At 67.0% G+C, this 57,671-nt stretch carries 46 protein-coding genes (1 of these 46 running past the window's edge); 16 read left to right on the top strand and 30 right to left on the bottom strand.

Features of this window, described 5'->3' with window-relative positions; all coding sequences use genetic code 11:
* Window positions 1-523 precede the first annotated feature (523 nt).
* Window positions 524-1,414 carry a pyridoxamine 5'-phosphate oxidase family protein gene (locus tag AC56LK_RS09335; protein WP_497184278.1) on the bottom strand — a complete coding sequence of 297 codons (891 nt, stop codon included), beginning with the start codon at window positions 1,412-1,414 and terminating at the stop codon, window positions 524-526.
* A gap of 3 nt (window positions 1,415-1,417) precedes the next feature.
* Window positions 1,418-2,026, bottom strand: a complete 609-nt coding sequence (locus AC56LK_RS09340) for a glutathione S-transferase family protein (RefSeq protein ID WP_497184279.1) — start codon at window positions 2,024-2,026, stop codon at window positions 1,418-1,420.
* Window positions 2,027-2,128: 102 nt separating this feature from the next.
* Between AC56LK_RS09340 and AC56LK_RS09345 the strand changes: the two genes are divergently transcribed.
* A complete protein-coding gene (locus tag AC56LK_RS09345; RefSeq protein ID WP_497184280.1) occupies window positions 2,129-3,022 on the top strand; it encodes a LysR family transcriptional regulator in 894 nt (297 codons plus the stop codon).
* 6 nt (window positions 3,023-3,028) lie between these two features.
* On the opposite strand, the gene AC56LK_RS09350 is transcribed toward AC56LK_RS09345, so the two are convergent.
* From AC56LK_RS09350 to AC56LK_RS09370, 5 genes are read right to left on the bottom strand one after another with little or no spacing between them, the layout of a single operon-like run.
* A complete protein-coding gene (locus tag AC56LK_RS09350) occupies window positions 3,029-3,361 on the bottom strand; it encodes a hypothetical protein (RefSeq protein WP_497184281.1) in 333 nt (110 codons plus the stop codon).
* A 20-nt stretch (window positions 3,362-3,381) separates the two neighbouring features.
* Window positions 3,382-4,344 (bottom strand): MBL fold metallo-hydrolase, encoded by a 963-nt coding sequence (locus AC56LK_RS09355; protein ID WP_497184282.1) that lies wholly within the window; start codon window positions 4,342-4,344, stop codon window positions 3,382-3,384.
* A 36-nt stretch (window positions 4,345-4,380) separates the two neighbouring features.
* The gene (locus AC56LK_RS09360) at window positions 4,381-5,277 is read right to left on the bottom strand and encodes an NAD(P)/FAD-dependent oxidoreductase (protein ID WP_497184283.1); all 897 of its coding nucleotides are present in this window, start codon (window positions 5,275-5,277) and stop codon (window positions 4,381-4,383) included.
* A complete protein-coding gene (locus AC56LK_RS09365; RefSeq protein ID WP_497184284.1) occupies window positions 5,258-5,734 on the bottom strand; it encodes an RrF2 family transcriptional regulator in 477 nt (158 codons plus the stop codon). Before AC56LK_RS09365 ends, AC56LK_RS09360 begins: the two co-directional genes overlap by 20 nt.
* Window positions 5,735-5,785: 51 nt before the next feature.
* Complete coding sequence (locus tag AC56LK_RS09370; protein WP_497184285.1) at window positions 5,786-6,166, bottom strand: YbaN family protein; 381 nt, start codon at window positions 6,164-6,166, stop codon at window positions 5,786-5,788.
* Window positions 6,167-6,378: 212 nt separating this feature from the next.
* Between AC56LK_RS09370 and AC56LK_RS09375 the strand changes: the two genes are divergently transcribed.
* Window positions 6,379-8,310, top strand: coding sequence for a bifunctional diguanylate cyclase/phosphodiesterase (locus tag AC56LK_RS09375; protein WP_497184286.1), 1,932 nt, complete (start codon window positions 6,379-6,381; stop codon window positions 8,308-8,310).
* A 13-nt stretch (window positions 8,311-8,323) separates the two neighbouring features.
* Here the strand turns inward: AC56LK_RS09375 and AC56LK_RS09380 are convergent, their stop codons facing one another.
* The gene (locus AC56LK_RS09380) at window positions 8,324-10,585 is read right to left on the bottom strand and encodes a CHASE domain-containing protein (protein ID WP_497184287.1); all 2,262 of its coding nucleotides are present in this window, start codon (window positions 10,583-10,585) and stop codon (window positions 8,324-8,326) included.
* 141 nt (window positions 10,586-10,726) lie between these two features.
* Here AC56LK_RS09380 and AC56LK_RS09385 point away from each other — a divergent pair, with 141 nt between their 5' ends.
* The 4 genes from AC56LK_RS09385 to AC56LK_RS09400 all read left to right on the top strand — a co-directional run bounded on the left by AC56LK_RS09385 (window position 10,727) and on the right by AC56LK_RS09400 (window position 14,389).
* On the top strand, window positions 10,727-11,161 hold the full coding sequence (locus AC56LK_RS09385; protein ID WP_497184288.1) for a hypothetical protein: 435 nt from the start codon (window positions 10,727-10,729) through the stop codon (window positions 11,159-11,161).
* Window positions 11,162-11,244: 83 nt separating this feature from the next.
* Window positions 11,245-11,865, top strand: a complete 621-nt coding sequence (locus AC56LK_RS09390) for an LON peptidase substrate-binding domain-containing protein (RefSeq protein ID WP_497184289.1) — start codon at window positions 11,245-11,247, stop codon at window positions 11,863-11,865.
* 10 nt (window positions 11,866-11,875) lie between these two features.
* Window positions 11,876-12,625: an anti-sigma factor family protein gene (locus tag AC56LK_RS09395; RefSeq protein WP_497184290.1), complete on the top strand. Its 750-nt coding sequence runs from the start codon at window positions 11,876-11,878 to the stop codon at window positions 12,623-12,625.
* A gap of 228 nt (window positions 12,626-12,853) precedes the next feature.
* Window positions 12,854-14,389, top strand: a complete 1,536-nt coding sequence (locus AC56LK_RS09400) for a DEAD/DEAH box helicase (RefSeq protein ID WP_497184291.1) — start codon at window positions 12,854-12,856, stop codon at window positions 14,387-14,389.
* 20 nt (window positions 14,390-14,409) lie between these two features.
* Here AC56LK_RS09400 and AC56LK_RS09405 read toward each other — a convergent pair whose 3' ends face one another.
* The 20 genes from AC56LK_RS09405 to AC56LK_RS09500 form a co-directional block, all read right to left on the bottom strand.
* Entirely contained in the window at window positions 14,410-15,261 is an 852-nt protein-coding gene (locus AC56LK_RS09405; protein ID WP_497184292.1) for a response regulator, read from the bottom strand.
* A 32-nt stretch (window positions 15,262-15,293) separates the two neighbouring features.
* On the bottom strand, window positions 15,294-15,629 hold the full coding sequence (locus tag AC56LK_RS09410; RefSeq protein WP_497184293.1) for a PAS domain-containing protein: 336 nt from the start codon (window positions 15,627-15,629) through the stop codon (window positions 15,294-15,296).
* A gap of 23 nt (window positions 15,630-15,652) precedes the next feature.
* On the bottom strand, window positions 15,653-17,737 hold the full coding sequence (locus AC56LK_RS09415; protein ID WP_497184294.1) for an ArnT family glycosyltransferase: 2,085 nt from the start codon (window positions 17,735-17,737) through the stop codon (window positions 15,653-15,655).
* Entirely contained in the window at window positions 17,734-19,845 is a 2,112-nt protein-coding gene (locus AC56LK_RS09420) for a DUF7024 domain-containing protein (protein WP_497184295.1), read from the bottom strand. The genes AC56LK_RS09415 and AC56LK_RS09420 overlap by 4 nt, the downstream gene beginning before the upstream one ends.
* Window positions 19,842-20,627, bottom strand: coding sequence for a PIG-L deacetylase family protein (locus AC56LK_RS09425; protein WP_497184296.1), 786 nt, complete (start codon window positions 20,625-20,627; stop codon window positions 19,842-19,844). The genes AC56LK_RS09420 and AC56LK_RS09425 overlap by 4 nt, the downstream gene beginning before the upstream one ends.
* A complete protein-coding gene (locus AC56LK_RS09430) occupies window positions 20,617-21,471 on the bottom strand; it encodes a GNAT family N-acetyltransferase (protein ID WP_497184297.1) in 855 nt (284 codons plus the stop codon). The genes AC56LK_RS09425 and AC56LK_RS09430 overlap by 11 nt, the downstream gene beginning before the upstream one ends.
* A complete protein-coding gene (locus AC56LK_RS09435) occupies window positions 21,471-21,872 on the bottom strand; it encodes a GtrA family protein (protein WP_497184298.1) in 402 nt (133 codons plus the stop codon). Before AC56LK_RS09435 ends, AC56LK_RS09430 begins: the two co-directional genes overlap by 1 nt.
* 4 nt (window positions 21,873-21,876) lie before the next feature.
* Window positions 21,877-22,914 (bottom strand): glycosyltransferase family 2 protein, encoded by a 1,038-nt coding sequence (locus AC56LK_RS09440; protein WP_497184299.1) that lies wholly within the window; start codon window positions 22,912-22,914, stop codon window positions 21,877-21,879.
* On the bottom strand, window positions 22,911-24,830 hold the full coding sequence (locus AC56LK_RS09445; RefSeq protein WP_497184300.1) for a hypothetical protein: 1,920 nt from the start codon (window positions 24,828-24,830) through the stop codon (window positions 22,911-22,913). Before AC56LK_RS09445 ends, AC56LK_RS09440 begins: the two co-directional genes overlap by 4 nt.
* 13 nt (window positions 24,831-24,843) lie before the next feature.
* Complete coding sequence (locus AC56LK_RS09450; RefSeq protein WP_497184301.1) at window positions 24,844-27,741, bottom strand: glycosyltransferase; 2,898 nt, start codon at window positions 27,739-27,741, stop codon at window positions 24,844-24,846.
* 4 nt (window positions 27,742-27,745) lie between these two features.
* Window positions 27,746-29,065, bottom strand: coding sequence for an FkbM family methyltransferase (locus AC56LK_RS09455; RefSeq protein WP_497184302.1), 1,320 nt, complete (start codon window positions 29,063-29,065; stop codon window positions 27,746-27,748).
* A complete protein-coding gene (locus AC56LK_RS09460; protein ID WP_497184303.1) occupies window positions 29,062-30,285 on the bottom strand; it encodes an ABC transporter ATP-binding protein in 1,224 nt (407 codons plus the stop codon). Before AC56LK_RS09460 ends, AC56LK_RS09455 begins: the two co-directional genes overlap by 4 nt.
* On the bottom strand, window positions 30,285-31,085 hold the full coding sequence (locus AC56LK_RS09465; protein ID WP_497184304.1) for an ABC transporter permease: 801 nt from the start codon (window positions 31,083-31,085) through the stop codon (window positions 30,285-30,287). The genes AC56LK_RS09460 and AC56LK_RS09465 overlap by 1 nt, the downstream gene beginning before the upstream one ends.
* A gap of 182 nt (window positions 31,086-31,267) precedes the next feature.
* A complete protein-coding gene (locus tag AC56LK_RS09470) occupies window positions 31,268-31,588 on the bottom strand; it encodes a hypothetical protein (protein WP_497184305.1) in 321 nt (106 codons plus the stop codon).
* A 69-nt stretch (window positions 31,589-31,657) separates the two neighbouring features.
* Window positions 31,658-32,419 carry a Crp/Fnr family transcriptional regulator gene (locus tag AC56LK_RS09475; RefSeq protein ID WP_497184306.1) on the bottom strand — a complete coding sequence of 254 codons (762 nt, stop codon included), beginning with the start codon at window positions 32,417-32,419 and terminating at the stop codon, window positions 31,658-31,660.
* A 23-nt stretch (window positions 32,420-32,442) separates the two neighbouring features.
* A complete protein-coding gene (locus AC56LK_RS09480; RefSeq protein WP_497184307.1) occupies window positions 32,443-32,760 on the bottom strand; it encodes a VanZ family protein in 318 nt (105 codons plus the stop codon).
* Window positions 32,761-32,921: 161 nt separating this feature from the next.
* The gene (locus AC56LK_RS09485; protein WP_497184308.1) at window positions 32,922-33,995 is read right to left on the bottom strand and encodes a DUF5694 domain-containing protein; all 1,074 of its coding nucleotides are present in this window, start codon (window positions 33,993-33,995) and stop codon (window positions 32,922-32,924) included.
* Window positions 33,996-34,097: 102 nt separating this feature from the next.
* Window positions 34,098-35,207, bottom strand: a complete 1,110-nt coding sequence (locus tag AC56LK_RS09490) for an acyltransferase family protein (protein ID WP_497184309.1) — start codon at window positions 35,205-35,207, stop codon at window positions 34,098-34,100.
* A gap of 4 nt (window positions 35,208-35,211) precedes the next feature.
* Window positions 35,212-36,447 (bottom strand): tetratricopeptide repeat protein, encoded by a 1,236-nt coding sequence (locus tag AC56LK_RS09495; RefSeq protein WP_497184310.1) that lies wholly within the window; start codon window positions 36,445-36,447, stop codon window positions 35,212-35,214.
* A complete protein-coding gene (locus tag AC56LK_RS09500; protein ID WP_497184311.1) occupies window positions 36,444-38,366 on the bottom strand; it encodes a CHASE2 domain-containing protein in 1,923 nt (640 codons plus the stop codon). The genes AC56LK_RS09495 and AC56LK_RS09500 overlap by 4 nt, the downstream gene beginning before the upstream one ends.
* 215 nt (window positions 38,367-38,581) lie before the next feature.
* Here AC56LK_RS09500 and AC56LK_RS09505 point away from each other — a divergent pair, with 215 nt between their 5' ends.
* The 7 genes from AC56LK_RS09505 to AC56LK_RS09535 all read left to right on the top strand — a co-directional run bounded on the left by AC56LK_RS09505 (window position 38,582) and on the right by AC56LK_RS09535 (window position 50,571).
* A complete protein-coding gene (locus AC56LK_RS09505) occupies window positions 38,582-39,940 on the top strand; it encodes a FecR family protein (protein WP_497184312.1) in 1,359 nt (452 codons plus the stop codon).
* 427 nt (window positions 39,941-40,367) lie between these two features.
* Window positions 40,368-43,082, top strand: a complete 2,715-nt coding sequence (locus AC56LK_RS09510; protein ID WP_497184313.1) for a hypothetical protein — start codon at window positions 40,368-40,370, stop codon at window positions 43,080-43,082.
* 171 nt (window positions 43,083-43,253) lie between these two features.
* Window positions 43,254-44,789 carry a methyltransferase regulatory domain-containing protein gene (locus AC56LK_RS09515; protein WP_497184314.1) on the top strand — a complete coding sequence of 512 codons (1,536 nt, stop codon included), beginning with the start codon at window positions 43,254-43,256 and terminating at the stop codon, window positions 44,787-44,789.
* Between the two features lie 241 nt (window positions 44,790-45,030).
* Window positions 45,031-46,872 carry a type I secretion system permease/ATPase gene (locus tag AC56LK_RS09520; protein WP_497184315.1) on the top strand — a complete coding sequence of 614 codons (1,842 nt, stop codon included), beginning with the start codon at window positions 45,031-45,033 and terminating at the stop codon, window positions 46,870-46,872.
* Window positions 46,872-48,224, top strand: coding sequence for an HlyD family type I secretion periplasmic adaptor subunit (locus AC56LK_RS09525; RefSeq protein ID WP_497184316.1), 1,353 nt, complete (start codon window positions 46,872-46,874; stop codon window positions 48,222-48,224). Before AC56LK_RS09520 ends, AC56LK_RS09525 begins: the two co-directional genes overlap by 1 nt.
* 2 nt (window positions 48,225-48,226) lie before the next feature.
* Window positions 48,227-49,591: a TolC family outer membrane protein gene (locus AC56LK_RS09530; RefSeq protein WP_497184317.1), complete on the top strand. Its 1,365-nt coding sequence runs from the start codon at window positions 48,227-48,229 to the stop codon at window positions 49,589-49,591.
* A 401-nt stretch (window positions 49,592-49,992) separates the two neighbouring features.
* Complete coding sequence (locus AC56LK_RS09535; RefSeq protein WP_497184318.1) at window positions 49,993-50,571, top strand: DUF4214 domain-containing protein; 579 nt, start codon at window positions 49,993-49,995, stop codon at window positions 50,569-50,571.
* Between the two features lie 136 nt (window positions 50,572-50,707).
* Here the strand turns inward: AC56LK_RS09535 and AC56LK_RS09540 are convergent, their stop codons facing one another.
* Window positions 50,708-51,580: a sulfurtransferase gene (locus AC56LK_RS09540; protein ID WP_497184319.1), complete on the bottom strand. Its 873-nt coding sequence runs from the start codon at window positions 51,578-51,580 to the stop codon at window positions 50,708-50,710.
* Window positions 51,581-51,710: 130 nt separating this feature from the next.
* Here AC56LK_RS09540 and AC56LK_RS09545 point away from each other — a divergent pair, with 130 nt between their 5' ends.
* Together AC56LK_RS09545 and dnaE are read left to right on the top strand one after the other, a co-directional pair.
* On the top strand, window positions 51,711-52,841 hold the full coding sequence (locus AC56LK_RS09545; RefSeq protein ID WP_497184320.1) for an acyltransferase family protein: 1,131 nt from the start codon (window positions 51,711-51,713) through the stop codon (window positions 52,839-52,841).
* A gap of 60 nt (window positions 52,842-52,901) precedes the next feature.
* Complete coding sequence (gene dnaE, locus AC56LK_RS09550) at window positions 52,902-56,411, top strand: DNA polymerase III subunit alpha (RefSeq protein ID WP_497184321.1); 3,510 nt, start codon at window positions 52,902-52,904, stop codon at window positions 56,409-56,411.
* Between the two features lie 11 nt (window positions 56,412-56,422).
* Here dnaE and AC56LK_RS09555 read toward each other — a convergent pair whose 3' ends face one another.
* Window positions 56,423-57,274 (bottom strand): glycosyltransferase family 2 protein, encoded by an 852-nt coding sequence (locus AC56LK_RS09555; protein ID WP_497184322.1) that lies wholly within the window; start codon window positions 57,272-57,274, stop codon window positions 56,423-56,425.
* A gap of 59 nt (window positions 57,275-57,333) precedes the next feature.
* Between AC56LK_RS09555 and AC56LK_RS09560 the strand changes: the two genes are divergently transcribed.
* On the top strand, window positions 57,334-57,671 hold the start of the coding sequence (locus AC56LK_RS09560; RefSeq protein WP_497184323.1) for an O-antigen ligase family protein. Its footprint extends 925 nt past the window's final position; the window shows 338 of its 1,263 coding nt (coding positions 1-338); the start codon lies at window positions 57,334-57,336; its stop codon lies off the right edge, out of view.

Below are 57,671 nucleotides of genomic sequence, written 5' to 3' on the forward strand. Positions count from 1 at the left end.
CGACAGCGGCGCCATTCCCGCATCGGCTTTGTTCCGCCAGCGTTGTTCGCCGAATCCTTCAGCGAACAGCCGCAGGCGGCTTAAGACATGCGTGTCCGTTATTGACAGTACACCTCAATTGTTGCGGCATCACGCTTGACATGTATCCTTGCTGATTTTTAGCTTGTTTGAAGCCCTATTTGCCAGATACTAGACGAGCGATGCTGAGTGTACGACCGGCGTTGGCTGCAGGCAAGCGAGGACTCGCGTATTAGGCGCTAACTTGGGTGAAGTGCAGTCCGCAAAAACGTTAAAAAAGCTGTCGAAGCCAAAGAAAAAAGGGGAAGGTGCGAGATTTGTGGAACGATTTGCGAGAAAATTGTTTGATTTTATCAGCTGACTCATAATCCGATGATGCCGTGTTCGACTCACGGGTGGCCTACCAATTTCGTGCTGCACTGAGCAGCACGCATTTCACTGCCCGGCCAGCCAGGGCGAACCTCAATGCAGGAGACCGGTGCCGGCCACCGCGCAAAGACCCGCCTCAGCGCTGCTTCAACGGAAACGCCGCGCGCCTGAGCCATCCACGTTCGACGACGAAAGCCCATTCCCGCTCCGCCCGCATATCCTCCGCCGATCGAGCGAGCTGCCATCTCACCTCGGCCCGCCCCTGCAATTGCAGGACATCGCCGCTGTCGAAATCCACCATAACCAAAGCCGCACGGGGTTCCAGCAGCAGATTACCCAGGGTGTTGAAGTAGCGGTTCCCCGGATAATCGGGCACGGTCAGCACCCTGCCGTCCAGCCGCAGGAAGCCAGCCTCGCCCCCGCGATGAGAGATGTCGAGACCAGCTACCTGATGTTCTGGGGAGGGCCCACTGGACGTGGCCACGAACATGGTCTCGCAGGTAGCAATCAGTTTCACCGCCTCTTCGGGCAGGTCGGCACCGAAGCACTCGACCTGGCCCGGCCGCCGGTCCACGCGGCTGAGCTGGCGTACGTGGATGTATTTCGGACAGTTGCCAAAGGACTGATGCACATCCACCAGCAGGCCACCGCCATCCGCATGCGCGATCCTGCCGTTCTCCCTGTTGCGCCGGCGCGTGCCCAGGTCGATGCCGAGGATGCCAACACCGGCACCCGGGCTGCCGAGATACTCCGCAGCCGGATCGTCCCGGTCAGGCAGGGCGGCAATGTGGAGCTGACCGGGCTCGGGAGAAGATACGAAACCAGGTTCCCCATGCAGCAGCGTTGCGATCGGCCATCCGCTCGCATCGGCCACTGCCACGCAGACGAAGGGCAGCAGGGGAAAGAACTGGCGGTGCTGCTCCGGCATCTGGCTGCGGATCGGCGCACCCGCCGGCCCACCGCCTGCCAGTTGCTGGGCACGCAGTTCGCCGGCGTGGAAGGGCTCGGGAATGCGGTGGTCGTTCACTGCTCAATCCTCCGGCATCGGGACGAAATGCGGCAGGGCCTGGATGCGCGCGATCCAGTGGCCGACCTGGGGGTAGGGATCCAGCGCGATGCCGCCCTCCGGCGCATGGGCGATGTAGGCATAGCAGGCGATGTCCGCCAAGGTCGGCCTTGCGGCGGCCAGGAAGTCCTGCTGCGCGAGGCTGTCTTCCATAAAGGCCAGCACGCGTTCCGCCAGCGAGCGCATGAGCTCCGGCGGCATCCCGGTGGAACCCCAGCGCGCCGATATCCGCGCGCTGGCCGGGCCGAAGGCGATCTCGCCGGCCGCCAGCGACAGCCAGCGCTGTACCTGCGCCGCTTCGACAGCACCGTCCGGTAGCCATCCGCTGTCCGGGGCGTAGCGCTTGGCCAGGTAGACGAGGATGGCGTTGCTGTCGGCAAGCACGAGATCGCCGTCCTGCAGGACAGGAATCTGGCCCAGCGGATTGATCCGGCGGAATTCGGGGCTCTGGCGTACCGAGGCGGGGGCGTCGATACGGCGGAAGGGCAGTTGCAACAGATGAAGGAACAACTCCACGCGATGGGTATGACCGGAAAGCGCCACACCATAGACGGTAAGGGAAGGTGGGTTCATGTCTGCCAGGAAGTGATTGATCGGAGCTTTATCCTAGTCACCAGACCGGTATTGCGGAATGGGGCATAATCGCAATTCAGTCTTTCACTTGGCGCAATAACGATGGACCGTCTCGATGAACTGCAGGTTTTCCTGGCCATTCTCGACGCCGGCAGCATGGCCGCGGCGGCGCAAAAGCTGCACCGCTCGCCTTCCGCCGTCACGCGACTCCTGGCGACGCTCGAGAAGCGTGCCGGCGTGCGGCTGTTCGAGCGTAGTACGCGCCGTCTGACGGCAACTAGCGAGGGGCATCGCCTGGCCGAGCTGGCGCGCCGCCTGCTGGCCGACTACGACACGGCGATCCGCGAAAACCATGGCGCTTCACCGCGCGGCATGCTGCGCTTGACGGCGCCGACCGTCTTCGGACGTCGGCACATGGCGCCCGTCGTCACCAAGTTCTTGATGCGCTATCCCGACATCCAGGTCGAGCTCATCCTTAATGACCGCAACATGGACCTGATCGACAACGGCATCGATCTGGCCTTGCGCATCGGCGTGCTCGACAACTCCGGTTTCGTTGCACGCAAGCTGGGCATGGTGCGGCGCATGACGGTGGCCAGCCCCGTCTACCTCCAGCGCCATGGAGAACCAGCGAGGCCCGAGGACTTGGCGCAGCACCAGCTTATCCTGGGGACTGCCGTGCGTGGACTGGCTGAATGGCGTTACCAGGCCGAGGGGCGCGAACAGATCGTCCGCTTCACCCCGCGCCTGCAGGTGAACGATGTCGAAGGCGTGCTGAACGCGGCACGCGAAGGCTTCGGCATCGTGCGTGCCCTGTCCTATCAGGCGGCGCCCGATGTGCTGGCCGGGACCTTGGTGCCGATCCTTTGCGCGTATGAGCCGGACCCGATGCCGGTACAGCTGGTCTTCCCGAGCGCGCGGCACATGGCGTCGCGGGTGCGCGCCTTCGTGGATTTTGCAGTGGAAGAGTTCGGGCAGCTGAAGCTGATCCAGTGAGCCGGCTCAGCGATGTGCGACGGCGCCTTGTTGTCCGCTGCCCGCTTTCCGGCTCTTCAGCCAATCCCGTCCGCCGGCATTCAGCGCCTTGGTGATGACGTCCGGCGGCAGGCTGTAGACCGTCGCCCAGGTGGCGCGCCCATCCACGCTATTGGATGGAAAGCTCTCGGTCTCGATCGGCCAGTGGTACTTGCGCTTGAGTGCGCGGACGATGGCGGCGAGGGTGATGCGGCCGCGCATCGGTTCGGCGCCAGTCTGGTCTTCGTTCGACAGCAACACGGCGAGCACGGCGCCGCGGGCGGTTTGCGGTCCGGGGAAAATGGGGTTCTTTTTGGGCATGCGAGGATTGTAGCCCGGGCTCAGGGCAGCAGATGCAGGCTGCCGTCCTTCCTGAGCTCGTAACTCGCCAGGTCACGCGCCAGGGCCAACTGGCCAGAGTAATGCGCGCGTGCCTCGCGCTCGATGTCGTCCAGCGTCAGCGCACCCTCCCGATCTTGGTAGCGCGGGCTGAAGTGGGTCAGGATGAGGTTTGGCACTTTGACGCGCTCCGCCACGCGCGCCACCATCGCGGCCGAGCTGTGCTGCGGCCCCGGTCCCACCTTGTGCAGGATCGCTTCGGTATAGGTGGCCTCATGCACCAGCAGGTCGGCGGTCGCGGCGTCAAAGGCCAGCAGCTCAGGCGTATCGTTGTCGCCCGCAATGATCACCTTGCGCGACCTGCGCGGCGGCAGCAGGAACTCCTCGGCCACCACGGCGCGGCCATCGTCCAGCACGACGTTGCGCCCCTGCTGGATCTCGCCCCATGCCGGCCCCGACGGAATACCGCCGGCTTTCAGTTTGTCGATATCGAGTTTGCGTTCGACCGCCGCCTCGGTGAAGCTGAAAGCATGCGATTCGATCCGGTGCGACAGCCGTGTTGCGCGCACCCGCAGGTCGGGCAGGATGTCCGTGTGCCCCAGTTCCTCGGTCGTGATCCATTCGATGGGGTAGGGTAGCGACAGCTGGGTCGCTTCCATGATGCACTCGATCATCCCGCGCAGCGGCGGCGGGCCGACGATGGCCATCGGCGCGCTGCGATTGAGCATGCCCGCGCTGGCGAGCAGGCCGGGCAGGCCGTAGCAGTGGTCGCCATGCAGGTGGGTGATGAAGATCGCGCGCAGGCTCATCGGCGACAGGCTGGTGCGCAGCAGCCGGTATTGCGTGCCTTCCGCGCAATCGACCAGCGACCAATGTTTGGCGCCGCGCGTGCGGATCGCGATGGCGGTCATGTTGCGCGACCTGGTCGGCGTGCCGGATGAGGTTCCGAGAAACTGGATTTCCATGGCCCCATTATCCGCAATTGCGCGCAGCGCCGCCGTTCAGCCGAACACCAGCGAGCGGTGGGCGCCGAGGCCGGCCATCGCACCGTCGGCCACGGCGATGGCGACGTTGCCGGCCGCACGCGTCGCATCGCCGCCTGCGAACACGCCCGGCACGGTGGTCTGCTTGCCCATGTCGGTGCGGATGAAGGGGCCGAGCGGGCCGTCGTCGAAGGCGCAGCCGAGGCGCTCGGCAATGGGGCTGCTCATGTGGATGCGGCCGTAGGTGAACAGGCCCGCATGCGGCCGGCGGCGGCCGTCCGCCAGCACGACCGTGGCGGCATCCTCGATGCGCAGGATGGGCGTGTCGTCGATCGCGATGACACCGCGTTTCTCCATGGCGGCGCGCTGCTCCTCGTCCGGGGTGTAGCGGCCGTCCGTAAACAGCATCACCTTGCCCCAGTCGGGCAGCAGCATCGCCTGGTGGAAGGCCATCTCGCCGCTGGCGATGATGCCGATCGCACCCTGCTGCAGTTCGTAGCCGTGGCAGTAGGGGCAGTGGAAGACGCTGCGGCCCCAGCGCTCGGCAAGGCCCTCGACCGGCGGCAGTTCGTCGCGCACGCCGGTGGCCAGTACCAGGCGGCGGCCCTGCACCGGCGCGGCGCCGTCGAGCTCGACGACAAAGCCCTCGCCCTCGGCGCGCGCCTCGAGGGCGCTGCCATCAATCCACTGGACGTTGGGATAGGCGGCCACATCCGCGCGGCCGGCTTGCGCAATGGCGGCCGCCATCTGGCCGTCGCGGCCGAGGAAGCCGTGCGATTCGCCGGCGAAGCGGTTGCGGCGCTGGCCCGCGTCGACCACCAGCACCTGGCGCCGCGCTCTAGCCAGTTGCAGGGCGGCGGACAGGCCGGCGTAGCTGCCGCCGATGACGATGGCATCAAACTGGGTCGTGCTCATGGTGGAACCTCCCGTGGGGATGGGTGCGCTTGTATTCATCGAAGCGCCGGTTGAAGTCGCCCGACAGGTCGGCCAGGGTGACGTGGCCGAGCTGGCGGATCAGGAGGGCTTCGGCCTCGTCGAAGGCGCTGCCCAATGCGGCGTTGACGACCTGTTCGACCAGGCAACTGGTTTTTTCGCTGCGGTTGCCCATTGCGAAGAAGGGCGGGGCGCCGACGGCGTCGTAGATGTCGCGCAGCGTCACCTTGGCCAGGTCGCAAGTCAGGCTCCAGCCGCCGCCGTGGCCGCGGTTCGAGCTGATGTAGCCGCGCTCGCGCAGGCCGGCCAGCACGCGCCGCACCAGCACCGGGTTGGTGTCGAGGAAGCGGGCCATCTCTTCCGAGGTCATGGGGCGGTCGCTGTGGGCCAGGTGCAGGAGCACGTGGAGGACCGAGGATAGTTTGCTGTCGCGTCTCATGTAACTAATGATAGTACAAAATAGGCGGCAGTGCAGCGCTCGAGCCAGGATTCAATTTTTCGCGGGACGGTCGAGGCGCAGGGTCGGCAGGAAGCGCCACAGGTAGAGGCTGACGCAGGCGCCGGTCAGGGCCAGCAGGGCAGGGATGGCAATGCCGTCGAAGCGCCGCATCGCCATTAGCAGCGAGCCCCACAACATCACCGTCGCGACGATCTTCGCCTTCAACGGGATGCCGCGGCCGGCTTCGAAATTGCGCAGGTATTCGCCGAACACGCGGTGCGAGAGCAGCCAGCGGTGCAGGCGATCGGAGCCGCGCGCGAAGCACCAGGAGGCCAGCAGCAGGAAGGGTGTGGTCGGCAGCAGGGGCAGGAAGATGCCAAGTATGCCCAGCAGCACGGCCAGCGCCCCCGCCAGGTTGTAGAACGGTTTCATGCGCTCACTCTAGCATGTGGTCTGGTTTCTGCTTATTGTTGCTCGATGGCACCAATTCCGTCAAATTAAGGCCCCCAATAAGTTCCGCATGGCAACGTTATGTATAATGGGTGCGTACACGATGGGCGCGATCCACAATTTTGCTGGCGCGAGCATGACGCCCGGCTTCGCCTCTTTCTGCCTTTTACCGGTTGCCGCAAAGCTCGTCGTCCATGCCTCCGTCCATCACGATCTCCTCGACCAGCAAGCCCGCGGCGCGTACGCGCCTGGCGAATTTTTTCCATCCCCGCGTGCTGCGCGACCTGGCCATCTACCTGACCTTCATGCTGCCCATCGTCTGGGGACTGGTGGCCGTGGAGCAGTCGCGCTTCGCCGCGATCGCCCAGGCCGGCAGCAAGCGCGACCTGCGCAACTATGCCCACGTCTTCACCGAGGAAGTGCGCGCCACGGTCGGCATCGTCGACCTGTCGCTGCTCCAGCTGCGCAGCACCTGGCAGCGCGACCGCGCCAGCTTTCCGCAGGCCGTCGGCGAGCACGCGCGCTACCTGCGTCACCGGGTGCCGATCATGGTCACCGTGCTCGACGTGAAGGGCAGGGTGGCCTACACCAATGCGGGCCCCTCGCACACCGGGCTGGACCTGGGCACCGCCGCCGGCTACCAGGCCCACCTCGGGATCAGCGACGACCGCATCTACGTCAGCCGTCCGGTGGTCTGCCCGCTCACGAATGCCTGGGCCGTCCAGTTCAGCCGCTCGATCCGCGATGCCAAAGGGCGCCTGCAGGGCGTCATGATGGCCACCGTCTCGCCCGAGTATTTCGTGCGCTTCTACGATGACATCGACCTCGGCCGCAACGCCTCGGTCTCGCTGATGCGCAGCGACGGCGCCGTCATCGCGCGCAGCACCCGCGGCAGCACCAGTCACGGCATGGGCCGGGTGCTGAAGGACAATCCGCATTCGCCGAGCAGCCCGGTGACCGGCAGCTTCCGCCGCGTCGGCCAGATCGACGGCATCGAGCGCTTCTATGCGTATCACAGGATTCCCGAATACGGCATGGTGGTGACGGTGGGCGAAGCCGTGCTCGATGCCGAGGAGCGGTTCTCGCAGCAGCACGACGCGCTGACCTGGGTCGGGGGCGCCGTGTCCTTCGTGCTGACCCTGCTGGGCTGGGCCGCGCTGGGCGCCACCGACCGCCGCCGCCGTGCGCTCAAGGCGCTGGCGGCCGCCGAGGCGCGCTGGAAGCTGGCCCTCACCGCCACCGGCGACGGCGTCTGGGACTGCGACGTCGTCACCGGCCTGGCCACGCTGTCGGCGCGCGCCCAGATGATCCTCGATACCGAGCGTCCGGTGATCTCGTGGTACGGCAGCGCCCTCGATGCCATCGTCCATCCCGAAGATCTGCCGCAGCTGCGCACCCTGCTGCGTGGTCACCTGTCCGGGCGCACCCAGGACTTCGCGGCCGAGTTCCGCGTGCGCATGCGCAACGGCGACTGGAGCTGGATCGACGCGCGCGGCACCAGCAGCGAGCGCGACGAACTGGGCATGCCCTCGCGCATGGTCGGCACCTTCTCCAACATCGATGCGCGCAAGCACGAGGAAGCGCGCATGCGCCGCATGGCGCACGAGGACGCGCTCACCGGCCTGCCGAATCGCGTGCTGCTGGGCGACCGCCTGCGCCAGGCGATCCGCACCGCCAGCCGCGACGGCCACAAGGTGGCGGTGGTCTACTTCGACCTCGACAAGTTCAAGCCGGTCAACGACACCTACGGCCACGCCGTCGGCGACCGCCTGCTGCAGCTGGTGGCGCGCCGCCTGCGCGCAGGGCTGCGCGAGACCGACACGCTGGCGCGCATCGGCGGCGACGAATTCGTGGTGCTGCTGCCGCGCTGCGACGAGCTGGCCGATGCCGCCAGGGTGGCGGAGAACATCCTGTACCAGCTGAACCAGCCCTTCGAGGCCAAGGAAGACGGGCTGGTGCTGCACATCTCGGGCAGCCTGGGCATCGCCTTGTTCCCGGACGACGGCATGGATGCCGAAGCCCTGCTGCGCGCGGCCGACCTGGCCATGTACGATGCCAAGTCGCATGGGCGCAACCGCGTGTCGGGTGCGCACCGTATCGAGCCAGCGCTGATCAGCCAGGCCTGAGCCGGCCCGGCACTCAGTGCACCGGCCCCACCTGCGCCGCTGTCATATGCCGCGGTAGATAGATCGTCACCGTCGTTCCCTTGCCGGGCTGGCTGGACAGGCGGATGTCGCCGCCGCTCTGGCGTGCGAAGCCGTGCGCCATCGACAGGCCGAGGCCGGTGCCCTTGCCCTCGGGCTTGGTGGTGAAGAAGGGTTCGAAGGCGCGCTCGATCACGTCCTGCGGCATGCCGTGGCCGGTGTCGGCGACCGCCACCGTGACGTAGTCGCCCGGCGCCAGCAGCGCGTCGTTCTCCACATGCACGTTGCTCAGTTCCAGCACGATGCGGCCGTTGCCCTCCATCGCGTCGCGTGCGTTGATCACCAGGTTGAGCAGCACGTTCTCGAGCTGGTTCGGGTCCACCAGGACCGGCCAGGGCTCGGGCGGGACGCGTTTTTCCAGCGTAATCTGGTCGCCCGCGGCGCGCAGCACCAGGCTGTCCATGCGTTCCAGCAACTGGTCGACCTGGACCTCGAGCGGGTGCAGCGGCTGGCGCCGCGCGAAGGCGAGCAGCTGGCCGGCCAGTTTCGATCCGCGCTCGACCGCGTCGAGAATGCTGAGCAGGCGCTTGCGGTGGCTGTTGTCGGCGCGCAGGATCAGCTGCACGTTGGCGCTGATGATGTGCAGGATGTTGTTGAAGTCGTGCGCCACTCCGCCGGTCAGCTTGCCCACCGCCTCCAGCTTCTGGGCCCGCGCCAGCGCCTGGCGCGCATCGTCCAGGCCCTGCTGGCGCTGCTGCTCGCGCGCCTCCGCCTCCTTGCGCTGGCGGATGTCGCGCACGAAGGCGGTGGCGCCAAAGCCCTCGGCGGTGGTGAGCTGCGCGACCGTGACCTCGGCCGGGATGCGGCGGCCCTCGTGGTCGAGCACCAGCAGTTCGGTCGGGGCGCCCAGCATGGCGCAGCCGCCGCCGCGCGCGTAGTGCGCGAAGCCGGCGCCGAAGGCGGCGCGGCGTTCTTCCGGCAGCAGCTCGCGGACGTCGCGGCCGAGGGCCTGGGCGGCGCTCCAGCCGAACAGGCGGCTGGCCTGGGCGTTCCAGTCGGTGATGCGCCCCGCCGCATCGACCGCCACGAAGGCGTCGGGTGCGTTTTCGAGGATCACCTGGATCCGTTTCTGCTCGCTGGCCACCTGGTCGTGCGACTGGCGCAGTTCCAGCGTCATGCCCTGGGCTAGCTGCAGCGCGCGGCGCCGTTCGCTGGCCAGCAGCCACACCACGAGGCTGAGCAGGAAGCCCAGGCCGATGCCGGTGAGCGCCACCAGGCGCGGACGCGTGGTGTCGAGGCTGTCCTCGAGGGCGGCGCTGGAGCGCATGGTGATGGTCCAGGTGCGCCCGCCGGGAACGATCTGGGCGCTGGCGCGCAGGCGCGCCTTGTGGGCCGAGGCATTGGGCGAGCGGTACAGCAGGGTCGCGCCGCCGGCCGGCTCGCCGTCGTGGATCTCGATGTCGAGGTCGGTCGAGTGGGCGCCGCCCAGCCCCCGCATCAGGTCGTGCATGCGGAAGGGGGCGTAGACCCAGCCGACGATGGCCTTGCGGCGCTGCTCGACGGTGCCGGCCAACTGGCCGGCGCGGTACACCGGCAGGTACATCAGGGTGCCGGCCTGGGAGGCGCCGGCGCCCGCATGGTTCACGCCCTCCTGGACCAGCACCACCTTGCCGCTCAGGGCCGCCAGGCCGCTGTCGCGCGCGCGCTCCATCGCGGCGCGGCGCACCGGCTCGCTGTACATGTCGAAGCCGAAGGCGCGCAGGTTGCGGCCGCCGAAGGGCTCGATGTGGGTGATCGAGGTATACATGTCGCGCGGCCCGTCCGGATGCACCGCATAGTCGGGATGGCCCTGGCGCCGTATGGCCGCCTGGTGCGCCGCGAGCCGCTCCGGCGGGATGATGGTGGCGATGCCGAGCGCCTCCATGCCGGGGAAGGACTGGTCGAGCCGCTGCAGGCCGTAGTACTCGGCCCAGGCGCTGCGATCGAGCTCGACGGAGCCGCGCAGGTAGCCGCGCGCGCCGCGCAGCACCTGTTCGTAGACCGCCATGCGGCGGCCGATGCTGAACACCATGTCGCGGGTGCGGTAGTCGAAGGTCCTGAGCAGCTGGGCCTCGGCGGTGAGCCTGGCGCTGGTCCAGGCGCTGAAGGTCACCAGCGCGGTCACCAGGAACACCAGCATCGCCAGCAGCAGCGGTGCATGCCCGCCACCGGGCAGGGGAATGCGGCTGGGCTGGGCGGGTGGCGGGGACTGCGGCATATTGTCGGTACGCGCGGAGCGGCGCCGTCGGGCTGGTTGATCGGAAACGCGCGGAAGCAGGTAGGATACGCATCCTTGCTGTGTTGGGGCGCACGCCTCCATGCACGTCGAGCAATGATATTATCGCTTAAAATTGACTCAATGCAACATTCCCATATCTTGCTGCGGCGCCACTGGCCGCTCGCGCTTCTCGCTGCCGGGCTGCTGCTCGGCTTGTTATGGGGCATGCTGGCGCCGCTGCGTGGCGCCAGCCACGAGCTGCTGCTGGAAGTGCGGCCCGGCCCGGACGCGCCGAGGGCGGTGCGCCTGACCCTGGGCGTGCAGGACGTGCTGCTGCTGCGTAACGCCGGCGCGGCGCCGCTGGTCTTCGGACCGGTGCAGCTGGCGCCGGGCGGCGAATTCCGCCTGCCGGTCGAGGAGGCCGGCGAGCAGGATATCCCGTGCCCGGCGCTGCCGGGCGGGGTGCTGCGGGTGCGGGTGGTGCCGATGCCGGACCCCGGCCTGGAGCGGCTGCGCTGGCGGCTGGGCAACTTCGCGCACGCGATCCGGACCATGCCCGTGCAAGGCCCGGACTAGGGCCCGGAGCGCGGCCCGGAACGGCCCGCGGGCCCTCCCAATCGTGCTCCCGTTTTGACTGCGATTCTGTCATGATGGGCATCATGTCCACGATTTCCATGCCCTTGTTCCCGCTCAGTACGGTGTTGTTTCCGGACGGGGTGCTGCCGCTGCAGGTGTTCGAGGCCCGCTACCTCGACATGGTCAGCCGCTGCCTCACCGACGACGCGCCGTTCGGGGTGGTGCTGCTCACGCAGGGGCATGAGGTGCGCCGGCCGGACGCCGATCCCGAGCGCTTCGCCGCCGCCGGCACCATCGCGTCCGTGACCGAACTCACCACCTCCACGCCCGGCGTGCTGCAGGTGCTCTGCCGCGGCGGCTCGCGCTTCACGGTGATCACCGCCGAACAGCGCCTCAACGGGCTGTGGATGGCCGAGGCCGAACTGGTCGAGGACGACCACGAGGTGCACGTGCCGTCCGAACTGCAGGGCGCGTCCGACGCGCTCGACCGCGTGCTGTCCTCGCTGCACGACGTACCGCGCCACCGCTGGCCGGTGCAGCCGCCGTTCCGCCTCGACGACTGCGGCTGGGTGGCGAACCGCTGGTGCGAACTGCTGCCGCTGCCCAACCAGCAGAAGCACCACATGCTCATGCTCGACAACCCCGTGATCCGCCTGGAACTGCTGCACGACGTCCTCGACGAACACGGCCTGATTACCAGCTGAATGGGCCGGCATGAAATTCTCGGACGACCTCCTGATCGCGTACATCAACGGTGAGTTGGCCGAGCCGGCCCGCGCCGCGGTCGAACGCGCCATGCGCGCCGATCCGATCCTGTCCGCCCGTGTCGCCCAGCACCGCAGGGAAAGCAACGCCGGCCGCTCGCACATCTTCAGCGTGTCGAACGGCCATGGCGGCGGCCACCAGCAGCGTCCGCTGCCATCCGGCGGGGCCAAGGTGGTCCACCTCGACGCCATCCGCCCGGGACGCGGCGCCCCGCCGCCGCCCCAGCCGGCCAGGCCGGACTGGACGCCGCGCCACTGGCTGGCGCTGGGCGTCGCGCTGGCGGTCGGCGCCGTCGGCGGCGCCCTCGGCTGGCAGCAGCTGCGCCCCGATCCGGGCCTGGCGGTCATCGAAGCCAGCAATGGCGCCCTGGTGGCGCGCGGCCGCCTGGTCGAAGCCCTCGGCGGCCAGCTCGCCAGCCCCGGCCCCTCCGAGACCGGGGTGCGCATCGGCGTCACCTTCGTGTCGAAGGACGGCAGCTATTGCCGCAGCTTCGTGGTCGACACCACGGCCGGCCTGGCCTGCCGCGGCGGCGGGCGCTGGACCATCCCGGTGCTGGCCCAGCCGCAGGCGGGCACGGCCTGGCTCGACGGCGCCAGCCTGCCGCCCTCGGTGCAGGCCGCCATCGACGCCCGCATCGTCGGCGCCACCCTCGATCCGGCGGCGGAACGGGCGGCCCAGCAGCGTGGCTGGACGCCGTAAAACAGCTCTAAAACAGGCTCTTATATACAGAGGGGTGGATTTGAGGTATCGTGTAGCCCGCTAAAGTGCCTCTACGTCCGCCTTGCCGTGCCCTTGTCGGGTTGCGGCGCCTTCGCGGCAAATGCGGTCCGGTCACCGGCCGCCGTCCCATCTGGAAGCTACCCGCGCAGGCCGATCCGTGCCCGCAGGCGCAGCCGTAGAGCTAACGAAATACTGTCCAACAAGAATATGTCTGATATCCAGAATACTTCCGCCACCGCCGACACCGACGACATCACCCTGGCCGCACCGGTCGAGCAAGTGAAGGCCGACGAAGCGCCGACCGTGCGCTTCACCGACCTCGGCCTGGCGCCGGAAATCCTGCGCGCCCTGACCGACCAGGGCTACGAGCACCCGACCCCGATCCAGGCCAAGGCGATCCCGCTGGTGCTGCAGGGCCGCGACGTCATGGGCGCCGCCCAGACCGGCACCGGCAAGACCGCCGGTTTCTCGCTGCCGATCATCCAGCTCCTGATGGCGCATGCCAACAGCAGCATGTCGCCGGCACGCCACCCGGTGCGCGCGCTGGTGCTGACCCCGACCCGCGAACTGGCGGTGCAGGTGGCCGAGAACGTCAAGGCCTATTCGCGCCATACGCCGCTGCGCTCCACCGTCGTGTTCGGCGGCATGGACATGAAGGGCCAGACCGTCGCCCTGAAGGGCGGCGTCGAGATCGTCATCGCCACCCCTGGCCGCCTGCTCGACCACATCGAGCAGAAGAACGTCAGCCTGGGCCAGGTGCAGATGCTGGTCATGGACGAAGCCGACCGCATGCTCGACATGGGCTTCCTGCCCGACCTGCAGCGCATCATCAACCTGCTGCCGAAGCAGCGCCAGAACCTGATGTTCTCGGCCACCTTCTCGCCGGAGATCAAGAAGCTGGCCAACAGCTTCCTGAACCAGCCGGTGCTGATCGAAGTGGCGCGCAGCAATGCGACCGCCGAGAAGGTCACCCAGATCGCCTACAAGGTCGACGAGGAACTCAAGCGCGACGTGGTCGAACACATCATCCGCGAGCGCAAGCTGAAGCAGGTGATCGTGTTCTCGAACACCAAGATCGGCGCCTCGCGCCTGTCGCGCCACCTGGAACAGAAGGGCATCAAGGCCTCGGCGATCCACGGCGACAAGACCCAGCAGGAGCGCATGGCCGCCCTCGAGGCCTTCAAGCAGGGCTCGGTCGAAGTGCTGGTGGCGACCGACGTGGCCGCGCGCGGCCTCGACATCTCGGACCTGCCCTGCGTGATCAACTACGACCTGCCGTACAACGCCGAAGACTATGTGCACCGCATCGGCCGTACCGGCCGCGCCGGCGCCTCGGGCGACGCGCTGTCGGTGTTCTCGGACAAGGATGAGCGCCTGCTGGCCGACATCGAGAAGCTGATCAAGCAGACCGTCCCGCGCGGCGAGCTGCCCGGCTTCGTGGCGCCCTCCAGCCGTTCGCGCGAAGGCGCGCGCGAAGCGGGAGGCCGCGACAGCGAACGCCGCGGACGCCGCGAAGAAGGCGCCCCGCGTGGCGGCGAACGTGGCGAGCGCGGCGAACGTCCGCCGCGCAGCAGCGGCTACAGCCCCATGCCGCGCCGCGAGAAGGTCGATCCCTGGTTCCTCAAGCCCTACGAGCCGTCGAGCGCCGCCCGCAAGGAAGTCGTGACGCCGGCACCGTCGCAATCGAAGCCGGGCAAGCAGAAGCTGGCTTTCCTGCTGGGTGGCGGACCGCGCAGCAATTGATGTGTAGCGTGGGCGGACTCCTAAGCCGCCCGGCGCGCATGCAGCGCCGCATGCACCCGATCCAGTAGGTCCTGGTGCTCGTAAGGTTTGGCCAGCACCTCCAGCGACTTGTCGCGCGCCCCGCGCGCCGGCAGCTCGTCCATGTAGCCGGTGGTCACCAGCACCGGCATCTCCGGCCGTCTGGCGTGCACCTGCTCGATCAGCTGCAGCCCGTTCATCCCGCCCGGCATGATCACGTCGGTGAACAGCAGGTCCACCGCTTCCCTTTCCAGCAGCGCCAGCGCGTCCTCGCCGCTCGGCGCCGACAGCACCTCGTAGTCGGCCGCGGCCAGCATGGCCTCGGCCAGTTCGCGCACGTCCGCATTGTCTTCCACCACCAGGATGCGGCACTTGCGGCCGGCATCGCGCGCCGCCGTGCCGGCATCGGCGCCGTCCTCGTGCGGCGACTGCCGGGCCACCGGGAAAATCATGCGCACCCGGGTGCCGCGTCCCGGCTCGCTGTCGATGTCGAGCCGGCCCTGCGACTGCTGCACGAAGCCGTGCACCATCGCCAGGCCGAGGCCGGTGCCCAGGCCCTTGGTGGTGAAGAAGGGCTCGGTGGCGCGCTTGAGGACATCGGGCGCCATGCCTTCGCCCTCGTCGTTCACGCAGATGGCCACGTACTCGCCCGGCGGCAGCCGGTTGGCGAAGCGGCGCGTCTCGCTGAGCACCGCCGTACCGACGGTCACCGTGCCGCCCGCCGGCATCGCATCGCGCGCATTGATGACGACGTTGAGCAGCGCCATTTCCAGGTAGGTCGGGTCGATCGAGCAGGATGGCAGGCCGGGCCGCAGGTCGAGCCGCAGCTCGAGCTGGTCGCCCAGAGTGCGCACCAGTATGTCGGAGAATTCGACGACGAGGGCATTCAGGCTGACGCGCTTTTGCTCGAGGCGCTCTGCGAGGCGAAGAAATACAGCAGCTTGCCGTCCTGGTCGAAGATCGGACCGATGAACAGGGCGTTCCAGAAGGCTTCGCCGTCGGCCTTGTAGTTGAGGAGGTCGACCGAGACCGCACGCTGCTCGCGCAGGGCCTGGCGCACTTCGGCCACGGTGGCGCGGTCGGTGCCGGGCCCCTGAAGGAAGCGGTAATTGCGGCCCAGAACGTCCTTTTCGGGGTAGCCGGTGAGGTCGAAGAAGGCGTTGTTGGCGAATACGATGGGATCGTCTTCCTGGTTGGGGTCGGTAACTATCCGGGTGCGCACACAGCACCTGCAACAGCGCCGGATCAAGGTGCGGCCAGGGCCGGGCGCGCGGCGTCGGTAATGATGATCTTGCCGATGCCGAGGCCGAGCTTGCGCTTGTCGCGCGGATCGCCACGCTCGGCCGGCGCGACCGGCTGCGGGATATCGATCACCAGCGTGCGCTCGTTGCCGCCGGTAGTGAAATGCAGCCCGACCTCCTGCTGGTGCCAGCCGACCCGGAATTCCCTGGTCTGGCCGCCGAGATGCACCTTGAACGGCAGCGCCGTATTCACATCGTAGGCCTGGGCGGTGAGGACCACGCCGACGCGGAGCGGCAAGGGCTGCGCGAAGTGGATGCGCACCTGCTTCGCGTTCGACCAGCGGCCCCAGGATTCGATGTAGGACAGGCCTTCGACGGCGGCGACCACGCGCGCATCGAGCGGGTCGGACAGCTTCACTTCGCTGATCTTCAGCTCCGGCTGGGGCAGGCGCACGAAGGAGTAATATGGCGTGCGCAGGACGGTCGTGATGTGCTCGGGCACCTCGTACTGGCCCAGCAGCAGCATCCACTTCTTGTTTTGCGGCAGCTGGTATTCGGTGACCGGGCCGAAGTCGAGCATCATCGTCGTCGTGTCCGGGTGGTCGATATGGAATTGCGCGCGCATCAGCAGGCTCAGGTCGACGCCCGCGATCACCACCTGGCTGCGCTCGGCCGGCGGGACGTGGGCGTGGACGAAGCTGGCCGCCAGGTCGGTCTGGCTCGGCGCGCGGTGCGCGGCGAGGTGCTTGCCCACGCCCTGGTTGCTGGCCGCGTAGGCGATGGGCAGGACGATGCACAGGAACAGCAGCGGCGCCGCGCGCAGGCGCGCCGCCCACGCCAGCAGCAGCAGCAGCTGGAGCCCGACCAGGATGGGGAAGGGCCTGCCGGCCAAGTCGATGCCATAGATGTCGGGCCCGTCGACCACGTTCATCGTGTAGCCCGGCAGCCTGGACAGCGACACCAGCAGCACCGCGCCCAGCGCGACGGCCAGCAGCCAGCGCAGCCAGGGCGCATGTTCGTGCTCGTGCTCGCGCTCGTGGCGGGGCACGCTCGCGGCCGCGGCGACGACCGCCAGCAACGGGAACACGAAGCTGTAATAGCGCAGGTGCAGGCGGAAGCCTTCGCGGCTGCCCGCGACGTGCAGGCCGGCGGTGTACAGGATCGTCACGCCGGCGGCGGCGCCGAGCACCAGCAGCACGTACAGGTGCAGCAGCTGGCGCCGCCTGGCTGCGTCGGAATCGGCGGGTGCGCGCAGTGCCCGCGTGCACACTTCATGGACCAGGATCGCCAGCGGCAGGCCGTACATGAGCGCCAGCGTCATCAGGTGGCCGCGCGCGCCGACGGAGGCCGCCACCAGCAGCGCCAGCCGGTCGCGCGCCAGCCTGGTCGACTCGTAAAAGGGGCCGAACAGGCTCAGGCCCGCCTTCCCGGCAAGCACCCAGCCGAGTCCGAATTTGACCGCCAGCGTCGCCAGGGCCGCCAGCGCCGCCATGACCAGTCCGCGCATGAACCAGGCGCCGCTGCGCTGGCGGCTGGCGAGCAGCAGGAAGGGAAGGATGGCCGGCAGCAGGAACAGCGCATGCACTTTCACCAAGCTCATCAGGCCGAGGACGACGCCCGTCGCCAGCGCATGGATTGCCGGGCGCCAGTCGCTGCCCTGCAGGGCCACCCAGCTCAGCACACAGAAGCCGAAGTAATACATGGCTTCGGGCATGAAATAGGCGGTAAAGGAGTTCAGCGGCGCCAGCGTGCTCAGCACCGCGACGACGCAGGCCAGGGCGCCGCCCGTGTAGCGGCGCGCCACCAGGTAGACGAAGGGGGCGGCGCCGACGAAGAAGGCGAGGTTGCCGATCCGGACGCAGTCGAGGAAGCCGTCGCCGCAGGTGCTGCTCGCCTTGAACAGCCACAGGTAGAGGTAGGAGGGCACGATGGCCTCGGCCAGCGGCGTCAGGCGTGCCATCTTGCTGTAGTACCACTCGTCGGCGAAGACGCTGGGCTGGAGGCCGGCGTTGCGCCCGTACAGGAACCAGGCGATCCAGGCCAGGGCGATGGCAAGGACCAGCGGCCAGCTCGAACGCCGTGCGCTCATTCCTTCGCCGCCCTTTCCTCGATGCGTAGACGCGCCAGCGAAATCCCGAGGTGCCGGGTGTCGGTGGAGTGTCCCAGTTCGCTCGGCCGCTGCGGATGCGGCACCTCGATCACCATGCTGTGCTGGCGGCCGTCGGTCTCCAGGTCGAGCACCACTTCGCGCGCTTCCCAGGCCAGGCGGAAGCTGGTCTCGGCTTGTCCCACGCGCAGGATGAAGGGCGCGCCCGTATTCGCGCCGAAGGCGCCGGCGCTCAGGACCACCGTCAGGCGCGCCGGCAGCGGCCGGGCGAAACGCAGTTCCACGCGCTTGCCCTCCGACCAGCGTCCCCAGGCTTCCACGATGGACAGGCCTTCGGCATGCTCGACCAGCCGGCCGGGGCCGGGCGCGACGCTGAACGCGAATTCGCCGACCAGGCTGCGCTTGGGGCGCGGCAGCTTCACGATCGTGAAGGCCGCGTCGCTCAGCGTCGGGACCAGGCCTGGCGGCAGCTGGTGGCGGCCCACCGCGATCAGCCAGCGCGCTTGCGAAGGCAGGCGGTAGGCGTCGACCGGTGCGCCGTCGGGCAGGTCGAGCAGGATCAGTTCCGGCTGGTCGAGGTGGAACTGGGTGCGGAACAGGTCGGCGCCATTGGCGACGATCATGGTGGCGCCGCGCTCGGCGGGCGGAATCAGTGTGCGCGCGGCGATGCCGGCGCGGTCCGCGGCCGGCGCGGTGCGGAGGTGGCCGAGGTAGGTGCGCACCTCGACGTCGGTCACGTACAGCGCCAGCGGCAGTGCCAGTACCAGGAAACCCCAGGCCGCGGCGCGGCGGTAGCGCAGCCACAGCGCCAGCAGCAGGCCCTGCAGGATGAACAGGGCGGTGACGGGATGCTCGCGCTTGATGAGCGCAGTGAATTCCGGGCTGTCGGTGATGCGAGGGTCGAAGCCGGGCAGGCGGGTCCATGCCACGACCAGCAGCCCGGCCAGCGCCAGGGCGATCAGGCCTTGCGTCAGCAGGGACCGGCGTTCCGAGGCATCCACGGCAGGCCGGGTGGCGGCGGCGCCAAGCACCAGCAGCAGGGGCAGCGCGAAGCTGTAGTAGCGCGAGTGCAGGCGGAAGCCTTCGAGCGGTCCGTCCGAGGCGATCGAGGCCGTGTACAGGACGGCCAGGCCGAGCGCGGAGCCGAGCATGAGCACGGTGAAGACGGTCAGCAGGCCGAGCGGATTGCCGGCGCGGTGGGTGTCGCGGCGGAACAGCGCATGCAGCAGCGCCGCCAGCGGGAATCCCAGCAGCACCGCCAGGCCCATCGCATGGCCGCGTGCGCTGACCGAGGCCGGGGGCAGGCGCGACAGGAAGCCGTGTTGCGAAGCCGTGCTTGCGCCCGCGCCGTAGAAGGCGCCGAACAGGGTCAGGCCGGCTTCACCGGCCAGCAGCCAGCCGAGCAGCAGCTTGACGGTGGCGGCGGTGATGGCGGCCAGCAGCGCCGCACCCAGGCCGCGCAGGATCCAGGCGCCGGGCGCACGGAAACGGGCGGCGTAGACGAGGTAGAGGCAGAGCGCAGGCAGCAGGAACACGGCGTGCACCTTGACCAGGCTCATCAGCCCCAGCACCGCGCCGGCCGCCAGCGCATGGACCCAGCTGCGCCATTGCGCGCCGGCGACCGCGACCCAGGCCAGTACGGCGAAGCCGAAGAAATACATCGACTCCGGCATGAAATAAGTGGTGTACAGATTCAGCGGCGCCAGCAGGGCCAGCAGGGCCACGGCGCAGGCCAGCGGCGCCGGCACCACGCGCCGCGCGAGCAGGTAGAGGAAGGGCGCGGCGCCGACCTGGAACAGGGCGTTGCCGATGCGGACGCAGTCGAGGAAGCCGGAACCGCAGCTGCTGCTGCCGGCGCCGAACACCAGCAAATACAGGTAGGAGGGCACGGCGGCGTCGGACAGGGGCGCCAGGCGCGCCATCTTGCTGTAGTACCACTCGTCCATGAAGATGCCGGGGTAGAGACCGAGCGTGCGCTGGATGAGATACCAGGCGACCAGGGCCATGCCGGCGCCGAGGAGCAGGGTGGGCAGGAGGCTGCGCGCGCGTGCGCGCCCCAGGGCGTGTCCGGGAGGAGAAGCAAGGTTCATGTCGTCGTGTTTGGCGTGGCCGCGCGCCAGTCGCCGAGCGCGGCCTGCATCTGCGGCCAGGTGAAGAAACGGCGCTTTTCGTAGTACAGGGCGCCCGCGTGCGGGCGCTGTTCGAGGCGCGCGGGCGCGACCGGCTGCAGCTGCTCCACGCCGCGCAGCAGGTAGTGCAGCAGCACGAAGGGGAACAGGCCGATCCAGGTGGTGCGCTGCGAAGGATAGGACAGGCAGGCGCGCAGGTGCTGCAAGCGTTCGCGCCATGGGATGGCGACGGCGACCGCGGGGCCGTTTTCGCTGAGGGGCGCCAGCACCCGGAACAACGGGCCGGGCAGGCCCTTGGCCTGGTACAGCGAGAATTGCCAGGTACGTCCCAGCAGGCCGCGTTCGGCGGCGAGCGTGACCGCCAGCGCGTGCAGTGCATCATGGTCGTGGTGGCCGCCTTCCCAGGCCGTCACGTGCAGGGCGTCGATCAGCGGATAGCGGTCGAGCCAGCGTGCGATCCAGGCGGCTGCGCTGCTGAGGTGCTGGGGCAGGCGCGCATCGCCGATGCCCAGTTCTGCGCCGGCGAAGAACACGTCTTCCGGCGCCACGCCCAGGCGCGCCAGCACGCCGAGGGATTCGCGGTTGCGCTGTTCGGCACTGGCGCTCGCGGTCTGGCCGTCGGTGAGATAGGCGCAAGCCACCCGCAGCCCGCGCCGGCGGCAGGCGAGGATGCGCTGGTAGACCCCGAATTCGTCGTCCTGGTGGGCGAACAGGAACAGGGCGGTGTGCACTTCAGTAGGCATCGAAGTCGAGGAAGCTGAACTGGATGCGCGATGCGTCGAGCTGGGGCGCGCGCGGCGTGAAGGCGCGCCAGATCAGGTTCAGCGGCGAGGGACGCAGCCGCGTCGGGATGCTGGCGTAGTTCCAGTAGCGGCTGGTGGCGTCCGGGGCCAGGCCGATGAACAGGCGCAGCAGGGAGGGCGCGCGTTCCTCCGGCTGCACCGGCAGGCCAGCCGCTTCCAGCTCGGCATAGGCCGGGATGTGGCTCAGGGCGGCGGCATGGAACTGCAGGCGCCCGCCCTTCTTGCGCTGCCAGACCCGGTTGTGCGGGCTGGCGCAGCGCCAGGCCAGGGCCTCGGGGCTCCAGCTGCGTTCGAAGGACAGCGCGGCGGCCGCCCGTTTCGGCGCATGGCGCAGCGCGCCCAGGCCGACGCGCGCCTCCAGCGGGCGCACCAGCTGGAAGCCCAGCTTGCGCACGAAGCCGGGCGTGCTGTTGGCATTGGCCACGCCATAGCAGCCCTCGAAGCCGGCCTGCGCGCCCAGTTCGTAGGTCATCGCGGCCAGCCTGGTGAACAGGCCCTTGCCCTGGTAGTCGGGGTGGGTGGCGGTGTTCAGCGACAGCAGCACCCGCACCTCGCGGCCCTCGACCCAGGCGCGCGCCGGCACGCACACGTAGTGCGCCGCCAGGCGCTCGCCGTCCCAGGCGTCGTAGCCGACCGCGGCGCCGTCCGGATTGGCGACGTACAGCCAGTCGAGGTAGGCGGGCGTGAACTTGGAGGTAGAGGGGAAGCAGGCGGCGAACAGCGCACCGTACCTGGCCAGGGTGGCGGGGTCGTTACGTACCGGGGCAAAATGCAGGGCTTGCATCACTTGAAGATCCAGTATTTGCCGAGCAGGTAGCCGTTCACCGCCACCAGCGGCAGCGACAGCAGTTTCCCGGCCAGCGGGTTGGCGAAGGCGGCTTCCATGGCGGCCACGCAGGCGATGGTCAGCAGGTAATTAATGCCGACCACGCACAGGTAGCGCGCAAAGCTCGCGGGATTGGCCGCGGCACTGAAGGTAACACGGCTGTGGAAGGCGTAGTTGATCAGCAGGCCGGCCGCGAAGCCGGCGCTGGCGGCCGCGGTGGCCTGCACGCCGGCCTGCAGCAGCAGCTGCATCAGGCCGACGTCGGCCAACGCGCAGATCAGGCCGCCCGTCACGAAGACCGCGAACTGGCGCTGCATCAGCTTTGACGCCAAGCGCGAGGCGAGTGCGGAAACGCTCATGGGCTCAGTTACTGTTCTCGTGTTTGCTGCGGTACAGGGTCTTCTTGTGCAGCGGGCTGCGCGGCACCGAGGCGACGTCGTGCGCCAGGAATGCCAGCACCAGCTGCACGCCCATGATCACCGGCAGCGCGGCCAGCATCACGGTACCGGCCGGGGTCTCGGTGCCCGAGCGCGCCGAGGCGACCCAGTGCGAGATGCCGTAGACGGCGCCGAAGATGGTGAGCAGGATCCCCAGCGGCAGCTCGATCGAGGCCACCGACATGTTGCGCAGGTAGTAGTTGTAGAAGATGCGCTTGCCGAAGTTGATCACGTGCTTGGCCAGGAATTCGGTGACGATCTTGCGGATCTTCAGGTTGCTGACCTCGTCGCCATAGACGGCGTCCATCGGCACGTCATGCACCACGGCGCCCAGGATGTTCAGGCGGAACAGCATGTCCGATTCGAAGAAGTAGCGCTTGCTGATCTTGTCGAAGGGGAGGTAGCGCGCGCAGTCGGCGTGGATCGCGGTGTAGCCGTTGGTCGGGTCGAACAGGTCCCAGTAGCCCGAGGACAGCTTGGTCATCAGGGACAGCACCGCATTGCCGAACAGGCGCAGCGGCGGCATCGCGCCCAGGCGCTCCAGGTTGAAGAAGCGGTTGCCCTTGGTGTAGTCGGCATCGCCCGCCAGGATCGGCGCGATGAAATTCGGGATCAGGCTGCCGTCCATCTGGCCGTCGCCGTCGATCTTGACCATCACCTTGGCGCCGTCCGCGATCGCGGCGCGGTAGCCGCTCATCACGGCGCCACCGACGCCCTGGTTGACCGCATGCTCGAGCACCACCACGCGCGGGTCGGTGCAATGCTCGCGCACGAAGGCGCCGCTGCCGTCCGGGCACTTGTCGTCCACCACGTAGATGCGCGTGACTTCCGGGCCGATGCCGGCGATCACGCCCAGGATGTGGCGGGTCACCTTGTAGCTGGGGATGACCACCGCAACCGCATCGCTGATGCTCAGCGGATGCAGGATGGTGGAATCGAGGGACGGGTTCACGGGAGCGTTCATGGTGTGCCAGGAAGTTGTCGTACGCTGATCTCACGCAGGAAGAAAGCGAGCGGGCGCGGGTCGTTCGGACCGGGCGCCTGCGGCGCGGCGTGTTCGAGTGCGATGTCGAGGGTGGCGGCGCGCGCCTGCGGCGGCAGTGCCAGCGGTCCGGCCTGGTCGAGCGCATGCCAGCCGAGATCGACGCCGTTGACGATCACGCGCGTCTCGCGGTTCGGCGCTAGGTAGTTGCCGGCAATGATGATGGACTGGGCCGGGCCGCCGTCGAGGCGCACGCGCAGGCGCGAGCGCGCCCCGTGCGACCAGGCGCCGTTCCAGCCGGGGCCATTCTGTTCGAGCGGGTTCCAGCCCGTCACCAGGGCCACCGGCGCGCCGGCGCGCAGCGCCTCGTACTGGAAGCTGCGCTGGAGCAGGCCGCCGGCGACGCAGCGCAGCGGGCCGTCGATGTAGCGCCAGCCGCGCGCGCTCGGCACCACCGGCAGATCGGGCGCCAGCGCGGCGCCCTTGCCGCACAGCTGTTCGTCGGCATCGGCGTTGGACGCATGGACCAGGGTCTTCACCACCACGCCGTCGCGCTGCAGCTGGTAGAGCTTGTCGGGCTGGATGTAGTTGTCGTGGTTGCCCGCGCGCTCGGCGAAAATCTCGGGCTCGGGATGATAGAACTGGGGTGCATGGTTCAGCATGCGCACGGCGGCGGGGCTGAAGTGGACGTAGTCGTAGCGCTTGGCGTGGAGCATGGCGGTCGCCTGGACCGCGGCCAGGCCCGCCACCAGCACCCCCGGCCAGCGCGGCAGGCGGCGCAGCAGTACCAGCAGCGCGAAGACGAAGGGCATCGCAGCCCAGAAGGCATAGCGCATGACGCCGGCCGCGCCGGAGTTCCAGTTCAGCACCGCCAGCGCGGGCAGCGCCAGCGCCAAGGTCAGCAGGGCGGCCAGCAGCAGCACGCCGCGTTCCCGCCCATCGGCGCGGGGCAGCAGCAGGAGCACGGCCAGCATCAGGCCGGGCACGCCGATGATCATGCCCTGGTTCAGGTCGAAGTAGAACGAGGCCAGGCGCGTGGCGCCGATCAGGCCCGGGTCGGAGAACAGCTTGGCGATGATGTTCGGGACGCCGAACTGCCACAGGTTGAACAGCGGCGGCAGCGCGAACACCGCCATGCCGGCCGCCAGGCCCAGGATGTTCCGGCGCGTCAGCTGCGCGCGCAGGTTCCCCGCCAATCCCAGCGCGCGCTCATAGTCGAGCCACAGCTTGAACAGGGGCGCGAAGGCGAAAAAGAACACGATGGTCGGGTTCTGCTGCCCGGCCAGCCCGGCCAGCACGCTGCCGGCGAGCGGCGCGCCGGCGGTGTAGGCCAGCAGGCCGGCCAGCAGCAGGGCGGCGCTGACGCATTCGGGGCTGGTCCAGTGCAGGTAGAGGGCGCCGCCGCACAGCATGAACAGGCCCAGGCCGAGCCAGGCCTTGGTTTCCGAGCCGAAGAAGCGGCGCAGCGCCAGCCCCAGCACGAACACGGCCGCCAGGTTGACCGCCTGGAAAGCCTTGAAGGGCGGGATGCCGAGCGCCTCGAACAGCTTGAAGGGGCCGGCGGCCAGCAGGGAATAGCCGAAGTAGTGGACCGGGAACACGTCGCCGTCGCGGCCGCGTACGAAGGCGGCGTACAGCTGCTGGTCTCCCGCGCGCATGCCGCGTTCCAGCAGGCCGAGAGGTTCGGTGAGCATGGGCAGCAGGGCGCGCACGCGGGCGATGTCGTCCACGCGGATGGCGGGCGATCCGTGCTCGGCGATGGCCACGGTGGCGAGCGTGTACTCGACCACGTCGCCGCCGTAGTACGGCTTGTACATGGCGAGGAGGGCGCACAGCGCCAGTGCCGCCATGGCCGGGAAGCGCCAGAAAGAGATGTGGGAGGCGTGGGAAGCCTGCATGGCTCAGAAGGCGCTATGCATCTGCTGCTCCCGGCAGGACGCGGTACCACTGCTGGCGCACCAGGCCGTCCAGCACCTGCTGCGCGCTGCCGTCCCAGGTCAGCCAGGGCATGCCGGTCGACTGCGGCGCCTTGCCTTCGCGCTGCAGGGCCAGCCAGGCGCTGACGGCATCGGCCAGGTCCTCCGGCGCGAGGCCATCGAAGTAATAGGCATGCTCGCCCGCCACCTCGCGGAACACCGGCAGGCTGCGCGCGATGATCGGGATGCCCTTCTGGGCCGCCTCGATCAGCGGCAGGCCGAAGCCTTCGCCTTCGGACGGCGACAGCAGGGCCGATGAAGCGTCGTACAGCTTGAGCAGCATCTCGTCCGAGATGCCGTTCATCCAGAACAGGCGCTTCGATTTTTCCGGGTGCGTGGCCATGCGCTCGCACAGCTTTTCCATCATCCAGCCCTGTTTGCCGACCACGACCAGGTTGACGTCCTCGCCGCGTTCCCACAGCAGTTCGAAGGCGTTGAGGGATTGGGTGTGGCCCTTGCGCGGCTCGACGGTGCCGACCATGATGAAGCTCGGACGCTGCTTGAGGGCCGACAGTACCTGTCCGGCGTCCGGCGGCAGGCCGAAGCTGGGCGCGCTGGCGTCGATGTCGGCGCCCAGGTGGAAGTGGCCGAGTTTCAGGGGTGCACGGCGCTTCAGGCCCTCTCGTTCGAGCCAGGCCGCCAGTTCGTCGGCCACGGCGCGCGAGATGCACAGCACGCCGTCGGATACCTTGTGCACCGTGCGCAGGAAATCGCCGAAGTACTGCTCGGTCCCGAAGGGGAAGACGTCCGGGCGCAGCATCGGCAGGATGTCGAACACCACGAAATAGATGCCGACGCCGCGGTCGCGCATCGACTGCAGCAGCTTTTCGTTCTGCGAGGTGCCGTTGGTGAACAGGTCGAGGCCGAAGAAGATGTCGCCCGGGCGCAGCTCGACCGGCGCGTCTTCCAGCACCAGGCCGGTCTCGCCCACCATGTTAAGGCCGAACTGGCGTGCGTACTGGTAGCTGCGGTTGCCGCCGTGCGAGTAGACCGGCTCGATGCGGAAGCCCGGCGGCGGGTCGGCGATCAGAGACAGCAGGATGCTGCGCACCACGCGCTGGATGCCGGTCTTGAGGTCGGACTGCACCACGGCCGACACGTCCACCAGCAGCTGGCGCGGCGCGCCGGCCGGACGGTTGAAGGCGATCGCCGCGGCCAGTTGCGGCAGTTCGGCGTCGGCGGCTTGCGGCGCCGCGGCGCGCACCACCTTGCGGTAGGCGGCCAGCGGGCTGCGCGTGGCATAGGCCTCGATGGCGTCGAAGTAGAGCTTGCCGACATGGGCGGGCGCATGCTCGCGTTCCATATGGGCCAGCGCCCGCTGCGACAGGCCCGCGCGCAGGCCTGCATCGCCGTGCAGGCGCGCCAGCGCATCGGCCAGTTCCGGCGTCGTGAAGCCATCCTGCAGCTTCACCAGCAGTTCCTCGCTGATCGAGGCGGTCGAGCCGTGGGCGTTGACGATGGTCGGGATGCCGTACAGCAGGCAGTCGAGCACCGAGGCCGAGGTCTCGCCGCGGGTCGAGGCGCGCAGCTGCACCGCGCAGTCGCTGGCGGCGAGGTAGTCGGCATAGGTGGCGGCATCGACGAAGCCGGCGATCCGGATGCGGCCGGCGGCCGGGCTGGCGGCGATCTTGCGCAGCAGGCCGGCGCCATACAGGCCCGGATCGTTCTCGCCGACAAAGACCAGGCGGCAGTGCGGATCTGCAGCCAGCGGCGAGGCCAGGTACGCATCGAGCAGCTCTTCATTGAGCTTGGTGCGGCCCAGCATGCCGAAGGTGGTCACCAGGTAGTCGCCATCCTGGAGGCCGAGGCGTGCGCGGGCGGCGGCGCGGGCTTCCGGCGTGCTTGCGCTTTCCGGGCGGCCGCGCAGCAGCGGGATGGTCTGCCAGCCGTCGGCCGCGTCCGGGCCATACCACCGGGTCGCCAGCTCTTTCGAGAAGTCGGCATGGACGATCACGCCGGCCGCGTTGTCGAGCACGCCCTTGTTGAGCGGGTACTTCCAGATCGCCGGATTGCGGCCTTCCTTGCGGTGGCCGAGCAGGCCGGTGTAGCCGTGCGATTCGTACAGCGCTTTCACGAAGGCTTGCGGCAGGTAGCCCTCGCGCTCCAGGTTGTCCAGCACGCCCGAGAAGTAGAAGTCGTGCAGCACCACGATGCCCGGCACGTCGCGGATCAGTTCGAACATGTGCTGGTGCGCATGCGAATTGCCGACGTGGTAGACCACGCGCTCGAAGCTGTGCGCATGGGCGCGCAGCCAGTCGCTGCTGCGCAGCGTGAAGCCTTCCAGGCGCGCATCGAGGACCTGTTCCTGCTCGACCACCAGCTCGATGTCGTAGTACTTCGCCAGTTCGGGCACCAGCTCGGCGCTGTAGTCGGCGATGCCGGATTTTACCGGCGGCAGCGGCGAGACGTAGGCGAGCCGCGGGCGCGTCGCGTGCGCAGGCTGCGTCGGATTCATGCGCTCGGCGGCGGTGGCGTCCAGTTCGACCAGCAGCGCGGTGGCGTCCTGTCCTTGCGGCGGGCGGACCAGCACCGGGAAGGGCAGGGCGGCGGCGTGCTCGCCGGCTTCATGCGGCACCAGCACCACGTCGGGCGACAGGCTGGCCAGCGCGTGTTCGCGCAAGGCCGGCTGCAGCTGCGCATTCCCGGTCAGGTCGAAGGCGCGGACATGGCCGGGGAAGGCCAGGCGCAGTTCTTCGAGCAGGTCCGGATGGGACAAGGGCGCGGCGATCCACAGTTCGCGCGTGCCGCAGGCCTGCAGGAGCGCCCGGGACAAATTCAGCGCAGCCGGCTCGGGGCGGTCCTGCGCGTGGAGGAAATCGATGACGATACGCATAGTCTTAGTTGCCGTCCCGCTTGCCGCGGACGCGTTGCAGGTCGCCCAGCACCGCGCGTACCGAGACCGGCAAGCCCTTGAGTTCTTCGGGGACCGCCGCCATCGGGGCGCCGGGTTCCGGCGCGGCCTGCTTGATGGCGGCGATCGAGGTGCTGACCTTCCGGCCCAGCGAGGGGTAGCGCAGCAGCACGGGAATGAGCAGGCGGCGCATGCGCTCGTTGCCCGTCAGCCTGGTGACGACGCGGCGCGCCAGGCCGGGGCGGCGCAGCGCACGCAGCACGCGCCCAAGCGCGCGCAGCGGCGCGGTGACTTTCCACGAGGTGCTGGCATAGGTGGCCGTCAGGCGTGCTTCCATGTCGTGGGCCCACACGGTCAGGTGGTGGCTGCTCAGTTGCAGGGCCGCGATCTGGGCGTCCGCTTCCCGCTTCTGCTGTTCGGCCTGCGCGTGGGCCTGGGCCAGTTCGGCCAGCGCCTGCTGGTGGGCGCTCTTCGCCAGCATGGTGGCCTGGTGGGCCTGGTCGAGGGCCTTGGCCGCCCGCTCCGCGTTGTCGCGTACCGCCTGGTGCGCGCCTGCTGCGTCCTGCTGGGCGTCCTTGAGCGCCTTCTTGAGCTGTTTGGTGGCGGCCCAGGACTTGTCGAGGTGGTGCGAGATGTAGTCGTCGAACACGTTCGGCTGGATGCCGAAGTGCTGCAGCAGCTCGGCGTGTTCTTCCGCCACGTAGTAGCGGTTCAGGCCATCGAACCACGCGAAGCGGTAGCGCTGGCTGGTGACCATCGCTTCCCAGGAGGCGTGGTTGGTTTCGCGGCTGTTCGGCAGCGTGGCCTCGATCACCAGCACCCAGGGGCGCCAGCGTGCGAAGTCCATCCCCTTCAGCACTTCGCCCTCGAAGCCTTCGACGTCGATCTTCAGGAAATGAATCTCGCCAGTGACGTGCTCTTCGCATACCGAGGCCAGGGTGCGCACCGGGACGCGCAGCTCGACGACTTCATGGCCTTCCGAACGGTGCAGCTCGGCCACCGATTGTTCCGGCGAGGCCCAGCCGCGCACCTGCGGGGTGTCGTACAGCGTCAGCTCGCCATTGGCGGAGCCTGCAGCCACCGCCAGGTTCACGTCGCGCGGGCGCTGGTCGAGGAAGGCCTGGTGGAAGGAAGGAAGCGGTTCGATGCTGATGCCGCGCCAGCCGGCGTCGTAGAAGGCCTTGGTGACCGAATGCTCTTCGGGATCGTTGGCGCCGACGTCGATGTAGAAGCCGTCCTGCACGTGGCCGAGCGCGCGCCACAGCAGCACGTCTTCGGCGTTCTGGGAATAGGAAATCAATGTCATGTGCGTTGGATGTCGATGGCCGGGTCGAGCCAGGCCGAGCCCTCGAAGTGGGGACGGCGCATGTTCATCACGGTGAACACCAGCGCCAGGTCGCGCCATTCGTAGTTGTTGACCAGGTGGGTCTCGGTGCTGACGATCGCGGTCGCGACCGAATAGGTGCCGGGGCCGAGGTTCATCGGGAAGGCGAAGCGGTACACGACCTCCTCGCCGGCCGCGACGTCCTCCAGCGGCAGCTGCTTGAGATGGGTATTGGTGCCGTACATCGGCTGGCCGAGGCGGTCCTTGATCATGTAGCCGAGCACCATGCGCGGAATCGGCGCATTGACCTTCACCTTCACTTCCAGCGTCACGGCGGCGCCCACGTCCACGACTTCGGCGCGCTGTCCGGTTTCGTCCAGCAGGGCGATGTCGGCCACGGTGGCTTCGCCGGTGCCGGAGATGGTCTGCACCTTGCCGTCGCCGGTGTCGTTGAGCCTGACGGTTTCGTTTTCGCGTTCCGCGATCATGGCGTTGTAGTAGTCCATGATCTCTTCCGGCTTGCCTTCCTTGGCCAGCCGTCCGCCGTCGAGCAGGATGGCGCGGTCGCACACCGACTGGATCGCCTGCTTGTCGTGCGAGACCAGCAGCAGGGTGGTGCCCTCCTTGCGGAACTGGCGGATGCGGTCGAAGGACTTGTGCTGGAAGTAGGCGTCGCCCACCGACAAGGCTTCGTCGACGATCAGGATGTCGGGGCGGCGCGCGGTGGCCACCGAGAAGGCCACGCGCATCTGCATGCCGCTCGAGTAGACCCGCACCGGCTGGTCCATGTACTCGCCGATGCCGGCGAAGTCTTCGATCTGCGGCATCAGGGCCGTGATCTCGTCCACCGTCATGCCCAGCAGCTGGCCGGCCATGTAGACGTTCTGGCGTCCGGTGAAGTCGGGGTGGAAGCCCATGCCCAGCTCGAGCAGGGCGGCCACGCGGCCCTCCATCCAGACGGCGCCGGTGGTCGGCTGGGTGGTGCCGGTGATGAGTTTCAGCAGCGTGCTCTTGCCCGCGCCGTTGATGCCGATCAGGCCGACGGCTTCGCCCGGCGACACCTGGAAGCTGACGTCAGTGAGCACCCACTTGAGCTTGTGGCGCGGGCCGCGCAGCGGCAGCAGCCATTCGCCCAGGCGCGACCAGCGCGTCGGGTACTGCTTGTAGGCCTTGCCCAGCTTGGAAACGACGATGGTGCCCATCAGAGTTCATCCACCATTTCGCCGGAGCGCTTGCGGAACAGGCGCAGGCCCAGGATGCACAGCAGCACGGCCATCAAGGCGGCCGGGATCAGCGCATTCCAGTCGGGCAGGCGGCCTTCGACCAGGATCGCCTGGTGCGCCCCGACCACGGCCGCCATCGGGTTGTAGATCAGGACAGGGCGCACTTCTTCGGGCAGGATGGAGGCCGGATAGACGATCGGGGTCAGCCAGAACCAGAACTGCATCGCGATGCTCACGAACTGGCCGACGTCGCGGAAGAACACGTTCAGGATCCCGCTCACCATGCCGAGGCCGATGGCCAGCAGGATCTGCAGCAGCAGCACCGGGATCATGGCGAAGAACACCATGCCCGGGAAGTTCCCCGAGAGGATGAGATAGACGAGAAATAAGCCGAAGATAATGGCGAAGTTCACCAGTCCATTGAGCACCACGATGATCGGCAGGCAGATGCGTGGGAAGCTGATTTTCTTGAGCAGGTTGGCCTGCTCGAGGAACATGTTTTGGCCGCGCGCGACGATCTCGGCGAACAGGCCCCAGGTCAGGATGCCGGCGCACAGGTAGATCGAATAGGCGGCGCCGGAGTCGTTGCCCGGCAGCTTGGCCCGCATGACCTCGGAAAAAATCACGGTGTACACGAGGATCATGGCGAGCGGGCTGAGCACCGACCAGACGGCGCCCAGCATCGCATTCACGTATTTCGACTGGAATTCGCGTTTGACGCTGCCCAGCACGAAACCGCGGTAGGCCCACAGGCCGCGCAGCATCAGGGGCGAGATCATGGGGCGGCCCGCGTCGGCAGCGCCCCGCTCGGGTGCGTCAATGTGATTTGCATATGGATTGGCTAAGCCGGATGAGCCCAAAATTATACTTCATCCAACAGCCAATCTATTGTTACAGGTGTAACATCTTGTCTTAAGTCAATTGGAATTTGTCATGCGCTTGTCGCGTATCCACAAGACTGTCAGCTGCCGATGTTGGTAAAGATTCCGACTGCCATTTCGGCCCACAGATACAGGAAGCCCAGGCCGATCAGGCCGATGGCGATCAGGCGGCCTTGCGCCGTGCGGACCTTGCGCAGGGCGAAGGTCAGGACCAGGCCGGTCAGGGCCAGCAGGATGCCGGCGGCGATGAAATCGCTGCCGTCCCAGGCCACTTCGGTGGTGAACTGCATCGCGACGAGCGGGATCATCAGGATGGCCGCCGTCACCAGCGCCACGACCAGCAGGCTCTTGCCCAGGCTGGGTTTGACTTGCATGCCACCGTTGCCGGTCATCGTGCTCATTGTCATCTCCTTCAAAAAGGGGGGCGTCATGACAATAATGTAGCACGCAGCCGCGGCCTTGGGCCGGGTTCAGGACCCCTGCACCAGCTTCTGCAAAGCCTCCGGCTTCACGATGATCAAGCGGTGCGCATCCTTCTGCACAATCCCCTGCTGGGCCAGCGCCGTCAGCGCCCGCGTCACGGTCTCGCGGCTGGTGTTGATCATGTTGGCGATGTCCTGGTGGGTCGGCAGGTTCTCGACCACGGCGGGGGCGCCCGGCTCGTTTTCCTTGTTCTTCTGCATCAGCACCAGGTAGGTGTAGATGCGCTTGGCGGTATTGTTAATGCTCAGCAGCGAGCGGAATTCCGAGTCGCGCTGGATCTTTTGCGCCAGGTGCTTGAGCATGTGGGTCGCCACCGAGGGCGAGTGCGCGAACAGGTGCATGGCGGTGGCGGCCGGCAGCAGGGCCACCAGCGCTTCCGACATCGCCACCACCGAGGCCGAGCGGGTCGAGTTGTTGATCAGGGCGATCTCGCCGAAGAAGTCGCCCGGCGCCAGCATGCGCAGGCCGATGGCGCGGCCGTCTTCGGTCACGTCGATCACCTGCAGCTGGCCCGAGAGCAGGAACATCAGGCCGTCGCCGTGCCCGCCCTTCTGCAGCACGATGTCGCGCTTGCCGTACTGGCGGAAGCGCAGCTCCTGCTTGACCCGGATGATCTCCTCGTCCGACAGATCGGCCAGCAGCGGGATCTTGCGCAGGTGGACCTGCACCTGGCGCTCTTCCGGCGCGGCCGTGGCATCGTTCACGGCAGGAGCCCGGCGGGCGGTGGCGGTTTTGGCGGTCGCGGTCATGGTAGGTTCTGAAATGGCTGGCCTCAGAAGAAAGTGACGTAGAGTTGGGCGGCCACTGCCGCGAAGGCGATGCCGGCCGCGTTGGCCCCGATGTCGCGCCAGCAGAAGCGGCGGTCCGGCACCAGTGCCTGCAGGCATTCGATGAGCCAGCCCGCAACGAGCAGTCCCAGCAGCCAGAATAGCGCTTCGCCAGGCCCCTGGGCCACGCGTAGCGCCAGCATTGCCAGCACGGCGAAGCTGGCGAAGTGCAGGAACTTATCGTTCGGCAAAGGCGGAAGCCAGCGGTTCGGCACCAGGCAGCCCACGCAAACGGCGGTCGCGGCCGTGCCCAGCAACACCATGTCTCCCACCACGATCGACTTGCCCTTCTAGAATTCCGACAGCCGTGATTGTATACGGTCGAGCCTGCTTAAGGTGGGTTTGGGGCCGGCGCGCGCCAGGTATGGCGCGTGCCAGCAACGGTGCGTGGTCAAGCTGGCAAGCCTCGCCCGCTTGTCCGGTATCAGCGCAGCAGCGGGCCGGTGTCGACGATCCGCACGTCGTGCATCTGGTGCAGGTAGGCTTCGAGGTAGCCCTTGTGCGAGGCGCCGACGATGACCAGCATGCGCATGCCGGGACGGTCTCCCAGCACCTCGCGGATGTTCGAGGCCATGCGCAGGTTGCGCGTTTCCCAATAGGCGAGGTAGTTGCGGCCGAAGCGCTGCGGCGACGGTTCTTCCAGCGCGGCGCCGAAATCGCTGTCGAAGGCGAGTTTGGTGGCGCCCGGCGCATTGTCTGCGCGGTACAGGGCCAGCACGCCCTCCGCCGTATCCAGGCGCTTTTCCAGTTCGGCCGAGGCCGCCATCCGCTGCTTCGTCGCCGGGTTGTCCCAGGCTTTCGAGATGGCGGCGCCGGCGGCCTTCTCGTCCGCGCTGGGGCCGTCGGCGGTATGGTCGTCCATCGGGTAGACACGCTCGTGGCCGAGCCGCGCCGCCAGTTGCGCCGCCACCAGCATGCTTTCGTCACGCTTCTGTTGCAGGCGCTTCAGCCGCTCGACCAGCACCGCGTCCAGGCCGTCGCCGGCGCGGCGCTCGGCCTCGGGCAGGCGCAGCCACTGCACCACGGCGGAAGCCGGCTCGCCGCCCGCCAGGAAGACTGCCGCCAGCCGGCGCCGCTGGGCGGGCGTGGGTGCGGCGGGCCAGGCCGCCAGCAGCGCCTGGGCCGCTGCGGTGGCGGCCGGTACGTCGAGGCCGGTCGCCGCCCGGGCCGGCGCCGGGTCCGAGTTCGCGCAGTATGTGTCGATGCTGTCCTGGTAGCGCTGCGGGAAGCGGCGCATGAAATCGCACTGCGGCCCCGACAGGGCTTCGATGGCGATCGCCTGCGGCTGCCATGCGGCCAGGCGGTCGAGCAGGGGGCGCAGGCCGGCCGGATCGAAGTTCTTCGGAAGCTGCGACAGGTGCGAGCTGCCCAGCACCATCACCTCGTTCGCCGGCCCGCGCGCCGGACCCTTGTATCTGCTCGGGTCGAAGTCGGGCTGCTGCGCGCCGGCAGCGGTGGAAAACAGGAAGGCGAACAGCAGCGTGACAGGTCGGGCCATGATCGGGTGTCCAAATTGTTCAGGAGCTCCGATCTTAGAAGCGCGCCACGCCTCCGGTCCAGCGAAAACGCGTACAGACGTGTCAGTTCATGCAGGGTGGGTTCAGGCCGCGACCGCCACCGCCTGCGGCGTACGGCGCTTCAGCCAGCGGCGCGCGGCGCCCAGCGCCGGCCGTTCGACCAGGTGCCAGCTGAGCATGGACAACGGCAGCACCAAGGCCAGCGTGGCCAGCGTCAACGCCAATGGACCTAGCGGCGGCAGGACCTCGCGCAGCATGATGATGACCGGCCAGTGCCAGATATAGATGCCGTAGGAGTAGTCGTGGCGCTGCACGTGGGGCGCCCACGGCATGCGCAGGCTGCCGACGCACAGGGCCAGCGTCCCCGCCAGCAGCGCGATGCCGAACCAGGTCAGGGGGCTCGGCGTGAGCGCGCTCGATCTGGTCCAGTTCAGCAGCAGCAGGGCCAGGGCGCAGGCGGCGTGGCGCCAGCCGATGCGCAGCTCCGGCGCCAGGGTCTGCAGCAGCATCCCGACCAGGAACAGCGACCACATGCGCACTTCCCACAGGTAGCCGCCGGCCACCTGCGGGAACAGGTTGGCCGCCAGCAGCAGGAACAGGGCGGCGCCGCGCATCCAGCTGCGCAGGGGCAGGGCGGCGGCCAGGCCGATCAGGGCGACCATCACGTACATGCGGCCTTCCCAGTACAGGGTCCATAGCGGGCCGTTCAGGTCCTGGCCGCCGAGCACGCCCGCGATGCGCAATTCCTCGGCCGGAATGTTGTAGACCAGCCCGTGCAGCACCGTGTTGCCGAAGATGAAGCGCCAGGGGGCGGCATCGAGCAGGCCGCGCCAGCCGGGCGCAGAAAAGAACACCACCGCCGCCACCGTGCTGATGAACAGGCAGGCGAACAGGCCGGGCACGATGCGCGCCACCCGGCGCAGGGCAAAGCGGCCCAGGTGCGGGTCGCCCATCCAGCTGCGCGCGATGAACATGCCGCTGATGACGAAGAACACGCCGACCGCGAGCGCGCCCAGGTCGGTGTTCGGCGCCAGCAGCCGGGTCAGGGGATCGGCATGCGGCGCGGCCCGGTTCATCATCCAGGTGTGGTACACCACCACCAGCAGGGCGCACACCAGGCGCACCAGGTTGAAGCCGTTGTCGTGGGAAGCGATTGCCGCCTCGAGCGTGCGGTTTTTTTGTAATGGGGCCATGGGTTTACGGCAGCTGCCATTGCCAGCTGAGCTGCAGCTGGCGGTTGTTGTACTGGAAGATCGAAATGTTCTCGCGGTTGCGCACCACGCGCGCATCGAGCACCAGTGCATGCTGCTTGCTGAGCGCATAGCTCACGCTGGCGCGCGCGACCTGGGTGGCCTGCTCGCGCACCTGGTCGATCAGGCCCGGCGAATAGGCGCGGCTGCTGTTCCAGGTCTGGCGCGAGTAGCCGAGTTCCGTGCTGATGCCGCGCCCGAGGTGGCGCCGCAGCAGCAGGTTGGCGAAGGAACCCTTGCGGTCGCCGCCCGGGCGATGCGCCAGCGCATGGTCGTTCAGGTAGCCGAGCGTGGCGCTCGCATAGCTGTCGCCGCCGCGCCAGGACAGGTGGCCGCGCAGCTCCTGCGTGCTCGAATCGAAGTTGGTCAGCGCCGGGAAGCTGTTCCGGGTGAGCGCCGCCACCACGTTGAACTGCGTGCCCGTGGGCAGGCGCAGCGGCGGCACCACGCGCGCCTGCAGCTGGGCCTGGCGCTGGTAGAGCTGCCCGCCCAGGGTCACCAGGCCGAGCGTGGCGGTGGCGCGCATGCGCCAGCGTCCCCAGCGGTAGGGCGCTTCCAGGCCGGTGAACAGCGAACTGGTGTCGTACTGGTGCAGGCTGTCGTTGTGGCGCACCTGGTACTGCACGAAGCCGAGCATGCCGTTGGGCGTCACTTCGCGCATGTACTCGCCCGCGAGCTGGGTGTACTGGTCGCTGCGTGGGGTGAAGTCGCCCGACAGCTCGTATTCCACCTGGCCGCCGGGCGCATCGACCACGTAGCGCGTGGTGCGCGCGCCCTGGTTGACGTTCTGGTCGAAACCGCGGCTGGTCGTCAGCACGCCGCTCGCGAACACGTCCCAGCGCGAACAGCCCTGTTCGCGCGTTTCGGCGATCAGTTCCAGCAGCGCCGGCGAAGGATTGAAGCGGGTCTCGATGATGGCGAACAGGCGTTCGGCTTCGTCCGAATTGCCGAGCGCGCAGTGGGTCAGGGCCAGCTCGAGCCAGGCGCCGGCGTGGCTGGGCGACTGCGCGATGGCGCGCCGGAGCTCGGCGGTCGCATCGGTGCGACGGCCTTCCGCGATCGACTGCAGGGCCTGCAGGTACAGGTCTTCGCCGGGAGCGGCCTGGGGCTCGCCGGCACGCGCGCCAGCGGCGGCCAGCAGGAAGGAAAGCGCGCACCAGGCGCGCAGCGACATGGACTTCATGAACTGCCCTTGGCTGCCACAGGCGCGGCCAGGTCGGCTAGATTCGCGATGGCGACGCGCGAGCGCGGGAAGTCCGCCGGCGTGTACAGTGCGGTCGCCTTGCCCTTGCCGCGCAGGCGCCGCTCGCCCAGCGCGATGAAGCGGTGGCGCAGCGCGCGGTCGACGGTGCCGGCGCCGACGATCACATCGTGCGGAAAGTCGCGCGCGGCCTGTTCCAGGCGCGACGCGGTGTTCACGCTGTCGCCCACGGCCGTATAGATGCTGCGGAAGGAGGTGCCGAAGTCGCCGGCGACCGCCGGGCCGCTCTCGATGCCGATGCGCACCCGCAGCGGCGGATGCCCGGCCGCTTCGCGCACCCGCGACAGCGCCTCGACCCGCTCGACGATGGCGCGCGCCGCATCCAGCGCCAGGTCGGCATGCTGCTCGATCGGCAGCGGCGCGCCCCAGAAGGCCACCAGGCCGTCGCCGGTGTACTTGTCGAGCGTGCCGCCGCCGGAGATCACGGGCTCGGTCAGGCAGTCGAGGAAATCGCGCGTCAGGCGCGCCGATTCTTCCATCGATAAGGATTCGACCTGGGTGGTGTAACCCTCCATGTCGGCGATCAGGGTGGTGACGTCGAGCTGGCGCGGCGCCAGCGGGTCGGCCAGGTCGCTGCGCAGCAGCTCGCGCACCACCGAGGGCGCCACGTACTGGCGCAGGGTGCCGAGCAGGTGGCGCGAGCGGCGCTGCGCCATCTGCCACTGGTAGGGCACGGCCACGGCCAGCAGGAACATATTGGTCAGCAGCGGCGCGGTGGTCGAGAATAGCGGGTCGTGCGGCGCGATTTCATAGGCGGCGCCCAGCCACAGGGCCGACACCACGCCCAGCAGCGCCACGCTGGCCCAGGCCGGCAGACGCGGGAAGGCGAAGGTGGCCAGCAGCGCCGCCAGCAGGGCGAAGGCGCAGGCGGCCAGGCGGCCCGGCCATGGCGCCGGCGCCTTGCCGGCCTGGCGGTCGAGCAGGGCGGACAGGATCTCGGCCTGCACGCCCAGGCCCGGGCGCTTGGCCGCGTGCGGGGTGGTGACGCGGTCGCCCAGGCCGAGCGAGGACGAGCCGACCAGCACCAGCCGGCCCTTGGCGCTGTTCGGCTCGATGACTTCGTTCAGGATGTCGGTGGCGCTGACCAGGGTAAAGGCATTCCAGTCGCGCTTGAAGGGAATCCGCATGTGGTCCGCATCCGGGATCGGGGGCAGGGGTGCGCCGCTGCAGCAGGCCACCAGCGCCAGCCCCAGGGACGGATAGTCGCGGCCTTCGAAACGCGTCACCAGCGGCACGTGGCGCAGCACGCCATCCTTGGCGGGCACGAAGCCCATGTTGCCGACGTGACGGGCGCCCGCGAAGCCTGCATGGTTGGCGATGTAGCCGTCGGCCTGCCGGGCTTTCGGCTGCAATCGGGGCAGGGCGCCGGCCAGCACGCCGTCGCGCAGGGGCTCGGGACGCTTGTTCTCGTAGTCGTAGTCGAAGGCCTGGCCCAGCACCAGCGGGCCATGGGTGGCCAGCATCTTGAGGCGCAGGTCGCCCTCGGCGTCCCCCGCTTCCGGACGCACGATGTCGAGCGCCACGCCCTTCGCTTCATAGCGGCTGAGCAGGATCTCCACCAGGTCGGCGATGCGGGTGCTCGACCACGGCCACGCGCCTTCCGCCGCCAGGCTGGCCTCGTCGATGTCCACGACCAGGATGCGCGGTTCCGTCTCGACACTGGCCTGCCAACGGATGAACTGGTCGCGCAGGAGCTCGCTTCCGAAAGAGATGTTGCTGAAATACGACATGCCAAGAGACGGACCCCATTGCACGAGCACGGTCAGCAGCACCGCCACGACGGCGATGGCCGTGCGCGCCAATGCTGCCTGCCGGCGCGGGGCCAGCATGCGGTTGCTCATGGTGGAAGGGGATTCGGCCACGCCGTAACGGAAGAGCTATTAATGAAGGGAAACGAACAGTATAACGCTAAAGAGTTGCTTAGAGGGCAAGTGATACGAATTGTAAGCAGGGCGGATAGCACATGAGTTTGCTTTAAAATGTGACGGCTGTCACGGAACAGGCCGCGTTCGGCCCGGATAATAGCGCGAAAAGGGGAAAACCCCGGGGGGAAACCATGTTGCGTCCAATACTCATCATCAGCTCGCTTGCCATCGCCTTCGGGGCGCAGGCAGCCGAAGCCGGCAAGGTCATCTTTGCCGCCGGTGCGGCCCAGGTGGCCGACAAGGCCGGCGCCGAAGGCACGCCGGTGCAGGAAGGCGAGCTCCTGAGTACCGGCAAGGATGGCTTCCTCTATGTGAAGACGATCGACAACGGCCTGTTCATCCTGCGCCCGAACACGAAGGCGAAGATCGTCTCCTACCGCGTCGACCAGAAGAACCCGGCGAATACCCGCATCAAGCTGGAACTCATCAGCGGTGTGGCACGCAGCAAGTCGGGCGAGGCCGTCAAGCTGGCGCGCCAGAACTTCCGCTTCAATACCCCGGTGGCGGCGATCGGCGTGCGCGGCACCGACTTTACTGTCTACACCGACCAGGAAACCTCGCGCGTCGCCGTGCTGACCGGCGGCGTGGTGGTGAGCGGCTTTGCCGGCAACTGCAGTCCGGAAGGCGGCGGCCCTTGCGAAGGCGCGGCCAGCCGCGAACTGTTCGCCGGCCAGCGCGGCCAGCTGCTCCAGGTCAAGCGCGGCGATACCGCGCCGCAACTGGTGCAATCGAACGGCAGCGGTCCGGACCAGGTGGCGCCGCCGCGCGCGGACGAGCCGGTGGCCCTCAAGAGCGGCAGCGGCACCGCCGTGCCGGTCCTCGACGGGCGCAAGACCGACACGCTCGAAAAACTGGTGAGCCAGAATCAGAACCAGCAACCACCGGGTCCTCCGATCACGATGCCGCCGACCACGCCGCCGGTGGTGGGCGTGCCGCCCGAAGAAAAGCCGGCCGAGCCGCAGGTGCCGCAACTGCCCGAGCGCGCCCTCCAGTGGGGGCGCTGGGTGGCGCTGGCCGACAAGCCGGCCACGATTTCCTTCAGCGCACCGGATCGGGCCGAACGCCTCATCGGCGACTCGTATGTCATTTTCCGCACTGCCGGCCGCGATTACGTGGCGCCCGAGCGCGGCAGCGCGAGTTTCGTGCTGAAGGGAGGCGAAGCATCGATCCGCCATGAGCCGACCAACCAGGTGACGATGGCGCAGCTGCGCAACGGCCTGCTCGACGTCGATTTCGGCAAGGCCAGCTTCGTCACGAGCTTCGACCTGGTGAGCGGCACCGAAACCTTCAGGATGAAAGCGGAGAGCAGTATCGCGCCGAGCGGGCACTTCAGCACGAACGACTACGATCTCGCCGCCCGTCCGGACGCCAACAACATGAAGATTCACGGGGTACTGAGCAATGCCGATGGCGGCAGCGCAGCCTACCTGTTTGATCGCCGGCTGGATGACGAACGCAAGGCCAATGGCGTGACCTTCTGGGGCAAATAGCGCAGTCTTGAAAATAATTAAAGAACCCGGCGTCAGCCGGGTTTTTATTTCTAGCGTCTATTAAACATCTTTGTTTCAAGATGTAAGCGGACCTCAACTATATACATACTCACCAATTCTCTCGGCAGATATGCTGATTGAGTGAAACAAACTGTATTTTCACCCGTGTTCCCTCTGCAGCTCCATATTTTTTGCGCTGTATCGAGGGAGACGCAATACGATCTTGCGTAAGCTCAATGGTTCTCTGATAATGCTCGACCAACAACAAAGGTAGAACGTTACAACTGGCATACAAAAAATTGTGGACTCGTGTGATGACCGTCACATAAGTGTGCAAGTGCCGTCTGTCATGATTCGCCCCGTTGGATTGCAGAAGTCGAGAAGTGCGACTGCAAATTTAAACTTGACCGAAACTTAGGAGCAATAAATGGGTGTTTATACCGAAGCAGTACAAAAGCTGTACGTCGCTTACTTCAGCCGTCCTGCTGACGCTGCTGGCCTGGCCTACTGGGAAAAAGTCGTCACCGACGCAAAAGGCAGCACCGTTGCAGTCTCGCGCGCCTTCGCAGCTTCCCAAGAGTACAAAGATACCTTCGCTGGTCAAAGCTCGTACCAGATCATCGACACCATCTACAAGAACCTGTTCGGCCGTCCTGCCGAAGCAGCTGCACTGACCTTCTGGGGCCAGGGCCTGCTGAACAACAACTTCACCATCGACAACGCTGTGACCGCCATCGCTTCGGGCGCACAAGGCACCGACCTGGTCGCCTACAACAGCAAGGTCGCTGCTGCTACCGCCTTCACCGCTGCCCTGGACACCTCGGCTGAAATGATCGGCTACAACGGTACCGCCGCCAACAACGCCGCCAAGACCTGGCTGGCTGGCATCACCACCGATGCACAACTGAAGGCCGCTATCGAGCCGGCAGCCCTGAACGGCACCGTCGAAGGCGTCACCAACCCGCCAGTCGTGGGCCAGACCTTTGTCGTGGGCGCCGGTGTTGAGACCCTGGTCGGCACTTCGGCTAACGATACCTTCAATGCACGCAACGTCGGCGCCGACGGTCAGCCTGCCATCACCCTGAACGAGTTCGACAGCATCGACGGCGGCGCAGGCACCGATACCCTGAACGTGTACACCGCCGCAGGCGTCAACACCAGCCTGCCGGCTTCGGCATCGGTCAAGAACATCGAAACCGTCAACCTGTTCAACGCCGCTGGCGCCGAGTTCGGTGCCGGTGCTGGTGTCGCTGCTAGCCAGTTCGTTGGCGCAACCCAGATCTGGCAGATCGGCAGCGCCAACGCTGCTGGCGTGTCCGGCCTGGCGGCTACCACCACTGCCGGCTTCCGCAGCCTGACCCTGGACGGTGCTGCACCTGTCACCGTGGCAGCCGCCAGCGGCGCAGCTTCGGCAAACATCGCCCTGGACGCAGTCAAGGGCAACGCCACCAGCAACGTCGTCGGTCTGAATACCACCGGCACCTCGACCGTGAACGTGTCGGGCACGATCGCTAAAGCCGATACCGCTTCTGCCGCTCCTGCTGCCACCCTGGCACTGGGCGTGACCGCTGTCAAGGATGCGCAAACCGTGACCGTGAACTCGGCACTGGCCACCACCCTGACCATCAATGACGGTGCATCGGCAGCGACCAAGAAGGTCACCACCGTGAACGCAGCAGGTTCGACCGGCGCGATCACCTTCATCGGCGACGCAGAAACGACCAGCATCACCACCGGCGGCGCAGCAGACGTCGTGACCCTGGGCGCTGCAACCCTGAAGGCAACTGCCACTGTTGCCGCAGTCAGCGCAACCGTCACCACCGGCGCCGGCAAGGATACCATCACCGTCAACACCAGCGGCGACGGCGAAGTCACCGTCGATGCAGGCGCAGGCGACGATACCGTCACGATCGCTGCCCGTAACACCGGCAAGCTGACCGTGAACCTGGGCGACGGCGCTGACGTGTTCAAGACCACCGGTGGCGTTGCCATCCAGGCTGGCGACGTGATCGATGCCGGCGCGGGCGTCGACACCCTGGCGCTGAATCTGGTCGGTTCGGCCAACATCGGCGCGTTCAGCAACTTCGACCTGTTCGATGCTGCTAACCTGGGCCAAACCCTGGACGTCGACATCCTGTCGGCCAAGAACACCGTGACCGAGTTCATCGCTTCGGGCACCGTGGGTACCGGCGCAATCCTGACCAACGTTGGTGCAGGCGTGGGCGTCCGTGTCACCGCCGACATGGTTGGCTCGACCCTGACCGTCAACCAGAAGACCGCTGGCGCGCTGACCGTCACCGTCGACGCTGACGAAACCCGTACCACTGGCAACGCCACCGGCGAAACCGTGACCGGCGCAGTCACCACCAACGCTACCTCGGTCAAGGCTGTGTTCGATACCTCGTACCTGGCTGACGTCACCGGTGAAGGCGCTCTGGCCCTGACCGCTGACAACTATACCAAGCTGACCATCAACGCTGCTGACGCAACGTCGCTGGAAGTCGTGTCGGGCGGCGCGAACGCGTTCAACGAGATCACCACCACTGGCGCTAAGCTGGCTTCGATCACCGTGAGCGGTGCTCAGCACCTGGTGATCGGCAGTGTCGATATCACCAAGCTGGCAACCATCGATGCGTCGGCTGCTACCGGTGGCATCACCGTGGGCACCAACGACGTCGCTGACGGCGGCACCATCAAGCTGGGTGTCGGTATTGACGCTGTCACCGTGACGGGTACCTCGACCGCTGCTGCTGCTGAGCAAGTGTCGGGCTTCGAGAAGGGTGCTGCTGCTGCTGTCGGTACCGACGCAACCGCTGCTGCTGCTGCTCAGGCTGACGCTGACACCCTGGTGTTCGCTGGCGGTAGCGTTGCCAACGCTAACGCTGCTGAAACCCGCGGTACCATCAGCAAGGGCGTGCTGACCTTCAACGGCGCTGGTCCTGCTGACCTGGGCGCTGCGTTCGCAATCGCTGACGCTGCTGCCGACGCTGCTGGCGAAGTCGTCGTCTTCGAATACCTGGGCAACAGCTACGTGTTCCAGCAAGGCGGCCTGGGTACCGACCTGGCAGTCAAGCTGGTCGGCATCACCGGCGTGACCCAGATCGGCGAAATCGGCGCGACCGACAGCTTCTTCCTGGTGTAATACCCTCCGGCAGGCAGCCCGTGCAAGCAGGCTGCTTCCGAAGCAAAACCCCGCAGGCTCGCGCTTGCGGGGTTTTTTCTTTTCCGTTGCCAGTAAATGTCGTTTCGGGCTGATCATTGCCACATCAAGCAGTGCTACCATGCTGTGTTCCTAAACACGCATGGAGGGGTGATGTCAGACTGGACCGAAGGCTATGTGGCGGACATTGGTTATACCTACGGCTATTACGCCGAATTGAATCCAGAGCGCATCAAGCTTGCCTTCCTGAATGCCGGTTTCGCGTTTCCCCAGGTCGGCGCGGCCTGCGAACTCGGCTTTGGCCAGGGCGTCAGCGTCAACGTCCACGCCGCGACTTCGGTAACCCGCTGGCACGGCACCGACTTCAATCCCGCCCAGGCCGGCTTCGCGCAGGAACTGGCGGGCGCCGCCGGATCAGGAGCCCAGCTGTTCGACGAGTCCTTCGACGCCTTCTGCAACCGTCCGGACCTGCCCGACTTCGACTACATCGGCCTGCACGGCATCTGGAGCTGGATCTCGGACGAGAACCGGGCCGTCATCGTCGATTTCCTGCGCCGCAAGCTGAAGGTCGGCGGCGTCCTCTACATCAGCTACAACACCCAGCCCGGCTGGGCGGCCATGGCGCCGCTGCGTGACCTGCTCACCGAGCACGCCGAGCTGATGGGTGTGCCGGGTACGGGCATCGTGCCGCGCATCGACGCCTCGCTGGCCTTCGCCCAGAAGGTACTGGGCACGGCCTCGCAGTTCGCGCGCGCCAATCCCCAGGTCGAAAAGCGCCTCGAGCAAATCGGCAAGCAGCCGCGCGCCTACCTGGCGCACGAATACTTCAACCGCGACTGGATGCCGATGTCCTTCTCGCGCATGCAGGGCTGGCTGGGTGACGCCAAGCTGTCCTATGTCTGTTCGGCCCACTACCTGGACCATATCGACGCCATCAACCTCAACGCCGAGCAGCAACAGATGCTGGCCGAGATTCCCGACCGCAACTTCCGTGAGACCGTGCGCGACTTCTTCGTCAACCAGCAGTTCCGCCGAGATTACTGGGTGCGCGGTGCGCGCACCGTGCCGCCCTTCGAGCGCAATGAACTGATCAGGAGCCAGCGGGTCGTCCTGGTGGTGCCCGCTTCCAGCGTGAAGCTGAAAGTGACCGGCGTGCTGGGCGAAGCCGAACTGACTCCGGACATCTACGGCCCGGTCATCGACGTCCTGGCCGACCACCAGCCGCGCAGCTTCCTCGAGATCGAACATGCGCTGCGCGACCGCGTGAGCTTCCCGCAGCTGATGCAGGTGATGATGATCCTGATCGGCCAGGCCGTCCTGCAGCCGGTGCAGGACGAGGCGACGGTTGCCGCCGCAAGGGAGCCTTCCATCAGGCTCAACCGCAAGCTGTGCGGTATCGCGCGTGCGTCGAACACGGTGGGAGCGCTGGCCGCGCCGCTCACCGGCGGTGGCGTCGCCGCCACGCGCATCGAACAGCTGTTCCTGCTGGCGCGCGACATCGGCCTGGCCGACGTCAAGGCCTGGGTCGACTACGTGCAGAACCTCCTGGTCCAGCAAAACCAGCAAGTGCTCAAGGACGGCAAGGCCCTGGCGACGCCCGAAGAGCAGGTGGCGGAGCTGCTCGCACAGGCCGAGGTGTTCCGGGATACCAAGCTGCCGATCCTGCGCGCACTGGGCGCCTGCGCCTGAGCTTACCTAACCGGGCACACGGCGCCGCAAACGAATTGCGGCGCCGTTTCTTTATGCGCCTGGCATCAAGCGCATCCCTTCGCGTGGACTACACACCACGCAGAGGGGGATTTGCCCCCAATTTTGTGATGTGCATCACATCCGGCGAAGAAATTGAGCGATAATGTCTCGCCGTTTCTCCTGATGAGGCCGCTTGTCTTGTCGGGAAGGGAAGCGGCACTCTTGGCGTCTACTCTCACTGATGAATACCAAACTCTTCAACAAGAAAAACGAGATCGAACAGGCACTGCTCGCTTTCAAGAGCACGTTCTGGACCGTCGGCACCTTCAGCGCGATCACCAACCTGCTCATGCTCGTGCCTTCGCTGTACATGCTGCAGGTCTACGACCGCGTGCTGGCCAGCCGGAACGAGCTGACCCTGGTGATGCTGACCGTGCTGATGCTGGGCGCCTACCTCCTGATGGTCGGCCTCGAGCTGGTGCGTTCCTACGTGCTGGTGCGCGTCGGCGCCCGCTTCGACATGACCATGAACAAGCGCGTGTACACCGCCGCCTTCGAGCAGAACCTGAAGCAGGCGGGCGGCAATGCCGGCCAGGCGCTCAGCGACCTGACCACGCTGCGCCAGTTCCTGACCGGTAACGGCCTGTTCGCCTTCTTCGACGCGCCCTGGTTCCCGGTCTACCTGATCGTCATCTTCTTCTTCTCGCCGGCCCTGGGCTTCTTCGCTCTGGGCGGCACGATCGTCCTGGTGATCCTGGCCTACGTCAACGAACGCGTCACCAAGGCGCCGCTGACCGAAGCCAACAGCATGGCGATCGCCTCGACCACGATGGCCACCAATAACCTGCGCAATGCCGAAGTCATCGAGTCGATGGGCATGCTGCCGAACCTGATCGGCCGCTGGTACAAGACGCACGGCAAGTTCCTGCAGCTGCAGGCCGAAGCCAGCGAAAAGGCGGCGCAGGTATCCTCCGCCACCAAGTTCGTGCAGGTCTCGCTGCAGTCGCTGGTGCTCGGTTTCGGCGCGCTGCTGGTCCTCGAAAACAAGATGACTCCCGGCATGATGATCGCCGCCTCGATCCTGGTCGGCCGTGCGCTGGCCCCGGTGCAGCAGGTGATCGCGGTGTGGAAATCGTGGAGCACGACCCGCAGCGCCTTCGAGCGCCTGAGCAGGCTGCTGGAAGCGAACCCGGCGCGCGACGCCGGCATGCCGCTGCCCAAGCCGCTGGGCGCCCTGGCAGTGGAGGGCGTGACCGCCGGCCCGCCGGGTTCGCGCATTCCGGTCGTGAAAGGCCTGAGCTTCGGCATCAATCCCGGCGACGTGCTGGGCGTGATCGGCCCGAGCGGTTCCGGCAAGTCGACCCTGGCGCGCCTGCTGGTCGGCGTCTGGCCGGCAACCATGGGCAAGGTGCGCCTCGACGGCGCCGACATCTTCCAGTGGAACAAGGGCGAGCTCGGCCCCTACATCGGCTACCTGCCGCAGGACATCGAGCTGTTCAGCGGTACCGTGAGTGAAAACATCGCCCGCTTCGGCGAGATCGATGCCGACAAGGTGGTGCTGGCCGCCAAGCGCGCCGGCGTGCACGACATGATCCTGCATATGCCCGAAGGCTATGACACCAAGCTGGGCGACGGCGGCGCCGGCCTGTCGGGAGGCCAGAAGCAGCGCATCGGGCTGGCCCGCGCGATGTACGGCGACCCTTCGCTGATCGTGCTCGACGAGCCGAACTCGAACCTGGACGACATCGGCGAGCAGGCACTGGTGCAGGCCGTGCTCGACCTGCGCCAGCGCGGCAAGACCATCGTCCTGATCACCCACCGCACCAGCGCACTCAGCGTGACCAGCAAACTGCTCCTGATGCGCGACGGCACGGCCCAGATGTTCGGCCCGACCAATGAAGTGATGAGCGCACTGCAGGAAGCGAACAAGAAGGCCATGCTGGCACAGCAGCAGGCCGTGCAGGCCGCACAGGCGCAGCAGCAGGCGGCCCAGGCCCAGCAACAACAGCAGGCTGCGCAGCAGCGCGCCCAGGCGGAAGCGGCAGGGGCCGGCGCGAACGCAGCGACCGGAGAAGGCAACTGATGAAACTACTCAAGAACGACACCGCGGACGTCGTCGCGCACGACGCGACCCCGCTCGAAGTAAACACCGACGCGCGCCGCTACGCGCGCGTCGGCTGGATCGTGGTGCTGGTGGGCTTCTGCGGCTTCATGCTGTGGGCGCTGCTGGCGCCGCTGGACAAGGGCGTGCCGCTGTCGGGCACCGTGGCCAAGGAATCGAACCGCCAGGCGGTCCAGCACCAGGGCGGCGGTACGGTCCAGGAAATCCTCGTCAAGGACGGCGACCGGGTCAAGCGCGGCCAGGTGCTGGCGCGCATGAACCCGATCATGGCGCGCTCGGCCTTCGAGATGACCGAAGGGCAGTACATCACCGCGCGTGCGGTCGAGGCGCGCCTGATGGCCGAGATGGCCAACCGCCGCAGCATCGACTTCCCCGCCGAGCTCAAGGCGCGCCGCAGCGATGCGCGCGTCGCCGAGATCATGAGCCTGCAGGAGCAGCTGCTGATCTCGCGCCAGATGTCCTTGCAGAACGAGCAGGGCAGCATCGACGAGAACATCGCCGGCCTCAAGCTGCAGATCCAGGGCCTGCAGGAATCACGCGACAGCAAGAAGGAGCAGGTTACCCTGCTGAAGGAACAGCTGTCCGGCATGCGCGACCTGGCCAAGGAAGGCTATGTCGCCCGCAACCGCCTGCTCGACCTCGAACGTACCTATGCCCAGCTGGGCGGCGCGATTTCCGAAGACATCGGCAACATCGGCCGGGCCCAGCGCCAGGTGCTGGAACTGGGCCTGCGCCGCGCGCAGCGCCTGCAGGACTACCAGAAGGAAGTGCGCACCACCCTGACCGAGACCCAGAAGGAAGCCCAGGCCCTGGCCGCGCGCCTGGACGCCCAGCGCTTCGAGCTGCAGAGCGTGGAAGTGAAGGCGCCGGCGGACGGCGTGGTGGTCGGCCTCGCGGTGTTCACGAATGGCGGCGTGGTGCCGGCCGGCTTCAAGATGATGGACATCGTGCCGAGCGACGATCCGCTGGTGGTCGAGGGCCAGCTGCCGGTCAACCTGGTGGACAAGGTCCACCCGGGCCTGCCGGTAGAGCTGATGTTCTCGGCGTTTAACGCCAACAAGACTCCGCACATCGAAGGCGAAGTGAGCCAGGTCTCGGCCGACCGGCTGGTCGACCAGCAGAGCGGCATGCCGTATTACACGGTGCGCGTGAAGGTCACGCCGGCGGGCGCCAAGAAGATCGCGGCGAACAAGCTGAACATCATCCCGGGCATGCCGGTGGAACTGTTCGTCAAGACCGGCGAGCGCACCATGATGAACTACCTGCTCAAGCCGGTCATGGACCGCGCGCAGTCGTCGATGAGCGAGGACTGAGCGTGAGCCGACTGTCGAAACGCCAACCCGGCCTGCTGCGCGCCTGCGCGCTCGCGGCGGCCCTGGTGGCCGCGGCCGGCAATGCCGGCGCGGTCAGCCTGCAGCAGGCCTACGAGGCCGCGCTGAAGAACGACCCGACCTACCGCATGGGCTTCTATGCGAACGAGGCGGCCAAGGAAAACCGCATCCTGGGCCGTTCCGGCCTGCTGCCGAGCGTGAGTGCCAGCTTCAATGGCAGCCGCAACGTGGTGGACCGCGAAACCACCGGCACCGACCTGGCCGGCAATCCCGTGTCCAGGCTGACGCACCCGCGCTACATCAGCCGCTCGTCGGTGGTGCAGATGCGCCAGTCGATCTTCAACATGGACGCGATCCAGCGCTACCGCCAGGGCAAGGTGCAGACCGCGCAGGGCGCCGAGCAGTTCGAGGCCGACACCAACGAGGTGGCGGTGCGCGTGGCCAGCGCCTACATGGACGCGTTGTTCGCCGACGACCAGGTGGCGCTCGCCCGCGTGCAGCGCGACATGTATGCCGAACAGCAGAAGGTCAACGAGCGCCTGTTCGAGAAGGGCGAGGGCACCCGCACCGACATGCTCGAGACCAAGGCCCGGCTCGACCTGGCCGAGGCTGCGCTGATCGAGGCCCAGGACAATGCCAAGGCCCAGCGCGAAGTGCTCGAAGGTGTGATCGGCGGCGACCCCGGCACGCTCGACCGCCTGTCCGACGACTTCCGCCCCACGCAGATCTCGCCGGCCTCGTTCGAGGAATGGCAGAAGCTGGTCCTTGCCAACAACAACGAGCTGGCCGCGGCCCGCCTCGGCGTCGAGAACGCGCGCCTGGACATCGGCCGCATCCGTGCCGGGCATATGCCGCGCGTGGACTTCGTCGGCACCTATAGCAAGGGCAACAACGAAAGTCTCAACTCGCTCGGCGAGGAAAACACCAACCGCGCCCTCGGCGTGCAGGTGAACATCCCGCTGTACCAGGGCGGCGCCATCAACGCGCAGACGCGCCAGGCCGCGGCCGGCTACGAACGCGCCCGCGCCGATCTGGAGGCACGCACCGACAAGGTCACGGTCGACCTGCGCCGCGCGCACAGCCAGGCACTGAGCAGCGTGCGCAAGATCGATGCCCTGGTCAAGGCGGTGGAATCGGCCAGGCTCCTGATGACTGCCACCGAGCAGAGCATCAAGGGCGGGGTGCGCATCAACCTCGACCTGCTCAACGCCCAGCAGCAGCTGTTCACCAGCCAGCGCGACCTGGCCCAGGCACGCTATGCCTACCTGATCGCCACGCTGCGCCTGCGCGGCCTGGCCGGCAATATCGGCAGCCAGGAAATCCGCGAGATCGCGGCGTATTTCCGCTAGTTGCGAAAGTACTTCCGCTGATCTTCCCCGGGCCGGCATTCGCCGGCCCGTCTTGTCTCCCTGTTACCACATCTTACCCAGCGGCAGCTTTGCCGGGCAGGTGTGCGCTCGTCCGGTTTCTTTCAACTAAGCATTTTTTAGGGGTGCAGCAGCTGGCCCTCCGGGCCGCGGCGGTGGCCCCTGCCAAGCCGCTGGAAGCCGCATGGCAGCCGGTTTTCAGCCTGCCTTGCTCATCCATTGCAGAGGGCCGAAAAGGGCTTTCGGGCCCATACTTCACTGCAACAGATTTCTGTATGTCATTGATTTTCTTGAAGAAATTACCTGCGCACAGATGAGTAAATTGCGACGTTGATTTTTTGGTTACGGTATATTTTGTTCACTTATTCGACAAGGAGGCCGTGATGGCAACTGATTACATCAACGAAGTACAGAAACTGTATGTGGCATATTTCAGCCGCCCGGCGGACCCGGCCGGCCTGAGCTTCTGGGCCAGCACGCTGCAGAACGACCCGGCCGGCTACCAGAAGATCTCGGCGGCTTTCTCGACCTCGGCCGAGTACCGCGCCACCTACAGCGGCATGGACAACCGCGCGGTCGTGGCCGAGGTGTACGACAACCTGTTCGGTCGCGCGGCGGAAGCCGCCGGCGTGGACTTCTGGGCGAATGCGCTGAACACCGGCGCGATGACCATCGATAACGTCGTGACCCAGATCGCATCCGGCTCGCAGGGCACCGACCGCACCACCTACAACGGCAAGGTCGCCGTGTCGACCGCCTTCACCTCGCGCATCGATACCGATGCCGAAAAGACTGCCTACAGCGGCGCGACGGCCAACAAGATCGCCATCGATTACGTTGCCGGCGTCAAGGACCTGCAGTCGGCTGCGATGCACATGGACCCGGGCCAGATCGATGCCACCATCGCCAAGATCGTCGGCACCCCGAGCGGCATCGGCTTCGACGGCATCGCATTTGTTTGAAATATTATTTCAAAGACAGCGTTTATCTGAAATATTATTAATGTGTTTAGGGAAATGAAAGCGGTACGGCGCAGGTAGCGCGCTATCGTGGCAGGGAGGGAACACAGGATGGCCGGCCTCGCCGGCCACCTTGCGTTTACAGCGCAGCCGAGTCCTGTTCGACCTGGGCTGCAGCCCCGGCGCCCTTGGCGCAATGCGGGCACGACACGCCCGGAACGTACTCGGGCGCCAGCTGCTGGCGCGGCGTGACCACGGCGCGGCAGGCGAAGCACTGTGTGGTCTCGGTCGGCTGGAGCTTCGGGTTCAGTGCGGTGCGGTAGTCGAACACGAAGCAGTCGCCCTGGTAGTGCTCGCCGCCGACTTCCTCGAAGTACTTCAAAATACCGCCGTCGAGCTGGTACACGCGCTCGTAGCCGATGTTCTTCATGTGGATCGCCGCCTTTTCACAGCGGATGCCGCCGGTGCAGAAGGTCACGACCGTCTTGCCGGCCAGTTCCTCGCGGTGCTGCTCGGCCACCGCCGGGAATTCGGTGAATTTCTCGATCCGGTAGTCCAGCGTGTTCTGGAAAGTGCCGACATCCACTTCGAAGGCATTGCGGGTTTCCATCATCACCACCGGCACGCCCTCGTCGTCGACACCCTGGTCGAGCCAGCGCTTGAGCGTCTTCGGATCGACCGAGGGCGCGCGGCCGAGTTCCGGCTTGATGAGCGGCATGCGCATCGTGATGATCTCCTTCTTGATCTTCACCAGCATGCGCTTGTGCGACTGCTCGGCGGACAGGCTTTCCTTCCATTCCAGGTCGGCCAGGCGGGCATCGCTGCGCACCCAGGCCAGGAAGCGGTCGATGTTCTCGCGCGTACCCGACAGGAACATATTGATGCCTTCCGGCGTCAGCAGGATAGTGCCCTTCAGTCCCAGCTCATTGCACTGTTCCTGGTATTGCGGGCGCAGGTCCTCGAGATTCTCCAGGGTGATGAATTTGTAAGCGGCGATATTGACAAAAGACATGGCGGGAAGGCTGGTAAAGACAGGCCGACATTATAAAGGCAGACGGCCCCGTTCGCAGCGATCCAGGTCTGGAAGCTGAGCAATACGATTACAATACGTGGCTCCGTACAACAGGTCTGGCCGCCCCGACATGCATTCGCTGAACATCCAGTACAACCCGCGCATCGACCAGTTGCGCTGGCTCGCCGCCACCCTGGTTTTCCTGTTCCACTTCCACCTCGAATATGCGGGCAACGGCGGCGTGCGCCTGAGCGGCCCATGGACCGCGCTGGTGACGGAAGGGCATACCGGCGTCGGCCTGTTCTTCACCCTGTCGGGCTTCCTGTTCATGCAGATCGCCCTGCACCAGCACGGGGCCGGGCGCGACATCGTCTATCGCGACTTCCTGCGCAACCGCGTGCTGCGCATCGTGCCGCTCTACCTGGTGATCTTCCTGGTCGCGACCTCGATCGGCCGCGACAAGTTCGCGCCCGCCGACCTGCTCTACCTGTTCGCCTCCAACCTGGGGCTGGCGCCGACCTCCGGTACCGTGGTCACCGGCGCGGCCTGGACCATCTCGCTGGAATTCATGTTCTACCTGGTGTTCCCCTTCCTGGCCCGCTTCACGCTGGAGCGCGGCCTGGCCTACCTGGGCGGCTGGCTAGTGCTGATGGCCTTCTTCAAGGTGGCGGCGTACACGGTCAACGAGAACAGTACGCTGATGTACTTCAGCACCTGGGTCGGCCGCTTCGACCAGTTCCTGATCGGCATGGCGGCGGCCATGCTGTACAAGCGCTGGCACGCCGGACTGGCGCGCATCGCGCCGCTGCTGCTGCCGGCCGCGCTCGCCCTCGTCATGTGGGACACGGCCCTGATGCATCGCCTCGCCCCCTTCGGCGCCACGCCCCGGTCCTCGTTATGGATCTGGTGGTCGCTGCTGGAGAGCGCCGGCTGGGCCGCGCTGATCCTGGCCTGGGTCGCCTTCCAGCCACGCCTGCCGGGCGCGGTCGAGCGCGCGCTGAGCCAGGGCGGCAAGATCAGCTTCTCGTTCTATCTCCTCCACATGGGCCTGTTGCACATCTTCGCCACCCGCATCGGCGTGGTCGCGCCGACCGGCACGCCCTGGGCGGACGCCGCCCTCATGCTGGCCGTGACCTATGGCGCCACCTGGGCGCTGTCGACGCTGAGCTACCACATCGTCGAGGAACCCTTCCTGCGGATGCGCCGCAGCTATGGGTCCACTCACCAGCAACCGGCGCAAGTGCATAACAGCAACACTTAATAGCAACAACTAAGCGGTCGGACAACTTCAAGCGAAGCCCGGGCGCGGTAAAATGACGGGATGACTTCCCCGACTTTTACCCCGATTTTTACGCACCTGCGCGTCCACTCCGAATACTCGATCGTCGACGGCCTCGTGCGCATCGACGACATCGTGGGGGCCGCCGCCAAGGACAAGCAGCCGGCCCTGGCCGTGACCGACCTGGCCAATATGTTCTGCCTGGTGCGCTTCTACAAGGCGGCGCGCGGGAAGGGGATCAAGCCGATCGTCGGGGTCGATGCCTGGATCACCAATGACGAGAACCGCGACAAGCCTTCGCGCCTCCTGATCCTGGCGAAGAACCGCACCGGCTACCTGCAGCTGTGCGACCTGCTCTCCAAGGCCTGGCTCACGAATCAATACAAGGGCCGCGCCGAGATCCGCGTCGAATGGCTGGAAGCGCTGGCCACGTCCACCTCCACGCTGGAACCGGAAACCGACCAGTCAAATGCCCTGATCGTGCTCTCGGGCGCCGGTTTCGGCGACGTCGGCCAGGCCATCGAGCAGGGCGACATCGAACGCGCCGAACGCGCAGCCGAGCGCTGGGCGCGCATCTTCCCGGGTCACTTCTACATCGAGATCCAGCGCGCCGGCCAGGCCAACCAGGAGCAGGGCGTGCGCCACTCGGTGGCGCTGGCCGGCCGCCTCGGCCTGCCGGTGGTGGCGACCCATCCGGTGCAGTTCCTGAACAAGGACGAATTCATCGCCCACGAGGCGCGCACCTGTATCGCCGAAGGCGAGATGCTGGCCAACGCCAAGCGCGTGCGCCGCTTCAACGAAAACATGTGCTTCAAGTCGCAGGCCGAGATGGCCGAGCTGTTCGCCGACCTGCCGGGCGCGCTCGCCAATTCGGTCGAGATCGCAAAGCGCTGCAACGTCACCCTCACCCTGGGCAAGCCCCAGCTGCCGGACTTCCCGACACCTAGCGGCATGAGCATCGACGACTTCCTGGTCCTGGAGACCAAGAAGGGCCTGGAAGAGCGCCTGGTGCAGCTGTATCCGAACGAAGAGCAGCGCGAGAAGGAACGCCCGCGCTACGAGGCGCGCCTCGAGTTCGAGAACCAGACCATCATCAAGATGAAGTTCCCGGGCTACTTCCTGATCGTGGCGGAGTTCATCCAGTGGGGCAAGAACAACGGCGTGCCGATCGGCCCGGGCCGCGGCTCGGGTGCGGGTTCCCTGGTCGCTTATGCTTTAAAAATCACCGACCTCGATCCGCTGAAATACAACCTGCTGTTCGAGCGCTTCCTGAACCCGGAACGCGTCTCGATGCCCGACTTCGACATCGACTTCTGCCAGGAAAAGCGCGAACTCGTCATCCAGCACGTGAAGGACCTGTACGGCCGCGATGCGGTCTCGCAGATCGCCACCTTCGGCACCATGGCCGCGAAAGGCGCGATCCGCGACGTCGGCCGCGTGCTCGACTTCGGCTACAACTTCTGCGACGGGATCTCCAAGCTGATCCCCTTCAAGCCGGGCAAGCAGGTCTCGATCGCCGAGGCGATCGAAGAGGAACCGCTGCTCAAGGAGCGCCTCGAGAACGAGGAAGAGGTCAAGCAGCTGCTCGATCTCGCCCAGCAGGTCGAGGGCATCACCCGCGGCATCGGCATGCACGCCGGCGGCGTCCTGATCGCCCCGGGCAAGCTCACCGACTTCTGCCCGCTGTACACCCAGGGCGGCGATGCCGGCGTGGTCTCGCAGTACGACAAGGACGACGTCGAAGCCGTCGGCCTGGTGAAGTTCGACTTCCTGGGCCTGACGACCCTCACCATCCTCGACCGCGCGGTGAACTACATCCGCGCGCTCGATCCGGCCGACGCCGACTTCAACCTCGAGACGCTGCCGCTGAACGACCGGCCCTCGTACAAGCTGCTGTCCGACGCCAAGACCGTCGCCATCTTCCAGCTTGAATCGCGCGGCATGCAGGGCATGCTGAAGGACGCGCGCCCCGACCGCTTCGAGGACATCATCGCGCTGGTGGCGCTCTACCGTCCGGGCCCGATGGACCTGATCCCCGACTTCTGCAAACGAAAACACGGCGAGAAGTTCGACTACCCGGACCCGCGCACCGAGTCGATCCTGTCCGAGACCTACGGCATCATGGTCTACCAGGAGCAGGTGATGCAGATGGCGCAGATCGTCGGCGGCTACTCGCTGGGCGGCGCGGACATGCTGCGCCGCGCGATGGGTAAAAAGAAGGCCGAAGAGATGGCCGAGCACCGCGAGATCTTCCGCGCCGGCGCGGCGAAGGACGGCCTGTCGACCGAGAAGGCCGACGAGATCTTCGACCTGATGGAGAAGTTCGCGGGCTACGGCTTCAACAAGTCGCACGCGGCCGCCTATGCGCTGCTGTCCTACCACACGGCCTACCTCAAGGTGCACCATACCGCCGCGTTCATGGCAGCCAACATGTCGCTGGCGATGGAAGACACGGAGAAAATCAAGATCCTGGTCGAGGATGCGAAGGAAGTATGCAAGCTCGTGATCCTGCCGCCGGATGTGAATGAGTCGCACTTCCGCTTCACGCCGGAAGGCCAGCCGCGTTCCGTCACCGGCAAGCAGGTCTCGAACATCCGCTACGGCCTGGGCGGCGTGAAGGGGGCGGGGCAGGGCGCGATCGAGGCGATCATCGCGGCCCGCACCAGCGGCGGCAAGTTCAAGGACCTGTTCGACTTCTGCATGCGCGTCGACCGCAAGCAGATCAACCGCCGCACCATCGAATCGCTGATCCGCGCCGGCGCCATGGATGCATTCGGGGTCGATCGTTCCGTGCTGCTGGCTTCGGTCGGCTTCGCGATGGAAGCGGCCGGCCAGGCGGCCGCCGCCGCCAACCAGGTCAGCCTGTTCGGCGGCGACGATTCCGACCTGGTGGCGCCGCCGGAATACGTCAAGGCGACCCCCTGGACCGACCGCCAGAAGCTGGCCGAAGAAAAGATCGCGCTCGGCTACTACCTGTCGGGCCACATGTTCGACTCGTATGCTGCCGAAGTGCGGCGCTTCGCCAAGACCAAGCTGAAAGACCTGGAGCCTTCGCGCGACCCGCGCATGCTGTGCGGCGTGATCACCGGCGTGCGCACCCAGATGACCCAGCGCGGCAAGATCCTGATCGTGGCGCTGGACGACAAGACCGGCGTGGTCGAGGTGACGATCTACAGCGAGCTGCTGGAGCAGAACAAGAACATCTTCAAGGAAGACGAGTTCCTGCTGGTGGTCGGCAAGGTGTCCGAAGACCGCTTCAACGGCGGCCTGCGCATCACGGCCGAGAAGGTCTTCGACATCGCGGCGGCGCGCATCCAGTACGGCTTCAAGCTGGAGATGGACGTGTCCTGCGACCTGAACCCGGCCAAGCTGGCCGAGGTGCTCCAGCCTTACCGCCAGCAGGACGGCCTGCCGGTCAGCCTGCGCATCAAGCCGCAGGGCGTGGAAGCGATCCTGCAGCTGGGCGACGACTGGCGGGTGGCGCCGTCGGATACGCTCAAGCAGCAGCTGGAGCTGACGCTGGGGGCGAAGGACGTGGCGGTGGAGTACTGATTCAGGCGGAACTAGCGCGCCGGCGGCGCGAACGCGGCGTCGCCCGCGTGCTCGCGCAGCCCGCGGATGGCCTGGATCGTCTTGTTCGCCGCCCGCTCCAGCACCACCTTGCGGTTGCTCGATTCTTCATCGCGCCTGGCCTCGCGGTGCCACAGGTGCAGCACCTCGGTGGCGAGGGCGCCATCCTTGCGCAGTACGCCCGCGTGGAACAGGCGCACCACCAGGTCGGAATCTTCGTGGCCCCAGCCCACGAAACTCTCGTCGAAGCCGTTGACCTTGTCCAGGTCGGCGCGCCATACGGCCAGGTTGCAGCTCTTGATGCGGCGCCAGCTGAAGCTGCGCCGCACGCGGCCGACATCGGGCCAGCGCAGCATCGTCTGCAGCACCTTGTTCATGTCGCCGCGCAGGCGATGGCGCAGGCGGTCGAGCAGCTCCATGCCGGCGACATCGATGTGCTCGCGCAGTACCCGTTCGGTCAGCGCCTGGCTCAGCAGGATGCGGCTGCCCGACACCAGGAAGCCGGGCTGCGCCAAGGCGCGGTGGCGGGCGATGAAGTCGCGCTGCGGCACGCAGTCGCCGTCCAGGAAAATGATATAGTTGCCGGTTGCCGCCAGCGTGCCGCGGTTGCGCGCCATCGCGGCGCGGAAGCCTTGGTCCGGCTGCCAGACGTGTTTCAAGGGCACCGGCGAACGGGCGCGCAGCCGGTCGATGGTGTCCCGCGTGTTGGCAGTCGAGCCGTCATCAGCGATAATGATTTCAAAATTCTTGTCATCCTGCATGAAACAGGCTTCCACCACCGCTTCCAGTGCATCCGGGCGGTTGTACGTGGTGATCACGACGGAGATGGTCGGGGTTTGCTGCATAAGGTCTACTCGGCTTGAACACGGCTCAGGGCCTGCAAGAATATCCCACAAGAACATGAATGAACAATAATCAGACGAAAATCGGGGTGCCGATGCAGCGTTGGATCGGTTTCCTGGTTTTCCTGTTCCCTTTCCTCAGCCTCATCACCCCATCCGGCATCGGCTTCAGCAGCCTGGTCTTCGTGCTCGCCGCCCTGTGCGTGCCGCGCAAGGCCTGGGCGGCGATGGCGCCGCACTGGCGCGACATCCGCTGGGTGGTGGCGGCCTTCGCCTATTACTTCCTGTTCGCGCTGCTGTGCGTGCTGCTGCGTCCGGAGGCCGGCTGGGGCTATCTCGACAAGCCCTCGCGCATGTTCTTCGGCCTGGCCGCCGCCATGCTGGTGGTGCTGGCGCGGCC

The sequence above is a fragment of the Telluria sp. ZB4P36 genome, from assembly GCF_059685865.1.

Excerpts from the sequence above, each read along its gene's own strand:
- AC56LK_RS09340 (WP_497184279.1), bottom strand. The coding sequence starts at position 2,026 with ATGAACCCACCTTCCCTTACCGTCTATGGTGTGGCGCTTTCCGGTCAT.
- AC56LK_RS09345 (WP_497184280.1), top strand. The coding sequence starts at position 2,129 with ATGGACCGTCTCGATGAACTGCAGGTTTTCCTGGCCATTCTCGACGCC.
- AC56LK_RS09350 (WP_497184281.1), bottom strand. The coding sequence starts at position 3,361 with ATGCCCAAAAAGAACCCCATTTTCCCCGGACCGCAAACCGCCCGCGGC.
- AC56LK_RS09355 (WP_497184282.1), bottom strand. The coding sequence starts at position 4,344 with ATGGAAATCCAGTTTCTCGGAACCTCATCCGGCACGCCGACCAGGTCG.
- AC56LK_RS09360 (WP_497184283.1), bottom strand. The coding sequence starts at position 5,277 with ATGAGCACGACCCAGTTTGATGCCATCGTCATCGGCGGCAGCTACGCC.
- AC56LK_RS09365 (WP_497184284.1), bottom strand. The coding sequence starts at position 5,734 with ATGAGACGCGACAGCAAACTATCCTCGGTCCTCCACGTGCTCCTGCAC.
- AC56LK_RS09370 (WP_497184285.1), bottom strand. The coding sequence starts at position 6,166 with ATGAAACCGTTCTACAACCTGGCGGGGGCGCTGGCCGTGCTGCTGGGC.
- AC56LK_RS09375 (WP_497184286.1), top strand. The coding sequence starts at position 6,379 with ATGCCTCCGTCCATCACGATCTCCTCGACCAGCAAGCCCGCGGCGCGT.
- AC56LK_RS09380 (WP_497184287.1), bottom strand. The coding sequence starts at position 10,585 with ATGCCGCAGTCCCCGCCACCCGCCCAGCCCAGCCGCATTCCCCTGCCC.
- AC56LK_RS09385 (WP_497184288.1), top strand. The coding sequence starts at position 10,727 with ATGCAACATTCCCATATCTTGCTGCGGCGCCACTGGCCGCTCGCGCTT.
- AC56LK_RS09390 (WP_497184289.1), top strand. The coding sequence starts at position 11,245 with ATGTCCACGATTTCCATGCCCTTGTTCCCGCTCAGTACGGTGTTGTTT.
- AC56LK_RS09395 (WP_497184290.1), top strand. The coding sequence starts at position 11,876 with ATGAAATTCTCGGACGACCTCCTGATCGCGTACATCAACGGTGAGTTG.
- AC56LK_RS09400 (WP_497184291.1), top strand. The coding sequence starts at position 12,854 with ATGTCTGATATCCAGAATACTTCCGCCACCGCCGACACCGACGACATC.
- AC56LK_RS09415 (WP_497184294.1), bottom strand. The coding sequence starts at position 17,737 with ATGAGCGCACGGCGTTCGAGCTGGCCGCTGGTCCTTGCCATCGCCCTG.
- AC56LK_RS09420 (WP_497184295.1), bottom strand. The coding sequence starts at position 19,845 with ATGAACCTTGCTTCTCCTCCCGGACACGCCCTGGGGCGCGCACGCGCG.
- AC56LK_RS09425 (WP_497184296.1), bottom strand. The coding sequence starts at position 20,627 with ATGCCTACTGAAGTGCACACCGCCCTGTTCCTGTTCGCCCACCAGGAC.
- AC56LK_RS09430 (WP_497184297.1), bottom strand. The coding sequence starts at position 21,471 with ATGCAAGCCCTGCATTTTGCCCCGGTACGTAACGACCCCGCCACCCTG.
- AC56LK_RS09435 (WP_497184298.1), bottom strand. The coding sequence starts at position 21,872 with ATGAGCGTTTCCGCACTCGCCTCGCGCTTGGCGTCAAAGCTGATGCAG.
- AC56LK_RS09440 (WP_497184299.1), bottom strand. The coding sequence starts at position 22,914 with ATGAACGCTCCCGTGAACCCGTCCCTCGATTCCACCATCCTGCATCCG.
- AC56LK_RS09445 (WP_497184300.1), bottom strand. The coding sequence starts at position 24,830 with ATGCAGGCTTCCCACGCCTCCCACATCTCTTTCTGGCGCTTCCCGGCC.
- AC56LK_RS09450 (WP_497184301.1), bottom strand. The coding sequence starts at position 27,741 with ATGCGTATCGTCATCGATTTCCTCCACGCGCAGGACCGCCCCGAGCCG.
- AC56LK_RS09455 (WP_497184302.1), bottom strand. The coding sequence starts at position 29,065 with ATGACATTGATTTCCTATTCCCAGAACGCCGAAGACGTGCTGCTGTGG.
- AC56LK_RS09460 (WP_497184303.1), bottom strand. The coding sequence starts at position 30,285 with ATGGGCACCATCGTCGTTTCCAAGCTGGGCAAGGCCTACAAGCAGTAC.
- AC56LK_RS09465 (WP_497184304.1), bottom strand. The coding sequence starts at position 31,085 with ATGATCTCGCCCCTGATGCTGCGCGGCCTGTGGGCCTACCGCGGTTTC.
- AC56LK_RS09470 (WP_497184305.1), bottom strand. The coding sequence starts at position 31,588 with ATGAGCACGATGACCGGCAACGGTGGCATGCAAGTCAAACCCAGCCTG.
- AC56LK_RS09475 (WP_497184306.1), bottom strand. The coding sequence starts at position 32,419 with ATGACCGCGACCGCCAAAACCGCCACCGCCCGCCGGGCTCCTGCCGTG.
- AC56LK_RS09480 (WP_497184307.1), bottom strand. The coding sequence starts at position 32,760 with ATGGTGTTGCTGGGCACGGCCGCGACCGCCGTTTGCGTGGGCTGCCTG.
- AC56LK_RS09485 (WP_497184308.1), bottom strand. The coding sequence starts at position 33,995 with ATGGCCCGACCTGTCACGCTGCTGTTCGCCTTCCTGTTTTCCACCGCT.
- AC56LK_RS09490 (WP_497184309.1), bottom strand. The coding sequence starts at position 35,207 with ATGGCCCCATTACAAAAAAACCGCACGCTCGAGGCGGCAATCGCTTCC.
- AC56LK_RS09495 (WP_497184310.1), bottom strand. The coding sequence starts at position 36,447 with ATGAAGTCCATGTCGCTGCGCGCCTGGTGCGCGCTTTCCTTCCTGCTG.
- AC56LK_RS09500 (WP_497184311.1), bottom strand. The coding sequence starts at position 38,366 with ATGAGCAACCGCATGCTGGCCCCGCGCCGGCAGGCAGCATTGGCGCGC.
- AC56LK_RS09505 (WP_497184312.1), top strand. The coding sequence starts at position 38,582 with ATGTTGCGTCCAATACTCATCATCAGCTCGCTTGCCATCGCCTTCGGG.
- AC56LK_RS09510 (WP_497184313.1), top strand. The coding sequence starts at position 40,368 with ATGGGTGTTTATACCGAAGCAGTACAAAAGCTGTACGTCGCTTACTTC.
- AC56LK_RS09515 (WP_497184314.1), top strand. The coding sequence starts at position 43,254 with ATGTCAGACTGGACCGAAGGCTATGTGGCGGACATTGGTTATACCTAC.
- AC56LK_RS09520 (WP_497184315.1), top strand. The coding sequence starts at position 45,031 with ATGAATACCAAACTCTTCAACAAGAAAAACGAGATCGAACAGGCACTG.
- AC56LK_RS09525 (WP_497184316.1), top strand. The coding sequence starts at position 46,872 with ATGAAACTACTCAAGAACGACACCGCGGACGTCGTCGCGCACGACGCG.
- AC56LK_RS09535 (WP_497184318.1), top strand. The coding sequence starts at position 49,993 with ATGGCAACTGATTACATCAACGAAGTACAGAAACTGTATGTGGCATAT.
- AC56LK_RS09540 (WP_497184319.1), bottom strand. The coding sequence starts at position 51,580 with ATGTCTTTTGTCAATATCGCCGCTTACAAATTCATCACCCTGGAGAAT.
- AC56LK_RS09545 (WP_497184320.1), top strand. The coding sequence starts at position 51,711 with ATGCATTCGCTGAACATCCAGTACAACCCGCGCATCGACCAGTTGCGC.
- dnaE (WP_497184321.1), top strand. The coding sequence starts at position 52,902 with ATGACTTCCCCGACTTTTACCCCGATTTTTACGCACCTGCGCGTCCAC.
- AC56LK_RS09555 (WP_497184322.1), bottom strand. The coding sequence starts at position 57,274 with ATGCAGCAAACCCCGACCATCTCCGTCGTGATCACCACGTACAACCGC.